Here is a 57,671-nt window from a genome sequence, read left to right on the forward strand (position 1 = left end):
GACGGGGGCGCCGCCGCGGCGCCGCTGGACGCGGAGTTCGTCCAGATCCCGGTCTTCCCGAGGTGGCTGCTCGCGGTGCTCGCGGTGCTGCTCGCGCTGCTGTTCGCCTGGTTCGCCCTGGTGCGTCCGGCGGTGCGCAGCGCGGCCGAGGAGGCGGCCGCCGAGGCGGTCAGGCCGCGTCCCGCCGCGGCCGGGCAGCAGGCGGGGCAGAGTCCGGGGGCCGGTCCCGGCACGGACACCCGGCCCGGCGGCCAGGGGGCGGGCGTGCCGTCCGGGACGGACGGTGCCGGCGCGCCGGACGGTACGGGTGCCCCGGGCGGGCCGGGCGGGCCGGGCGGCACCGGGACGTCGGGCGGCGCCGGGTCGTCGGGCGGCGGCCAGCAGCACTCGGAGACCATCGACCTGAAAACCCCCGGCGGGAAGACCAGGACCGGCCCCTACCAGGTGCCCGAGGGAAGTGTCTTCGAGGTGACGGACATCGTCGTCGCCAACTTCCAGGGCGACGAGGGCCTGCTGACGATCACGTTCGGCGACCGCAAGATCACCACGATCGCGCTGGAGACCTTCCGCAACCAGGACTACCACTGGGTGACCCCCATCAGGATCCCTGAGAACGAGACCGTGACCATGGAAGTGACCTGCACCGAGCCGGGCACCCCCGCCACCGGCCGCCGGGCCCCCGGGTGCCATGAGGTCCTGAGCGTGAGCGGCGTGCTCGTCCGCACCACCCGGTAGGTCACGCGTCATGCTGTACCGGCATTGTCGATCGGTGCCGGCGCCCTCTGAAAGGCCAGGGTCTCGTTCCGTCCGGAAATCGACAGCTGCGGACCGGAAAGGCCTCTTCCGCCTTCCGTCGCCGGTCCCCGGCGCGACGGAGGGCCGACGGGGTCGGGTGGGCGAACGGGCGGTCGTGACGCGCCCCGCCACCGCTCGGCGCGGTTCCCCCGCACGCGGGGCGCCGGCCGGTGGCGGCGCGTCCGCCGCCCGGGGCCGGGCCGCCCCGGGGCCGCTCCCGCCGCCGTGGAGGGCGGGGACGAGCGCGTGCCCGGGGACGGCGGGCGGGGCCCGGTGGGCGCGGATGGGGGCGCCCCGCCTCCGCCGGTCCGGCCCGCCGGCCGCTCACTCCCCGGCCGGGGCCAGCCGCAGCGAGATCGAGTTGATGCAGTAGCGCTGGTCCGTCGGGGTGGGGTAGCCCTCGCCCTCGAAGACGTGACCCAGGTGGGAGCCGCAGCGGGCGCAGCGGACCTCGATGCGGACCATGCCGTGGGAGCGGTCCTCGACCAGTTCGACCGCGTCGCCGTCCTTCGGGTCGTAGAAGGAGGGCCAGCCGCAGTGGGACGCGAACTTCGTCTCGGACGTGAACAGCTCCGCGCCGCAGGCGCGGCAGGAGTAGACGCCCCTGGTCCTCGTGTCGGTGTACTCGCCGGTGAAGGGCGGTTCCGTGCCGGCCTCGCGCAGGACGCGGTACTCCTGCGGGGACAGCTCGGCGCGCCACTGCTCGTCCGGCTTCTCGACCTCGTACGGCATCGTCCGTTCAGCTCCTTCGGCTCGGGTCAGTCCGCCAGGCGGTCGAGAATCCTCGGGCCGAGGTCCGTGACGTCGCCGGCGCCCATGGTGAGAACGAGGTCGCCGGGGCGGGCTGTTCCCGCGATCAGGCCGGGGACGGCGGCCCGGTCGTGGACGGGCGTCACGCGGGCGCCCGCCGCGGTGGCCGCGTCGGTGATCAGTGCGCTGGTGACGCCGGGGATCGGGTCCTCGCGGGCCGGGTAGACGTCGAGGACCAGCGACTCGTCGGCGAGGGCGAGGGCCCGGCCCATCTCCGCGCCCAGTTCCCGCGTGCGGGAGAACAGGTGCGGCTGGAAGACCACCAGCAGGCGGCGGTCGGCGCCGGCCGCGTCGCGCATCGCCTCCAGGTCGGCGGTCATCTCGGTGGGGTGGTGCGCGTACGAGTCGACGACCTGGACGCCGGCCGCCTCGCCCTTGAGCTGGAGGCGGCGTCCGACCCCGGTGTAGGCGGTGAGGGCCCGGGCCAGGTCGGCCGGGTCGACGCCCGCGCGGCTGCCGGCGGCGAGGGAGGCGGCGGCGTTGTGGGCGTAGTGGCGGCCGGGGACCGAGACCGCGAAGGTGTGCTCGGCGCCGTCGAGGACGACGGTGACCTCGCTGGTCATCCCCTTCGGGGTGATCCGGCGGATCCACACGTCGGACCCCTCCGACTCGCCCACGCGCAGGATCCGCAGCCCCGGGCGGCCGGAGACCCGCGCGGCCAGCTCCCGGGCGCCCGGGTGCTCGCCGACGACGAGGGTGCCGCCGCGGGGGATCCTGGCGACGAACGCCTCGAAGGACTCGTGGACCTCCTCCAGGGAGGCGTAGTTGGCGTGGTGGTCCAGTTCGACGTTGAGGACGAGGGCGACCTCGGGGGCGTACTTCTGGAAGCTGCGGTCGCTCTCGTCGGCCTCGGCGACGAAGAGGTCGCCCTCGCCGTGCCGGGCGTTGGTCCCGGGGCCGGCGAGGTCGCCGCCGATGGCGTACGACGGGTCCAGGCCGAGCTCGGTGAGGGCGACGGCGAGCATCGAGGTGGTGGTGGTCTTGCCGTGGGTGCCCGCCACGGCGATGGCGCGCAGGCCCTCCATCAGCGCGGCCAGCGCGTCGGAGCGGTGCACGACGGGGATGCCGAGCTGTCCGGCGCGGGCGAGCTCGGGGTTGTCGGCGCGGATGGCGCTGGAGACGACGACGCAGCTGCTGTCGTCGGCGAGGTGGTGCGCGGCGTGCCCGATGTGGACGGTCGCGCCGAGGGCGCGCAGCGACGCGGCGGTCTCGGACTCGCGCGCGTCGCTGCCGGCGACCTTGGCCCCGCGCTGGGCGAGGATCTTCGCGATGCCCGACATGCCGGCGCCGCCGATGCCGATGAAGTGCGGCCGTTCCATCGCGGCAGGGATGGCGGGTGCCATACGGATCTCTCCCCGGGGTGTGTCGTACGTGCGGGCGCCCAGCCTATTCGTTGTGGGCGAAGAGCTTGAGCACCGGTACGCCGACCTTGTGGCGGGCGCGGGACGCCCAGTCCCGGTGGAAGAACTCCTCCACGTAGTGCGGTGCGGTCAGCACGATCACCTCGTCGGCGTCGGCCTCCTCCACGACGGCCCTCATCTTGTCCAGCGGGTGGTCCTCGACGACCTGGCCGACCGCTTCGCAGCCGGCGTCGCGCAGGGCCCGGACCGACCGTTCCAGGGCCGCCTCCGCCGGGCACCGCGCCTCCGGGCCGGACGGTTCCTCGCCCTCCCTGGCCGCGTCCTTCAGCGCGCCGACGGCGACGTCGTCGATGGCGCGCAGCAGCGTGTCGGCCCGGTCGCCGCGGGGCTGCATGAGCACGATGAAGGAGACGGCCTCGTCCCCGTGCAGGGTCGTGACGAAGTCCACGTCCACGGACGACAGCGGTTTCTCGATCATCAGAACGCTTGTGAACACCTTCGGAACCCTTCCGCGGAAACCGTCCCTCCCCGTGCCCGCACGGGGTCTGAGAAGGTAAGTGTGCCCAGCGCGGGGTAGGCGGAACGGTTAATTCCGATCATTTTCCGAACCGGTGTGTCACCGGACGCCCGCCGCCGTGCCGGTCCGTACCGGGTCGGCCCGGCGGTAGCGCGTGAAGAGGAACCCGTCCTCCTCCAGCACGGACGCCAGCGCGAACCGCGACGGCACCGCCACGGACGGCCCGCCCGCGATGCGCTGCGCGTCCCCGGCGGTGAGCACCGGGGAGACGGTCAGGCACAGCTCGTCCAGCACCCCGGCGGCCACGAACTGGCCCAGCAGCCGCGGCCCGCCCTCGGTGAGCTGCCGGGGCAGCCCGCGCCCGGCCAGCTCCCGTACGGCGCGTCCCGGCTCCACGCCCGGACCGTCGCCGGCGACGACCACCTCCGCCCCGGCCCGCTCGGCCTCCCGCACCCGCGCGGGCGGCGCGGCGGCGCCCGTGAGGACCAGGGTCGGCACCAGCGGGGAGGTGAACAGCGGCAGCGAGAAGTCCAGGTCCAGCGAGGCGCTCACCACGGCGACGGCGGGCGCGGGCCCCTGGCCGGCCGCCTTCCGCCGCGCGGCGAAGGCCTCGCGCGCGCGGGCCGGGCGGTACCCCTCCAGGCGTACCGTCTCGGCGCCCACGACGACCACGTCGGCGAGCGCCCGCAGCGTGCCGAAGACCCGCATGTCGGCGGCGGAGGAGATCGGCTCCGAGCGCCCCTCGTGCTGGGCGGCGCCGTCCAGGGACGACACCATGTTGGCGCGCAGCCACGCGCCGTGCGGGGTGCCGGGGCCGGTCGGGTAGGCGTAGGCGTCGGCCAGCTCGTCGAGGGACCACTCGGCGGCGGGGAGGGGCGGTGTCCGGTCGGTCACGGGGAACAGGCGTCGCATGAGGAGCAGTCTGGCACGGCGCTTACAGTGGGGAGCGTGTCGACGAGTGCCCTGACCGAAGCGGTCCCGCTGTCCCTGTGCGCCCGCGAGCCGCACGTCCCCGCCGATCGCCTGGTCGCCGAGATGGTGCCGCCGCCGCGCTTCGACGGCGTGCGCTTCGACACCTACCTCCCCGACCCGAACCAGCCCAGCCAGGCCGAGGCCGTCCGGGTGCTGGCGGACTTCGCCGCCGGCCTGGGCGCGGGGCGCGCGGACGGTGCGGGCAGGCGCCGCTGGTTCTCCCGGAGGCCCGCCGCCCCCGCCGGGCCGCGCGGCGTGTACCTGGACGGCGGGTACGGCGTCGGCAAGACGCACCTGCTGGCATCGCTGTGGCACGCCGCGCCGGCCGAGCCGGGGCTCAAGGCGTTCGGCACGTTCGTGGAACTGACCAACCTGGTCGGCGCGCTCGGTTTCCAGCAGACCGTGCGGACCCTGAGCGGGCACCGGCTGCTGTGCATCGACGAGTTCGAGCTGGACGACCCGGGCGACACGGTGCTGGTGTCCACGCTGCTCGGCAAGCTGGTGGAGGCGGGCGTCGCCCTGGCGGCCACGTCGAACACGCTCCCGGGCAAGCTGGGCGAGGGCCGGTTCGCCGCCGCCGACTTCCTGCGCGAGATCCAGGGCCTGTCCGCGCACTTCCGGCCGCTGCGCATCGACGGCGAGGACTACCGCCACCGCGGACTGCCCGAGGCCCCGGCGCCGTACGCGGACGAGGAGGTCGCGCGGGCCGCGCGGGCGACGCCGGGCGCCTCCCTGGACCGCTTCCCCGACCTGCTGGAGCACCTGGCGCGGGTCCACCCGAGCCGGTACGGGGCGCTGACCGAGGAGGTGGCGGCGGTCTGCCTGACGGGCGTGACGGCCGTCCCCGACCAGTCGACGGCGCTGCGCCTGGTCGTCCTCGCCGACCGGCTGTACGACCGGGAGATACCGGTGCTCGCCTCCGGGCTGCCCTTCGACCGGCTGTTCAGCGACGAGATGCTGAACGGCGGGTACCGGAAGAAGTACTTCCGGGCGATTTCGCGGCTCACCGCCCTGGCACGGGACGCCGAGGGGCTGATCGCGCAGTAGGTTGGCGTGCCGTAAGCCCACCGTCCACGCCCTGACGCCGCACGGCGTCGGAAGGGAAACCGGCATGGCCACCACGCGTCACGCGCACACCGTCTGGGAGGGCGACCTCACCGAGGGCACGGGCACCGTGACCCTCGACTCCTCCGGCGCCGGCTCCTACCCGGTCTCCTGGCCGGCGCGCGCCGAGGAACCGAACGGCATGACCAGCCCGGAGGAGCTCATCGCGGCCGCCCACTCCAGCTGCTTCTCCATGTTCCTGTCGGCCGTCCTGGGCAAGGCCGGTACGCCGCCGACCCGGCTGACCACGAAGGCCGACGTCACGCTCCAGCCCGGTACGGGCATCACCGGCGTGCACCTCACCGTCGAGGGCGAGGTCCCCGGCGCTGACGGGGCCGCGTTCGCCAAGGCGGCGGAGGAGGCCAAGGCGGGCTGCCCGGTCAGCCAGGCGCTGGCGGGGACGAAGATCACGCTGTCCGCGAGCCTCGCGGGCTGAGCGGCACCGCCGCCCGGAGCTCCGGCCGCCGCCCGAGGGGCGGCGGCCGGAACCGTCCCGGGGGCGGGCCGAACCGCTCCGGGAGGAGTCGGAGCCGCTCCGGGACGGGGCGGGAGCCGTCCCCGGGGGCCGTGCTCGGAGGGACCGGGCAGGTGCGGGCATGGGTACGGGGCGGGGCGCGCGGGTGCGCGTGCGGGGGGACGGCCGTGGCGGTGACCGCGCCGGTGGTGAGGGGGGCCGCGCCGCCCGGGCGGTTCTCCTCCGCCACGCAGCGTGGTACAGGTGTGCGGATCCGTCACGTCGGGGTTCCTGTCCGCCAGCAGGGAGTCACCATGTCCGCAACACGACGCCACGTCCTCGCCCGCACCGGCACCGCACTCGCCGGGATCGCCTTCGGCGGGGCGCTCACCGAGCTGTTCGCCGGTACGGCCGCCGCCTGCGCCCACACCGGGGAGGCCGGCTACGGGCCGCTCGTCCCCGATCCGGAAGGCCTCCTCGACCTCCCGCGCGGCTTCCGCCACCGGGTGCTGTCCCGGGAGGGCGCGCCGCTCCGTTCCGGGGGAGGGGCCGGTCCCCGGCCGGCACGACGGCATGGGCGCCTTCGCCGGCCGCCACGGCCGCGTCCACCTGGTCCGCAACCACGAGAACGGCGCCCGGGCCCCGCTCGGCGTCCCCGCCGTGCCCGGCCTGACGTACGACCCGGCGGCCAGGGGCGGCTGCACGGCCCTGACCCTCGACCGGAGCGGCGGCGTCCTCGACGAGCGCGTCGCCCTCGCCGGCACCGCCGTGAACTGCGCGGGCGGTCCGACGCCGTGGAACACCTGGCTGACCTGCGAGGAGACCGAGGCCCGGGCCGGCACCGACGGCTACGCCGAGGACCACGGCTTCGTCTTCGAGGTCGATCCCGCCGACCCCCGCCGCTCCGGGGCCGTACCGCTGACCGCCATGGGCCGCTTCCCGCACGAGGCCGTCGCCGTCGACCCGCGCACGGGGATCGTGTACGAGACGGAGGACGCGTTCGAGCCGCCGTTCGGGTTGTTCTACCGGTTCCTGCCGCACCGGCCCCTGGGCGGCCCCGGCTCGCTGCGCGCGGGCGGCGCCCTGGAGGCGATGCGGGTGCCGGGCGTGCCGGACCTGTCCGCCGTGCGGGAGCCGGGCACGTCCTTCGACGGCGTCGCATGGGTGCCCGTACCGGACGGCCTGGCGCGACGGACCCCGATCCGGTTCCAGGACTTCGGCCCCCGGGGCGTCACCCACGCGCAGAAGCTGGAGGGGTGCTACCGGGGCGGCCGGTCGGTGTACTTCGTCTCCAGCTACGCCCGCGCCTCCCAGGGGTCGGCCGCCGACCACCGCGGGCAGGTGTGGCGGTACGACCCGCACCGCGGCCGGCTCACGCTGGCCGTCGTGTTCGGCCCCGGAGCCGATCCGGGGCTGCCGGGCGAGTCGCCCGACAACATCTGCCTCGCCCCGGGCGGCGGGCTGATGGTGTGCGAGGACGGGGGCGGCGCGCAGTACGTGTACGGGCTGACGCGGCACGGCGAGGTGTACGCGATGGCCCGCAACGCCCGGGCCCTGGCGGGGGACGGCTCGGGCCGGGCCGTCGAGTGGGGCGAGTTCGCGGGCGTCACCTTCTCGCCGGACGGCCGGACGATGTACCTGAACTGCTACGCGCCGGGCACGACCTTCGCCGTGACCGGCCCCTGGCGCTGACCGGGGCCTGGCGCTGGCCGGGGCCTGGCGCTGGCCGGGACCTGGCGCTGGCCGGGGCCGACACGGACGGTGCGTCGACGACGACCGGCAACTGATCGGATACTTTCCGACAGTGAGATTTTCTGCTCGACGTATGCCGGTGTCGGCCGTCCTGTGCGCGACCCTGGCCGGCTGCGGGGCGCCGGCGACCCCTCCCGCGGCCGGCCCGGCGGACCGGCACGGGACCGCCGCCCCCTCCCCCGCGGCGCCCTCCGCGGTGCCCCCCGCCGCGTCGCCCCGGACCGGGGCGGGCGCCTCCGGGCGCACCCCGCCCACGATGGCGCCCGGCCCCGGCGGCCTGACCCCCGTCTTCGAGCGCCGCTCCGGCGCGGCGGGCGCGGCGGGCGCCGACAAGGCCGTGGCGCTGACCTTCGACGCCGACATGACGGCCGACCAGGGCCCGCGTGCCGCGCGCGGGGAGCGGTTCGACAACCCGGAGCTGATCGCCGCCCTCCGGCGCCTGGGCGTGAATGCCACGGTGTTCATGACGGGCCGGTGGGCGGAGGAGTACCCCGACCAGGCGCGGTCCATCGGCACGGACCCGCGGTTCGAGATCGCCAACCACTCCTACAGCCACCACGCCTTCCGCTCCCCCTGCTACGGCCTGCCGGCGCTGGACCGCGCGGACATGGCGGCCGACGTGGACCGGGCGTTCGCGGCGTTCCGCGCGGCGGGCGCCCGGAACGTCGTGCCGTACTTCCGCTTCCCGGGCGGCTGCTACGACGACGCGGCGCTGCGCGCGCTGGCCCCGGCGGGGGTCACCGCCGTGCAGTGGGACGTGGTGGGCGGCGACGCCTTCGCGACGGACGCCGACGCCGTGGCCGAACAGGTGCTGGACGGCGTACGGCCGGGCTCGGTCGTGGTGCTGCACTGCACGCTGAGCGCGGCGCCGGCCACCGAGCGGGCGATCCGCCGCATCGTCCCGGAGCTGCGGGCGCGCGGTTACCGCTTCGTGAAGGTGTCGGAGCTGATGGCCGCGGAGTGAGGCGGCCCCGGCCGCGCCGGACCGCGCCGAGCGGCAGCGGGCCGGGGCGCCCCGCGCCGAGTCGGTCCGGGCCGAGTCGGGCCGGACCGCGCCGCCCGGGACGCCTCGGCGGCGCGGACCGCGCCCGGTGTGCCCGTGCCCGCGGCGGCCCTCCGGGCGCCCCCACCCGGATCCCGGCGCCGGGGCGCCTCCGCCCGGCTGGCAGACTGGGGGGCGTGAGCAGCGAGAGCGCCATGAGGGCCGAAGAGCGGGACGCGGCGCCGCAGTTCGTCCTGCCGCTCGTCGTACGGATCGAGAAGGCCGCGCCGCCGGACCGCACGGACGCCCTGGAGACCGCCGCGCGGGCCGTGCCGGTGATGCTGACGGACGACCGTTCGACGGGCGACGGCGAGTGGGCGCGGGCCGTGCGCGACTGGGAGGACGCCCGCATCCGCAAGGTCGTCCGGCGCGCCAGGGGCGCGGAGTGGCGGCGCGCCGAGCGGCTGCCCGGCATCACGGTCACCGGCGCCCGCGCCGAGGTGCGGGTCTTCCCGCCGGTCCCGCTCGACGGCTGGCCCGGGGACCTGGCCCGGCTCCAGGTCTCCGGCACCGAGCTCGCCGACCCGTCCGCTCCCCCGCCTCCCGTCCCCGGCGGAGCGGTGCTGTGGCTCAACCCCGGTCTGCGCATGTCGACCGGCAAGGAGATGGCGCAGGTCGGCCACGGGGCGCAGCTGCTGTGGCGGGCGATGGACGACGCCGCCCGCGCCTCCTGGCAGGAGGCGGGCTTCCCCCTCGCGGTCCGCACCGCGGAGCCCGCGCACTGGGCCGGCCTGGTCGCGAGCGGCCGCCCCGTGGTCCGCGACGCGGGCTTCACCGAGATCGCCCCCGGCTCCGCCACGGTCGTCTCCGACTTCTCCCCCGCCTGAGCTCCCCGGCTGGCACCGCACCCCCCGCCGGGACTCGGCGATCGTCACCCGCCGGGGCGGACCCGTAAGGGCCGCCCGGCCCGCCCCGGGACCGGGTGGCCCCCGCCCGTCCCCGGGGCCGGGCGACCTCCGGCCGGTGAACCGGCCCCTCAGCGCGGGGGCGGGATCCGCAGGTCCTCCGCGGGACGGCCGCCGAGGGTCAGTCCGGCCTCGGGACCACCCGGTGACGCGGGGGTGGCGAGCCAGCCGGCGAGGGCGCCGTCCGCCAGTACGGCCACCACCGCGCTGCCGGGTGGGACGGTCAGCTCGCAGCGCTCGCCGCCCACCGGCCCGGTGACCCGGTCGGTGTCCGCCGTGGCGTTGAAGGCGGCGACGAACTCGGTGCGCCGCCGCGGGTGCGTACGGCGCAGGACGGCGGCCCTGCCCCCCGTGTTGGTCCACGCGGGGGCCGGGACGTCCGCGAGCAGGGCGTCCAGCCGCTCGGCCACCGCGTGGCGCGGCGCGTGGCCCGGTTCCGGCGCGGGGTCCGCCGGTACGGCGTGCGCGGGGGGCGCCGCCCGGGGGCGGAGCACCGCCACCGGGAGGCCCGTGGCGTCACCGGTGCCGTCCTCGTCGAGCCACCGGGGGTCGACCAGGAGCCCGCGCCGCAGCAGCAGGTCGTGGACGGCCCCGGCGGCCTGCCGGAGCGCGGTGTCCGCGCCGGGCGTCCAGCACTCGGCCTCGGGCAGGGCGCGGTCGACGGCCAGTACGGCGTCCCGTTCCAGCTCGCTGCCCGGCAGGCGGTCGCCGAACCGGTCGAGGAACGTGCGGAGCAGGCGCAGCCCCTGCGCGGTGGCGCCGGGCCCGCCGTCCTCGGTGGCGGGCGCGCCCGGGCAGTAGGGCGGGGCGTGCAGCCCGGGGTCGACGCCCTCGGCCCGCAGGCCCTCGGCGTCCATGTCGATGTCGGCGCCCCAGGAGGTGGTCGCGCACGCCGTGTAGACGCTCACGGTGCCCGAGCCGAGCATCAGCGCCAGCAGGGCGTTGAACACCGGGACGCGGGCCTCGGCGAAGCCGCTGTCGGTCCAGGTGAAGCCCCAGTTGGCTTCGAGGACGTCGGTGCGCCCGAGCCGGATGCCGAGCAGATGGGCGCGGAAGGACTCCGGCTCCGCGCTCGGGTTTCCCACCCACTCGGTGTGGCCCACGTGGTACCCGGAGCGGGCGATGGCGCCGGTGCGGGCGGCCCAGGCGTCGACGGTGGGTTCGGGGCCGGCGACCGGCGCGAGCGGGACGTTGACGACCTTGGCCACCCCTCGGGCACGAACCCGGCGAGCCAGTCCCAGACGTCCGCGATGGCCCGGCCCGCCCACTGCGACCACAGCGGGCGCAGCTCCGGCGGCCACCGTTCCGCGTCGTCCGGCACCAGGGGGCGAGGTCGCCGGCTCCGCGTCCGGCCAGCCACTCGGCGAACGCGGCGCGGGCGTGCGGGCCGGCGTCCTGGCTGTCGATCGGCAGGTGCGCGTCGCCGCAGATGCCCTCGTTGCCCAGCTGGACCGCCACGACGGGACCGTGGGGGGCGAGCGCGGGGGTGATCACCCGGTCGGCGACGGCGCGCAGCCACACGGCGGCCTCGTCGCGGACGTCCGGGTCGAAGAGGCTGGGCAGCGGTTTGGCCTGCGAGGTCAGCGTCCGGCCGTGGAGCCCGGTGTACGGGGTGCGGTCCGGTCCGCACAGCCGGTCGGGCAGACCGCCGAGCTGGACCTCGGCGTGGATGAACGGGCCGGGTTTGAGGAGGACGCGCAGTCCCGCCTCGTGGGCGGCGGTCAGCAGGCCGGCCACGTCGCGCTGGGGATCGGTGGTCCCGGTGAAGTCGAAGGCGCGCTCCCCGCCGGGGGCGAGGATCTCGTGGAAGCGCCAGGGCAGGTAGCACGAGACCACGTCGACGCCCAGCCTCCGCAGTTCGCGCAGGTTGGGGGCCCACCTCTCGGGCTTGGCCCGGTAGTAGGGGTACTCGCCGACGACGACCGGGCGGTCGGTTCCGGGCAGGTGGGAGGCGAAGGGGGGCGGGGTCATCCGGGGGCTCCGGCCGGTTCCGGGACGAGGACGACCTTGAGGGCGGAGTACGGCGCGCCGGGTTCCGGGGCGAGGGCGGCGAAGGCCGCGCCGTGCTCCTCCAGGGGGAAGCGGTGGGTGATCAGCTTCTCCAGCGGCAGCCAGCGGGCCAGTTCGATCGCGGTGGGGAACAGCCGGCTGTTGTAGTCGCCCGCCCCGATGACGTGCAGGCCGCGCTGGAGGAGGTGCAGGGGCCGCACGGTCGCCGAGGCGTTGCTGTTGTAGCCCATGATGACGACGCGGCCGCGGTCGGCGGCGTACTCCATGCTCTGTTCGAGCAGGTTGCCGACGGTGTCGACGACGACGTCGCCGCGCCGGGCGAGCCCGGTCCCGTCCGGGGCGTGCACGCCGACCCGCCCGTCCCCGGCGTGGGAGAGCACCCGGCGGCACAGTTCCCTGCGGTACGGGTCGGGCTCGATCAGCAGCACCCGGGCGCCGTAGTGGTGGGCGAGCAGGGCGCACACCGCGCCCACCGGCCCGCCGCCGACGACGACGGCGGTCTCGCCGGCCTGGAGGCGGGCCGCCTCCAGGTTGTTGAGGGCGCAGGCGAGGGGTTCCACGACCGAGGCGCGGTCGAAGTCCATGTCGTCGGGCATGCGGTGGATGAACCGCTCGGGCAGCCGGATGTACTCGGCGAACGCGCCGTCGAGGTCGAGGCCGACCTCGGTGCCGGCCTTGTTCCGGCAGAAGTTCCAGTGCCCTTCGAGGCAGGTGGGGCAACTGCCGCAGTAGAGCGTGGGGTTGATGATGACCCGGTCGCCCGGCTTGTGCCGGGTCACCGCGGAGCCGACGGCGTCCACGACGCCGACCGCCTCGTGCCCCATGACCACGCCGGGCTCGGCGGGGAACTTGCCCACCAGCACGCTGCGGTCGGTGCCGCAGATGCCGGTCTGGGCGACCTTGACGACGACGTCCGTGGGCGCGGCGGCCTCCGGCTTGGGGCGGTCGACGAGGGAGAGGGTGCGCTGTTCGGTGAGTACCAGGGCCTTCATGCCGTGCCTCCCGAGGCCGGGGTGGTGGTGCCGGGAAGGTCCCAGCGGATCGCGTCCAGGAGTCGTTCGTGCAGTTCGGGGGTGGCCGCGGCGATGCACGACTTCTGGTTCATGGGGTCCAGGTCGAGCAGGGCGGTCGTGCCCAGGTCGTCGCCGTAGGCGTCGGTGATGGTGACCCCGCACCGCTTGGCGAGGTAGACCGCGGCGGCGATGTCGTACGGGAAGAGGTGCAGGATGGATCCCCGGCCGGCGTCCAGGAAGTCGGCCTCGGTGTGCGGGTGGTCGCGCAGGACGCGGTTGCCGATGTCGACGTAGCTGTCGAGCTGGCCGGTGATGATGCGCGAGATGGAGAAGGTGGCGCTGTTGAAGACGAAGACGCCGCCGGTGTTGGCCGAGCGGTCCACCAGGTGGCCGTAGGCGGCGTTCATCAGGTGCATGGGGTGGCCGTTGAACTCGATCGACCAGAACATCCGCGCCGGGTCGGTGGTCCGGCTGAGGCGTGGCGGCGCGTGGCGGTAGCCGGAGCTGGAGAGCCCTTCCTCGTCGTCGCCGTAGATCCACGCGCCGCTCTTGATCTCGAGGAGGTGCGCGGCGGTGACGTCGTCGAGGGTCGGTGAGGCCGTGGTGAGCGGCGCCGCCGCGATGGAGACCATGCCCATCTCCAGGCCGGCGGAGGTGGGCCGGGTGCCGTCGATGGGGTCGACGACCAGGACGTACCGGGGGTCCGGCGCGAGTTCGACCAGCGAACCGTCCTCGGTGTAGACGGCGAGGGGGACCTCGGCGTTCTTCCGGAGGAACTCCAGTACGGCGCACTCGGCGATCTCGTCCACGTCGAACTGGGCGTCGCCGCCCGGCGAGTCCCCGTGCACCCGGCGGGCCAGTCCCCGGTCGGCGTAGGCGAGCAGCTCCTCGCGCACGTGCCGGCCGAGACCCGTCAGCAGTTTCTTCATCATGAGGACAGCTCCGCTCGGAGGAGGTTCTCCAGGCGGTCGCAGAGCAGCTCGGCCTGGTCGAGGGTGAGGATCAGCGGCGGGCGGATCTTCAGGACGTTGCCGTATCCGTAGCGGGAGGTCCGCAGGATCAGCCCGTGCCGCATCGCCGCGCCGGCCAGGTGGTTGGTGAGTCCGACGGCCGGCCTGCCGTCGGGCTCCGCGATCTCGAAGCCGATCATCAGGCCGACCCCGCGTACGTCGGCGATGGCCCGGTAGCGGCTCCGCATGTCCGCGAGGCGGTCGAGGATGTAGTTGCCGGCGGCCCGTACGTTGGCGAGGAACTCGGGCTGCCGGACGATGTCGAGGGTGGCGTTGGCCGCCGCGGCGGCCAGCAGGTTGGCGCCGTAGGTGAAGGAGTGGTGGTTGGCCGGCAGGCCCGCCAGGCGGTCGTTGGTGAGGATCGCGGCGACCTGCGCGCCGGAGCCGCCGAGGCCCTTGGCGGTGGTGATGGCGTCGGGCTCGACCCCGAAGTGCTGGGCCGCGAACATCTCACCGGTGCGGCCTATGCCGGTCTGGATCTCGTCGAAGATCAGGACGATGTCGTGCTCGTCGCAGAAGGCGCGGAGCTTCTGGAAGTACCCGTCGGGCGGGACGATGTTGCCGCCGTTGCCGGAGATCGGTTCGACGACGATCGCGGCGACCTGCCCGGTGCTGGCGTACTCCAGGAAGTCCTCGATGCGGTCGACGCACATCATTCCGCAGCTGCCGGCCTCCTGCCCGTAGAAGCACCGGAAGCAGTACGGGTCCGGCACCTGCAGGGTGCGCGGGAAGAGGGAGGGGAACGGCTCCTTGCGGAAGGCGTTGCCCGACATCGAGGTCATCATCATGGTCTGGCCGAGGTGGCTGCGGAACAGCGAGATGACCTCGGAGCGCCCGGTGGCGTGCTGGGCCATCTTGATGGCGCCCTCGTTGGCGGTCGACCCGCCGGAGACCTTGGGGTGGACCCGGGTGATGTTGTCCGGGGAGACCTCCACGAGGCGGCGCACCAGGCCGTTGATCGGGTCGCTCTGCATCGAGGAGGTGAGGTGGACGAAGAGGTCCAACTGCTCCTTCATCGCCGCGACGACCGCCGGGTGGGAGTAGCCCAGGCTGAGGTTGAAGGTGGCGGAGGCGCAGTCGAGGTACTCGTTGCCGTCCTCGTCGTAGAGGTACACCCCTTCGCCGCGCACCATCTTCTGGGCGCTGACGGGGTAGTAGATGAAGTCCCGTACGTCCGTGACGTCCATGAGGGTCCCTTCCTGGACACGGATGGTCGCGGTGGTCGTATGTGGTCGCGTGGTGGCGGATGCGGCCGGGGCGGCGGAGCGCGGGCGGCCGGGCCGGGTCCCGGTCGGTGAGGATGCGGTGCCGTCGTACGGCGGCCTCCCCACCGGTCCCGCCGGCCGCATCCGGGCGGGTGCGGCGGGTGCGGGAGCGGCGGCGGCCCGGCGGCCGGGCCGGAACGGGGTCGGCCGGGAAGACGTCCCGCCGGGCCGGCGCGCACGGCGGCCGGCCGCCGTCAGGCGGCGTGCGTCGGGTGCCGGAGTGGTGTCGGCGGCGTCGGCGCACGGTCCGTGCCGACGGTCGCGCGCCCCCCGGCGCGCCCTGTGTTTCGCTTGTTCATGATCCCCCGGGCGACGGCGCTACGGTCTCGCCGCGCCTGACTGTTCGACGGTCGGTGGCGCATCACTGGTCAGGTGAGTCGTGCGTCTGGTCTTACGGGTGGGTCGTGCCGGATGGGCCGGTGCAGGGGCTGCGGTGAGAGCGTTCCCGACTCCCGACAACCAGACCCTAACAGGGTTGGTGTTCGATGCCCAGACCATTCGGTGATCGATATCGGCTTGCCCGGGCCGAGAGCCCAGCAATGACGGATCATCACCTACACACGCGTTTGACCTGCCCAAACGAGCGAGCAAGCGGAGGGACGAGTTGGACTCGACCGACTCCACGGGTATTTTTTCGGGTCGCCGACTGACCGAAAGCTCACCGAAGGAAACCATTCACACACGCATCGCGTCCTCTCATCTTCCATGCGGCATATTCCAAACATGGGAAATGGGACTTCCCTCAAGGGCAACGTTCACTTGCTCGTGGTTTCCGGATCGTCCCGTGTGCGTACGGCGGCTTGCCGCGCCGGCTCCGGACCCCGGGACGCGGCGGGGTGGCGAGCGCCCCGTCCCGGCACCGGCCCATGTCCCGGCCGGCTCCGGGCCGCCCGCCCCCTCCGCCGGGCAGCCGAAGACCGGGCACCGCGCGCCCTGCGTGCCGTGGGCCGGCGGGAGGGATCCTCCGAAAGCCCCGGCCGCCGGGGGGCGGGGCGGAACCCCTGCCGGACACCTCTGCGCGAGCACGGAGGAACGCCGGGGCAGGGGATCCGGAGCGGGCCAGGACGTGGGTCCTCCGGCCCTGCGCGGGGAGCCTCCGGCTGTTTCGGGGGAGGCGGAGCCGGGTGTCGCCCCGGGGCGTGGCGGCGCCCCGGGGCGTGGCGGGGGTTCAGGCCGCGACGGGCGCGTCACCGGGGCGCGCGCCGTACGGCGTGTCGCGGACGGCCGGGCCGACCGGGGCGGACCGCCGCCGGTGGCGCGTCCTCACCGGCCGGTCGACCCGCCGGTTCCGGCCGTGCCGCCCAGGACCGCCTTCAGCGCCGCGAGCGAGGTGAAGTGGTGGCCGCGCATCCCCGCGGCCTCGGCGGCCCGGACGTTGTCGAGGCGGTCGTCCACGAACAGGATGTCGCCGGGCGGCAGCCCGAACCTCGTACTGCACCAGTGGTAGGCGTCCGGTTCCGGCTTGGCGTGGCCGATCCGGCAGGAGAAGGCCAGCACCTCGAAGTGGCGCAGCCAAGGGTGACGCCGCTCGTAGTCGGCGGCGAGGTCCTCGGGGATGTTCGACAGCAGACCGGTCCGGGTGCCGCCCGCGGCCAGTTCGCCGATGAAGGCGGTCATCCGCTCGTCGACCTCGCTCCAGCTCGCGACGTCGGCCACGACCAGGTCGGCGACGTTCCGCTCGGTGAAGGTGACCCCGAGCGCGCCGGCCACGCCGCTCCAGTACTCCGCGGCGGAGTACTCGCCCCGGTCGTACGGCGGGCGCAGGGCCCAGTAGCTCTCCCAGAAGGCGTCGCCGGGGACGCCGGCCGTGCTGCGCAACCGCTCGCGGGAGGCGGGGGACTGAAGCCGTGCGATGACACCGAACATGTCGAAGAGAACGGCGGTCACGGGCGTCACGTCCGATCGGTGGGCACCGCTCCGGCGAGCGGCGCCGTGGGGGCGGGATCGGCGGCGCCGGCCGGGGCGGCCCTGGTGAGCCACAGGCTCAGTACGACGCAGATCATCGCCAGGCCGAACAGCAGCACGGGCACGGCCCTGACGCCGGAGTGCTCGATCGCGGCGCCGAGCAGCGGCGGGAAGGCCACCCCGCCGATCATGGAGGCGGCGATCACGTAGGCGCCGGCGCCGGAGACGGTGGGCACGGCGCGGTTCAGCCAGGGCAGGCAGGTCGGGAAGATGGGGGCGATGAACAGGCCCACGCCGACGTACGCGTAGGGGGCGGCGGCCGGGACGGTGGCCAGCAGCAGGGAGCCGGCCATGCCCAGGCAGCAGGCGATGACGATCGCGGGCGCCGACCAGCGCAGGGTCAGCGGGACGGCGACGAAGCGGCCCACGGTCAGCGCCAGCCAGTAGGCGGACGTCGCGGTGGCCGCCGCGGCGGCGCCGTAGCCGAAGGTCTCCAGGTGGGTCGGCTCCCAGCCGCCCACGCCGGTCTCGATCGCCACGTGGAACACGTAGACGCCGATGAAGGCCGCCACGACGGGGAGGACCCGGGACCGTCCGGCACCGGGGCGGGCGGTGCTCTCCGGGGCGGGCTCCTTCTGCGCGACTCCGCCGAGGGTGAGCATCAGCAGGACCGAGACGAGCGCCGTACCGCCGAAGATCCAGGTGTAGTTCTCCGCCCCGAGCCAGCCGACCAGGGCGGGCCCGGCGACGGCCCCGACGCCGAAGTGGGCGTTGAGCAGGTTCAGCATCGCGGTGCTGCGGCGGCCGAAGCCCGTGGCGAAGAGCTGGTTGAGTCCGTAGTCGATGCCGCCGAAGCCCAGCCCGACGATGAACGCCGAGGCCAGGGCGGCCGGCCAGGAGGGGGAGACGGCGAAGCCGAGCGCGCCGAGCGCCATCAGGGCGTAGGAGCCGCCGAGCAGCTGCCGGTTGCCGGTCCTCCCGCGCAGCAGGTGGAAGACCAGCACGCCCAGGAGCGCTCCGACGAAGTGGGCGCTGAGCCCGAGGCCCGCCGCGGACGGCGTGAGGCCGAACTCCTCGCGGAGAGCCGGGATCGCCGGGCCGTAGTACGCCTGGAGGCCGCCGATCACCACGAAGCCGACGCAGGACGCGACGAGGGCGGTGCGGGTGAACAGCGGTGGTGTGCCGTCCTCCTGCGGGGGGAGGGCCTTGCCTGGCGTGGCCATCGATGTCCTCCTGGGGACCGGGAGCGGGGTGGCTCGGCTGTCGTGGATCAGGGGGTACGGCCTGCCGGGCGCACGGCGGCGGCCATGCGCCCGTGCGCCTCCGGGGAGGGCCCGCCGCCGTAGACGAAGCCGGGACGGACGAGAAAGCACATGAGGTGAGTTCGAGTACACACTCGACGTGGGGGAATGTCAACCACGATCGCCACCGGCAGGCGGGGAAGCCGGTCGAGCAGGGGCCTGAAACTCGCACGCGGCGTGTTGGCGTGTTAAATCAGCGGCATGAACGTCGCCGAACGCCACCGGTTCATCCTGTCCCAGCTCAGCGAGCGCGGCCGGGCATCCGTGGCCGAACTCGCCCGCTCCACCAGGACGTCGGAGATGACGATCCGCCGCGACCTGGAGCTGCTGGAGTCCCGGGGCGCGCTGCGGCGCGTGCACGGCGGAGCGGTCAGCACGCTGCTCAGCGGGGTGGAGCCGCCGTACGCGGTGCGGGCCATGGTCGGCGGCGACGCCAAGGCCAGACTGGCCGAGGAGGTGGTGCGGCTGCTCAACGACGGCGAGACGGTGGCCCTGGACACCGGGACGACCGCGGTCGCCATCGCCCGGGCCATGGCCGGCCACCGGTTCACCGTGACCCCGCTGTCGCTGCACGCGGCCTGCGTGCTGGCGGAGCACGAGGGCGTCCGCCTGCTCGTGCCGGGCGGCCAGGTCCGGCCGGGAGAGCTGTCGTTCTACGGCGAGACGGCGCTGCGCACCTTCGAGGACCTGCGCTACGACACCTTCGTCCTCGGGTGCTGCGGCGTCGACGTGGCGAACGGCGCCACCGCGTACAACCTCGACGACGTCCACGTGAAGCGGACCGCCGCGGCCTCGGCCCGCCGCATCGTCCTGGTGGCCACCGCGGAGAAGCTGGGGAGGGTGGCGCTCGGCCGGATCTGCCCGGTCGAGCAGATAGACATCGTGGTGACGGACGGCCCTCCGGGCAACCCCGTGGTCGAGGACCTGCGGGCGGCTGGAGTGAACATCAGGCATGTGTGAGCGCGCGTCTCCGGGGTTCGCGGACCGCCCGGCGTCCCGGCCGGGCACCGCCGGCGCGGGCCGGTGCCGCACCTCGGCGGCCGGCGGCCGCGGCGGCACCCGCCCGGCGGTCCCTCCCGCAGCCCCGGCCGGAGGGCCGGAAGCTCAAATGAAGCTCTGAAAGCGGGGTGTGGGGATTCGGCACCCCGCGGCGGGGCCATGCCCCCTCCAGCGGCACGGAGGAGGGGGAGGATGACGGCACTCGGCACGGGCGTCGGCTGGCGGCCGGAGATCGCGGAGGTGGTGGAGCGGCTGCCCGGCGTCGACTGGGTGGAGGTGGTCGCGGAGAACGTCTGCGCCGACCACCTCCCCGCCTCCCTCGTCCGGCTGCGCGAGCGGGGCGTCACCGTCGTCCCGCACGGCGTCTCCCTCGGCCTCGGCGGCGCCGCCCGGCCCGACGGGGCGCGGCTGGCCCGGCTCGCCGCCACCGCGACCGCGCTGGGCGCGCCGCTGGTGAGCGAGCACATCGCGTTCGTGCGGGCCGGCGGGCCGCTCACCGCGTCGCCCGCGCTGGAGGCCGGGCACCTGCTTCCGGTGCCCCGTACACGGGAGGCGCTGGACGTGCTGTGCGAGAACGTCCGCGTCGCACAGGACGCGCTGCCGGTGCCGCTGGTGCTGGAGAACGCGGCGGCGCTGTTCGCCTGGCCGGACGACGAGATGGCGGAGGGCCGGTTCCTGGCGGAGCTGGTCGAGCGCACCGGTGTGCGGCTCCTGGTCGACGTGGCGAACCTCCACACCAACCGGGTCAACCGCGGCGAGGACCCGGTGGGAACCCTCGCCGCGCTGCCCCCCGGGGCGATCGCGTACGTGCACGTGGCGGGCGGCGTCGAGCGGGACGGGGTCTGGCACGACACGCACGCCCACCCCGTACCGCCGCAGGTCCTCGACCTGCTGTCGGAACTGGCGGCGCGGACGGCGCCGCCCGGGGTGCTGCTGGAGCGCGACGACGACTTCCCGCCGGAGGAGGGGCTCGCGGCGGAGCTGGCCGCGATCCGGGAGCGGGTGGCCGCGGCGGATGCGGCACGGCACCGGGCCGGGACGCGGCCGGGGGCGGCCGCGCAGGGGCCGGCGGACGTGCCGGGGCGACCGGGGCCGGCCCCCGAAGGCGCGCGGGAGCGGCTGGGGCTCGCCCAGACCGCGCTGCTGTCGGCGTTGGTGGCGGGGACCCCCGTGCCGGAGGGCTTCGACGGGGCGCGGCTGCGGATGCAGGGCCTGGCGCTGGCCCGGAAACGGGCGGGGATCGTCGCGAGGCTGGCGCCCGAGCTGCCGGAGCTGCTCGGGGAGGAGGGCTACCGGGAGGCGTTCACCGCGTACGCGCGGGCCCGGCCGATGCCGGGCGGCCACCGGCGGGACGCCCTGGCCTTCGCCAGGCACCTGCTCGACTCGGGCCGGCCCGGGGACGGGCGGGCGCGACGGCGGCTGTACCGGTGGTGGGCGGAGCGCTCGGGCCCGCGGCCCCCGGGCAGGGCGGCCCGGCTGGTGCACGCGGCGCGGGCCGTGCTGGCGGGGTGACGCCGGTGCGGCGCGCGGGGGTCCCCGCGCGCCGCGCCCGGAGCCGGACCCGGTGTCGCTGGAGCGGCGGACGGGTCGCGTCCGCCGTCTGATCTTCCGGGTCGAGGGCGGCGGCCGGTCGTGCCGGGCGCCACCGGGTCGTCAGGCCAGTCCGGCCACCAGGTCCGCCACGTCCTTGCGGCGGCCCGTGAAGAACGGGACCTCCTCGCGGACGTGCATGCGGGCCTCGCTGCCGCGGAGGTGGCGCATGAGGTCCACGATGCGGTGGAGCTCGTCCGCCTCGAACGCCAGGATCCACTCGTAGTCGCCGAGCGAGAACGACGCGACCGTGTTGGCCCGGACGTCGGGGAAGCCGCGGGCCATCCTGCCGTGGTCGGCGAGCATGCGGCGGCGGTCCTCGTCGGGCAGCAGGTACCAGTCGTACGAGCGCACGAAGGGGTAGACGCTCACGTAGTCGCGCGGCGTCTCGTCCGCGAGGAAGGCCGGGATGTGCGACTTGTTGAACTCGGCGGGGCGGTGCAGCGCCATGTTCGACCACACCGGCTCCAGCGCGCGGCCGAGCCGGGTGCGGCGGAAGAGGTTGTACGCCTCCTGCAGCGCGTCCGAGGTCTCGGCGTGCCACCAGATCATCACGTCGGCGTCGGCGCGCAGACCGGACAGGTCGTAGGTGCCTCGGACCGTGACGTCCTGGGCCGCGAGCCGGTCGAACAGCTCCTGGACCTCCTCGGCGTGACCGCCGCGGTCCTGCGGCAGTGCCTCGCGCAGCCTGAAGACGGACCACAGGGTGTAGCGGATGACCTCGTTGAGGTCCTTCGCCTTCTTACCGGCGTTCGGGATCTTTTCGGGCGCACTCATACGGCTATTCTCACCCGCCGCCCCCCGTGCTCCGCGCCGGGGTCGGCGCGGCGAGGATCTCGTCCGCCGCCCGCCACCCGTCCGCGACGACCGCGGGGATGCCGACGCCGTCGTACGCCGCTCCGCACACGCGCAGCGCGGGCAGCGCGGCGACGGCGCCGCGGATGCGGGCGACGCGCGCCGGGTGGCCCACCGGGTACTGCGGCAGGCCGCCGGTCCAGCGGGTCACCTCGGCCGCGACCGGCTTCGCGGCGAGCCCCGCGGCGTCGCCCAGATCGCGCAGGGAGAGCGCGACGAGGTCGGCGTCGTCCCGGTCGAGGTGCTCCTCCTCCCCGTACCGGCCGAGGGAGGTGCGCAGCACGAACAGGTCGCCGGCGCCCTCGTCGACCCAGTCCCACTTGCGGCTGGAGAACGTGGACGCCTTGATCGCGCGGCCGTCGACGGGCGGCACGAGGAAACCGGACCCGGCGGGCACGGACGCCGCGTCGGCGCGCCGGAAGGCGAGCGTGACGAGGGCCATCGAGGCGTACTCGACCGCGGCGAGCTCGGCGGCGGCCGCCGGGCACTCGGCGGCGAGCAGCTCGGAGGCGGCCCCGGCCGGCACCGCGACGACCACCGCGTCGGCGTGGAGGACCCCGCGGCCGGTGCGGACCTCCCAGCCGCCGGGGCGGCGGGCCAGGCCACGGACGGGCGTGCCCGTGCGGATCTCGCCGCCCGCCGCGGTGATCGCCCCGGCGACGGCGAGCGGGAGCCGGCCGACGCCGCCCGCGATGCCCGCGAACACGGGTCCGGCCGCGGCCGGGGCGGCGGCCCGGACGGCCCGGACGGCCTCGGTGAGCGTCGGGTGGCGGCGGACGGCCTCGAACAGCTTCGGCACGGCGGCCTTCATCGAGATGCGGTACGAGTCGCCCGCGTAGACCCCGCCGAGGAGGGGCTCGACGAGCCGGTCGACGACCTCGCGGCCCATGCGCCCGGCCACGTACGCGCCGATGGCGACGTCGTCGCCGGGTTCGGCGGGCGGCAGCGCGCGGTCCCGCTCGACGGCGCGCAGCCCCTCGCCGGACAGGAGCCCGGCCAGTGTGCGCGGATCGCCGGGGACGCCCATGACGTGGCCCTTGGGCATGGGCCGCAGCGCGCCGCGGGTCCAGACGGAGGCCGCGGTCGTCGCGGGCGGCCGGACGAGGTCGCCGAGGCCCACCGCGCGGGCGAGCTCGACGGCCTCGGGGCGGCGGGCGAGGATCGACTCGGCGCCCAGGTCGACGGGGACCCCGGCGACCTCCCCCGCGCGGAGCTTGCCGCCGACCCGGTCGGCGGCCTCCAGCAGGACCACGCTCCGGCCGGCCGCGAGCAGGCGGTGCGCGGCGGCGAGCCCGGCCATGCCACCGCCGACGACGACGACCCGCCCACGGGCCCCTTCCGCGTTCTGCGTGCTCATGGGGACCACTGTGTCAGACCCCGGTCCGGGGTCCGAGCGTGGCCCGTCGGCCGCCGGAGGACCGCAACCGGCGCTCCGCCCCGTGCGCCGGACCCGTCTCACGGCCCCGGTCCCCGGGGGGACTTCCGTGCCCGTCCCGGCACTCCCGCGGCACGCGCCCGCGGCCGCCCCGCTCTGCGCCTCGCTGGTGCTCACCGGTTGCCCGGGTTCGAGCGGTTCCCCCGAAAAGGCGGCCCCCGGGGCCGCCCGGGGCCCGGCTCCGCGTACGGCGGCGGCCCTGCGCCGGGCGGCAGCACGTCGTCAGGACCACGGAGCCGTCCGTGGAGGTGGGGGACGCGGGTGAGGCGCTGGCCCGCGCCCGGGCCGTCGCCGCGGGGGCGGGCGGCCACGTCGCGGACGAGTCGACGCGGCGGCACCGCGGCGGCGGCCCGGCCTCCCGGATGACGCTGCGGGTGCCGCTGGCCGCGTACGAGGGCGTGGTCGGCGAGCCGGCGGGCACGGGGAGGCCGCTGTCCCGGCAGGTGAGGGCGCAGGAGGTCGCCGACCGGGTGGTGGACGTGGAGAGCCGCCTCGCCACGCGGCGGGCGAGCGTCGCGCGGGTCCGGGAGCTGACGGACCGGGCGGTGCGGCCGAACGACGCGGTGGGGCTGGAGCGGGAGCTGAGCTCCCGTCAGGCGGACCTGGAGCCGCTGATGGCGCAGCAGGCGTCGCTGGCGGACCGCACGTCCCTGGCGACGGTCGTCCTGGGGCCGGGCGAGCCGGAGGCCCGCGGGGCGCGGGAGGACGACGGGCCGGGCGTCGCGGACGCGCTGCGCGGCGGCTGGGAGGCGCTGCTGACGTCGCTGAGGTGGTTCGTGGTCGTCCCGGCGGCGCCGCCGGCCACCGGGTACGCGGCGCGGCGGCGGGCGTCGGGGCCGTGGCGGACGCGCCGCCGTGCCCGCGGGCCGGGGCGGGACACGCCTCCCGCCCCCGGCGCCGAGGCCCCCGGGGACCGCCGGGGCGGACGCCCCCGCGCCGCCGCGGGACCGGGCGCCCGCGGCCCCGGAGGAGGGGCGGGACCGAGGTCCCGGCGAGTGTTTGTAGCGTGTCCCCATGGGACGAGGCACAGGGCGGGGCGCGGGACGGCGGCGGCTGGTGGTGGTGGGCGGCGACGCGGCGGGGATGTCCGCCGCGTCGCAGGCCCGCCGTCTGAAGGGGCCCGGCGAGTTGGAGATCGTGGCGTTCGAGCGGGGCCGCTTCACGTCGTACTCGGCGTGCGGCATCCCGTACTGGGTCGGCGGCGACGTCGCCGACCGGGACCGGCTCGTCGCGCGGACCCCCGAGCGGCACCGGGCGCGGGACATCGACGTCCGGCTCCGCACGGAGGTCGTCGGACTCGACCTGGAGCGCGGCCGGGTGCGCGCCCGGGACCTGGAGTCCGGGGCCGAGTCGTGGACCGGGTACGACCGGCTGGTCCTGGCGACCGGCGCGCGCCCCCTGCGCCCGCCGTTGCCGGGCATCGGCGCGCCGGGCGTGCACGGCGTGCAGACGCTCGACGACGGGCAGGCCCTCATCGACCGGCTGGAGGGCGCGCCGGGGCGGCGGGCGGTCGTCGTGGGCGCCGGGTACATCGGCGTGGAGATGGCCGAGGCGCTGCTGAAGCGGGGATACGAGGTGACCGTCCTCAACCGGGGCGAGGAGCCGATGTCGACCCTCGACCCGGACATGGGGCGGCTGGTGCGCGCGGCGATGGACGCGATGGGCGTCACCACCGTCGGCGGCGCCGAGGTGACCGAGGTGCTGACCGGCCCCGACGGGGGCGTGCGGGCCGTGGCCGCCGGGGGGCGCCGAGTACCCGGCCGACGTCGTGGTCCTCGGCGTCGGCGTCGAGCCCGAGACCGCGCTGGCCCGGGAGGCCGGCCTGCCGCTGGGCGCGTACGGCGGGCTGCTCACCGACCCGGGGATGCGCGTGCGCGGACGGGAGGAGGTGTGGGCGGGCGGCGACTGCGTGGAGGTGCTGGACCTGGTGACCGGCCGGGAGCGGTACGTCCCGCTCGGCACCCACGCCAACAAGCACGGGCAGGTCATCGGGGCGAACGCGGCGGGCGGCCGCGCCACGTTCCCCGGCGTGGTGGGCACCGCCGTGAGCAAGGTCTGCTCGCTGGAGATCGCCCGCACGGGCCTGCGCGAGCGGGACGCCCGGGAGGCCGGCCTGCGGTACGCGGCGGTGACGGTCGAGTCGACGAGCCGGGCCGGGTACTACCCGGGGGCGGAGCCGATGACGGTGAAGATGATCGCCGAGCGGCGGACGGGACGGTTGCTGGGGGTGCAGATCGTCGGCCGGGAGGGCGCGGCCAAGCGCGTGGACGTCGCGGCGGTCGCCCTGACGGCGGGCATGACCGTGGAGCGGGTCGCCGCGCTGGACCTGGGGTACGCGCCGCCGTTCTCCCCCGTGTGGGACCCGGTGCAGGTGGCGGCCCGCAAGGCGGTCGCCGCGGTGCGGGAGGCGGGCTGACCGGGCGCGGCGGTCCCGGGACCGTACGGGCCGTACGGGGCCGACGGGGCCGGGGCGGCGCTCCGGGCCGTCCCGTGGTCCCTTCTCCCGGTCTTCCGGCGAGGGCTTCGTCCGGGCGGCGGAGCCGCACGCCGCGTGGGGCGCGGAGCGGCCCGGGGCGTCCGCCGGCCTCCTGGCGCGGTCCCGGAAGGCGGACGCGCGGGCCGTGGTGGCGGGCCGTCCCCGGCCGGGCACGGGCCGGAAAGCCGCGCCCGGCCGGGGACGGCCCGGGCGCCGGCCCGCCGAACGGCTCGTCGGCGGGGGTGGCGTCCGGCGCGGGTGGACGCCGACGCCGCGGGACCGGGCGCCGCCCGACGGCTAGCGCGCGGTCCGCGCGTGGACGTGCTCGACGAGGCGCGTCAGCGCGTCGGGGTCGGTCGCGGGCAGCACGCCGTGGCCGAGGTTGAAGACGTGGCCCTCCAGTGCCGAGGCGGCGTCCAGGACGCGGCGCGTCTGCTCCTCGACGGCCTCGCGCGGGGCGAACAGGACGGCGGGGTCGAGGTTGCCCTGGAGCGCCTTGCCGGGGCCGACGCGGCGGGCGGCCTCGTCGAGCGGGACGCGCCAGTCGACGCCGACCACGTCCGCGCCCGCCTCGCCCATGAGGCCGAGCAGCTCGCCCGTGCCGACGCCGAAGTGGATGCGCGGCACGCCGTACCCGGCGACGGCGTCGAAGACCTTCGACGAGGCGGGCATGACGGAGCGGCGGTAGTCGTCCGGGGCGAGCGCGCCGACCCAGGAGTCGAACAGCTGCACGGCGGAGGCGCCGGCCTCGATCTGCACCTCCAGGAACGCCGCGGTGATGTCGGCGAGCCGGTCGAGCAGGTCGGCCCAGAGGCCCGGGTCCCCGTACATGAGGGCCTTGGTGTGCTCGTGGTTGCGCGACGGGCCGCCCTCGACGAGGTAGCTCGCGAGGGTGAAGGGCGCTCCCGCGAAGCCGATCAGGGGGGTGGCGCCGAGCTCGCCCGTGAGCATCCCGATGGCCTCGGTGACGTACGCGACGTCGTCGGGCGTCAGGTCGCGCAGCCGCGCCAGGTCCTCGCGGCGGCGGATCGGCTCGGCGACGACGGGACCGACGCCCGGTTTGATGTCGAGGTCGAGGCCGATGGCCTTGAGGGGGACGACGATGTCGCTGAAGTAGATCGCCGCGTCGACCCCGTGGCGCCGCACGGGCTGCAGCGTGATCTCGGTGACCAGCTCGGGCCGCATGCAGGACTCCAGCATGGGGACGCCCTCGCGGACCCTCAGGTACTCGGGGAGTGAGCGCCCCGCCTGGCGCATGAACCACACCGGCGTGTGCGGCACCGGTTCGCGGCGGCAGGCCCTGAGGAAGGCGGAGTCGTACGTCTGGGTCGGGGGGCCCGGGGGGCGGGTGTCGGCACTCACGCACCGCATCTTCGCACGTGCGCACGCGCGGTCGTGCGGGACGGGCGGCGCGGTGCGGGTGTTCCTCCCCGCCTGCGGCCCCCGTTCCGCCTACTCTTCCCCGCATGGCTGCGGCTCAGGAACAGTTCCCCGACCAGTTCGACGGCGGCGAGGACGGGGGCGGCGGGGAGGGGGGCGCCGCTCCGCCCGCCTTCCGGGCCGCGGTCGGCGCGCTGCGGGCGGCGCGCGTCCGCCCGGAGGTCGGGCTGGTGACGGCGCGGCCGCCCCGGCGGCTCGCCCCCTGGGCGTACGCGCTGGAGGCGGTGGCCGCGGAGGGCGGCGAGGACCTGGCGGACGGTCGGCTGGTACTGCTGCACGACCCGGCGGGCCACGAGGCGTGGCGGGGGACGTTCCGCCTGGTCACCCTGGTGCGGGCGGAGCTGGAGCCGGAGATGGCCGCGGACCCGCTCCTGCCGGAGGTGTGCTGGTCCTGGCTGACGGGGGCGCTGGAGGCGCGCGGCCTGGCGTACGCGGAGGCGAGCGGGACGGTCACGCGGGCGGGGTCGTACCACTTCGGCGGGCTGGCGGATCGGCGGCCCGCGACGCAGATCGAGATCCGGGCGTCCTGGACGCCCGGGGAGGGCCGGGGCGGGGTGCCGGACGCCGCGGCGCACCTGGCGGCGTGGGGGGACCTGCTGTGTCAGGTGGCGGGGTTGCCGCCGTCCGGCCCCGACCGGCGGGAGGGGGGCGGGGCGGGCGTGGTGCCGCTGCCGCAGCGGCGCGGGCCCCGGCACCCGTGACGCCTCGCTCACCTGTCCGATTTGCCCCAATTGTTACAGAGTATCCGCAATCTCCTCCTAAAGGAGGACGCGATTGGTGCCGAAGAGGTCTGTGACCCTATCTGCACGGTTCGCCCCGGCCGCTTCCCCGAGCCGGCAGTGTCCCGCACCTTCCCAGGAGGCCTGGTGTCCGTTCTCCTCGAGCAGCCCGCAAGCCTGGTCGCCTACCGCCCGAACAAACCGACGGCCATGGTCGTCGTGGCCGACCCGCGCGTCCGCTCCACCGTGACCCGCCACCTGTGGGCGCTCGGAGTGCGTGACGTGATCGAGGCGTCGTCCATCGCGGAGGCCCGTCCCCGTATCGGCAACCCGCGCGACATCTGCGTCGCCGACGTCCACCTGCCCGACGGCTCCGGCCTCACCCTGCTGTCGGAGACCCGCGCCGCCGGCTGGCCCAACGGCCTGGCCCTGTCCGCCGCCGACGACATCGGCGCGGTGCGCAACGCGCTCGCCGGCGGTGTCAAGGGGTACGTCGTCACCGGCACCCGCACCAACATCGGGCACCCGGCCCGGCCGGGCGCCGCCCCGATCGGCGCCGCGGCGGCCCGCTTCCACCACCGCCGCCCCCCGGGTGCCCCCAGCCACCCGGGCGGCTACCGTGAGCTGTCCGGCCGCGAGGTCGAAGTGCTCCGGCTGGTGGCGGAGGGCCAGTCGAACAAGGCCATCGGCGTCTCCATGGGACTGTCCGCCCTGACCGTCAAGTCCCACCTGGCCCGGATCGCCCGCAAGCTGGGCACCGGCGACCGGGCGGGCATGGTCGCGGTCGCGCTGCGCACCGGCATCATCCACTGACCCCCGCGCCCCGACCCGCCCGCCGACGGAACGTTACGTCGACGGGCGGGCCCCGTTCACCGATACCCTTGACAGGTGACCGACGCCCAAGACACCGCAGCAGAGACACCACTGCGAACCACCGGGGGCGGCCCTCCGGACGACGGCGTCGCAGCCGACGGGGCGGCGGCCCCGGCACCGATCCCCCTGCTGGCGCCCCGCGAGGGGGTGCCGCCCGTCGTGGCCGACGCCGAGGCACTGGCGCGGGTGGTCGAGGCGTTCGCCGCCGGCACCGGCCCGGTGGCCGTCGACGCCGAGCGGGCGTCCGGCTACCGCTACGGACAGCGGGCCTACCTGGTGCAGCTGCGCCGCGAGGGCGCGGGCACGGCGCTGGTCGACCCGGTCGGCTGCCCCGACCTGTCGGCCCTGGGCGGGGCCCTCGGCGGCACGGAGTGGATCCTCCACGCCGCCACGCAGGACCTGCCGTGCCTGCGGGAGATAGGCATGGTGCCGTCCGAGCTGTTCGACACGGAGCTGGCGGGCCGCCTCGCGGGCTTCCCCCGCGTCGGGCTCGGCGCGATGGTCGAGTCCGTCCTCGGGTACGTGCTGGAGAAGGGCCACTCCGCGGTGGACTGGTCGACCCGTCCGCTGCCCGAGCCGTGGCTCCGGTACGCCGCGCTCGACGTCGAGCTGCTCGTCGACCTGCGGGACGCGCTGGAGAAGGAGCTCGACCGGCAGGGCAAGCTGGAATGGGCCCGCCAGGAGTTCGCCGCTATCGCCGCCGCCCCTCCCCCGGCTCCGCGCAAGGACCCGTGGCGGCGCACGTCCGGGATGCACAAGGTGCGCCGGCGCCGCCAGCTGGCCGTCGTACGGGAGCTGTGGACCGTCCGGGACCGGATCGCGCAGCGCCGCGACGTGTCGCCCGGCAAGGTGCTCGGCGACGCGGCGATCGTGGAGGCCGCGCTCGCCCTGCCGACGGACGTACAGGCCCTGACCGCGCTGCCCGGCTTCGGGGCGCGCATGGGGCGCCGGCAGCTGGAGCAGTGGCAGGCCGCCGTCGACCGCGCCAGGCGACTGCCCGACACGCAGCTGCCGCAGCAGGGCCAGCCCGTCACCGGACCGCCCCCGCCGCGGGCCTGGGCGGACAAGGACCCGGCGGCCGCGGCCCGGCTGTCGGCGGCGCGCGCGGCGGTCTCAGCGCTGGCGGAGTCGCTCAACCTGCCGCAGGAGAACCTGATCTCCCCCGACACCGTCCGCCGCGTCTGCTGGGAACCCCCGGCGACCCGACCGCGGAGTCGGTGGCGGAGGTGCTGGCGGGGTACGGTGCCCGCCCCTGGCAGATCGAGCAGGTGACCCCCGCCCTGGTCACCGCCCTGCGTACCGCGCAGGGCTGAGGCGCCGCCGGCCCCTCCGGTCCCGTCCGGAGGGGCCGGCGCTGCGGCGCACCGCGCCGGGGCGGCCCCGGAGGGGTCGGCGGCGGAGGGGTCGGCGGCGGAGGGGGCGGCGGCGAACCGGGTCCCCCCGAGCACCCCCGGCGTGGAACAGGGAGCCCGCCCCCGGAACACCGGCCCCCCGTCGCGCCCCCGGAACACCGGCCCCCGTCGCGCCCCCGGGGCGCCGGACGCGCCGGGCCTCCGGCCGCCGCGTCGCGGGCCGCGGTTTCGCACCCCGCCGCGCGGGGGAGGGCCGTGGTCGTGCGGTGTGACCTTCGACGCTCCGTGCGGGGGGACTGGGCAGCCTGGTTACCCGTAAGTAGCATGGGGGCGAGCGTGCGCTCAGCCGCGTGTGCCGCAGCAGTGCCATCCCGCACCCTGGAGGAGAGCCATCGTGCCTCGTACCGTCAGGGACGTCGTCTTCGTCGACGGCGTCCGCACCCCGTTCGGCAAGGCGGGCCCCAAGGGCGTCTACCACGAGACCCGCGCCGACGATCTTGTCGTGAAGGCCATCCGGGAGCTGCTGCGCCGCAACCCCGGTCTCGCCCCGCACGAGGTCGACGAGGTCGCCGTCGCGGCGACCACGCAGATCGGCGACCAGGGCCTGACCATCGGCCGGATGGCCGGCATCCTCGCCGGCCTGCCGCAGTCGGTCCCCGGCTACGCCGTCGACCGGATGTGCGCGGGCGCCCTGACGGCCGTGACGACGACCGCCGGCTCCATCGCCTTCGGCGCGTACGACGTCGCCATCGCGGGCGGCGTCGAGCACATGGGCCGCCACCCGATGGGCGAGGGCGCCGACCCCAACCCGCGCTTCGTCTCGGAGAAGCTGGTCGACGAGTCCGCCCTGTTCATGGGCATGACGGCGGAGAACCTGCACGACCGGTTCCCGCACCTCACCAGGGAGCGCGCCGACGAGTACGCCGTCCGCTCCCAGGAGAAGGCCGCCAAGGCCTACGCCGACGGGAAGATCCAGCGCGACCTGGTGCCGGTCTCGGTGCGCCGCACCGACGCCGACGCCGGCGAGACCGGCTGGGGCCTGGTCACCGCCGACGAGCCGATGCGCCCGGGCACCACGAGGGAGAGCCTGGCCGGCCTGAAGACGCCGTTCCGCCCCCACGGCCGGGTCACCGCCGGCAACTCCGCGGGCCTCAACGACGGCGCCACCGCGTCGATCATCGCCTCGGAGGACTTCGCGCGCGAGAAGGGCCTGCCGGTCGGGATGCGCCTGGTGTCGTACGCCTTCGCCGGCGTCGAGCCGGAGGTCATGGGCTACGGCCCGATCCCGGCGACCGAGAAGGCCCTCGCCAAGGCGGGCCTGTCCATCGGCGACATCGGCCTGTTCGAGATCAACGAGGCGTTCGCCGTCCAGGTCCTGGCGTTCCTGGACCACTACGGCATCGCCGACGACGACCCCCGCGTCAACCGGTACGGCGGCGCCATCGCCTTCGGCCACCCGCTGGCCTCCTCCGGCGTCCGGCTCATGACGCAGCTGGCCCGGCAGTTCGAGGAGCGGCCGGAGGTCCGCTACGGCATCACGACCATGTGCGTCGGCTTCGGCATGGGCGCGACGGTCGTCTGGGAGAACCCGAACCACGAGGACGCCGGAGGCAGCAAGTGACCACCACCGCCGAACTTCTGAAGGGCGCGGCCGAGCTGTTCCCGGACGAGGTCGTCACCACGGCGCACGTGCGCCACTTCGACCTGCCGCTGGGCGCGGGCCGGTTCGCGCTGATCACGCTGGACAACGGCTTCGACCACACCAAGCCGACCACGTTCGGCCCGCAGTCGCTCGCCAACCTGAACGCGGCGATCGACCGGGTCGAGAAGGAGGCCGCGGACGGCGGGATCGTCGGCGTGGGCCTCACCGGCAAGCCGTTCATCTTCTCCGTCGGCGCCGACCTCAAGGGCGTCGAGCTGCTGAGGCAGCGCGAGGAGGCCCTGGCCGTCGGCAAGGGCGGCCACGACGTCTTCAAGCGGCTGTCCGCCCTGCCCGTCCCCACCTTCGCGTACTACAACGGCGCGGCGATGGGCGGCGGCGTCGAGGTCGGCCTCCACTGCACGTACCGCACCGTGTCGAAGTCCGTGCCCGCCTTCTCCCTCCCCGAGGTGTTCCTGGGCCTGGTCCCGGGCTGGGGCGGCTGCACGATCCTGCCGAACCTGATCGGCGCGGACCGCGCGGTCTCGGTGATCATCGAGAACTCGCTCAACCAGAACAGGCAGCTCAAGGGCGAGCAGGTCTTCGACCTCGGCATCGCCGACGCGCTCTTCGAGGCCGCGGACTTCCTGGAGCAGTCGCTACTGTGGACGGCGAAGGTCCTCACCGGCGCCGTCGCCGTGGAGCGTCCCGAGGTGGACCGCGGCGACGCGTGGGACGCCGCCGTGGCCCGTGGCCGCTCCATCGCCGACGGCAAGGTGCACGGCGCGGCCCCCCGCCGCGTACCGGGCCCTCGACATCGTCGAGTCGGTCAGGGACGGCGACCTGCAGAAGGGCTTCGACGCCGAGGACGCCGCCCTCGCCGACCTGATGATGGGCGGTGAGCTGCGCGCCGGCGTCTACGCCTTCAACCTGGTGCAGAAGCGCGCCAAGCGCCCGGTCGGCGCCCCGGACCGGAGCCTGGCCCGCCCGGTCGCCAAGGTCGGCGTGGTCGGCGCCGGGCTGATGGCCTCGCAGCTGGCGCTGCTGTTCCTGCGCCGCCTGGAGGTCCCGGTCGTCCTCACCGACATCGACCGGGAGCGCGTCGACAGGGGCGTGGGCTACGTCCACGCCGAGATCGACAAGCTGCTCGGCAGGGGCCGGATCGGCCAGGACAAGGCCAACCGCCTCAAGGCGCTGGTGACCGGTGTCCTGGACAAGGCGGAGGGCTTCGCCGACGCGGACTTCGTCATCGAGGCCGTGTTCGAGGAGATGTCCGTCAAGCAGAAGGTGTTCGCGGAGGTCGAGGCGGTCGCCCCGGCGCACGCGGTCCTCGCGACGAACACCTCGTCGCTGTCGGTCTCCGAGATGGCCTCCGGGCTCCGGCACCCGGAGCGCGTGGTCGGCTTCCACTTCTTCAACCCGGTCGCGGTCCTCCCGCTGCTGGAGATCGTCCGCGGCGAGCAGACCGACGACGCCTCGCTGGCCACGGCGTTCGCCGTCGCCAAGAAGCTGAAGAAGACCGCGGTGCTGGTGAAGGACGCCCCGGCGTTCGTCGTCAACCGCGTCCTGACCCGCTTCATGGGCGAGATCCAGAACGTCATCGACGAGGGCACCCCGATCGAGACGGCGGAGAGGGCGGTCGAGCCGCTCGGCCTGCCGATGTCGCCGCTGGTCCTGCTGGAGCTGGTCGGCCCCGCCATCGGCCTGCACGTGTCGGAGACCCTGAACCGGGCCTTCCCGGACCGCTTCACGGTGTCCCCGAACCTGAAGGCGGTCGTGGAGGCGGGTAAGCGCGGCTTCTACGTGTACGACTCGGGCCGGCCGGAGCTGGACCCGGAGGTCGCCGCGCTGCTGGAGCAGGGCGACACCGTCCTCACCGAGGAGCAGGTCCGCGACCGCGTCCTGGGCGCCGTGGCGCAGGAGATCGGCCTCATGCTGGAGGAGGGCGTCGTCGCCGAGGCGCAGGACGTCGACCTGTGCCTGATCACCGGTGCCGGCTGGCCCTTCCACCTGGGCGGCATCACGCCGTACCTGGACCGTGAGGGCGTGTCGGAGCGCGTGAACGGCAGGCGGTTCCTGCCGCCGGGCGTCGCCAGCCTGCCGGCGTGACGGCCACGTGAGACGGTGGACGGGCCGTACGGGATCCCCTCCCGTACGGCCCGTCCACCGTTCCCGGCCCGTCCGGCCGCACCGGCGCCACTCGCCTGCGGTCCGCGGCCCGCTCCGCACCGTCCGCCCGGACCGCCCCGCCCCGCCGGACCCCGCTCCCGCCCGTCATCCGGGTCCGCCCGGACCGGGCCCGCGCCCCGGCCCGGTATCCGGGACGGTCCCGCCGCCCGGCACCGGGGCGCGCCGGGGCCGGCTCAGTCCCCGGCCAGCGCGTCGAGGAGCCCCTGCCCGTACCTGGCGAGCTTGTTCTCGCCGACACCGCTGACGGTGCCCAGCTCGGCGAGGGTGGCGGGCGGGGCGGCGGCGATCTCCCGCAGCGTCGCGTCGTGGAAGACGACGTACGCCGGGACGCCCTGCTCCCTGGCCGTGGCGGCCCGCCAGGCGCGCAGCCGCTCGAAGAGGGGCAGCGCCTCCTCCGGCAGGTCGACGGGCGCGGTCTTCCTCCTGCCGCCGCCGGACTTCGCGGAAGTGCGCGCGGGCTTCTCCGGCTCGCTGCGCAGCAGCACCCTGCGGCGGCCCGAGAGCACCTCGGCCGACTCGCCGGTGAGGGCGAGCGTGTTGAACTCGCCCTGCACGGCGAGGAGCCCCTGGGCGAGCAACTGCCGCACCACGCCCCGCCACTGGGCCTCCGTCAGGTCCGTACCGATCCCGAAGACGCTGAGCGCGTCGTGGTCGAAGCGGATGACCTTGTCGGTCTTGCGGCCGAGGAGGATGTCGACGATCTGGCCGACGCCGAACGACTGGTTGCGCTCCCGCTTCAGCCGGACGACCGTCGACAGCGCCTTCTGGGCGGCGACGGTGCCGTCCCAGGTCTTCGGCGGCGTCAGACACGTGTCGCAGTTGCCGCAGGGACCGCTCTCCTGGCCGAAGTAGGCCAGCAACCGGACGCGGCGGCACTCGGCGGTCTCGCACAGCGCCAGCATCGCGTCGAGGTGCGCGGCGAGTCGGCGGCGGTGCTCCTCGTCGCCCTCGCCGCTGTCGATCATGCGGCGCTGCTGCACCACGTCGTTGAGCCCGTAGGCCAGCCAGGCCGTGGACGGCAGGCCGTCGCGGCCGGCGCGGCCGGTCTCCTGGTAGTACCCCTCCACGGACTTCGGCAGGTCCAGGTGGGCGACGAACCGGACGTCCGGCTTGTCGATGCCCATGCCGAACGCGATGGTCGCCACGACGACCAGCCCGTCCTCCCGGAGGAACCGCGCCTGGTTCTCCGCGCGGGTCCCCGCGTCGAGGCCCGCGTGGTAGGGGACGGCCTCGACGCCGTGCTCGACGAGGAACGCGGCGGTCTTCTCCACGGAGGCGCGCGACAGGCAGTAGACGATGCCCGCGTCGCCCTCGTGCTCCTCCCGGAGCAGGGCGAGGAGCTGCTTGCGCGGCTCGTTCTTCGGGACGATGCGGTACTGGATGTTGGGCCGGTCGAAGCTGGCGACGAAGTGCCGGGCGTCCTGCAGGTTCAGCCGGGAGGCGATCTCCGCGTGCGTCGCCCGCGTCGCGGTCGCGGTCAGGGCGATGCGCGGCACGTCGGGCCAGCGCTCGTGCAGCCGGGACAGCTGGAGGTAGTCCGGCCGGAAGTCGTGGCCCCACTGGGCGACGCAGTGCGCCTCGTCGATGGCGAACAGCGAGATCGCGCCCCGCTCCAGCAGCCGCAGCGTCGACTCGACGCGCAGCCGCTCGGGCGCCAGGTACAGCAGGTCCAGCTCGCCCGCGGCGAACTCGGCCTCCACCAGCCGGCGTTCGTCGAGGTCCTGCGTGGAGTTGAGGAACCCCGCACGCACCCCGGCGGCGCGCAACGCGTCGACCTGGTCCTGCATGAGCGCGATCAGCGGGGAGACGACCACGCCGACGCCGGGGCGGAGCAGCGCGGGGATCTGGTAGCAGAGGGACTTGCCGCCGCCGGTCGGCATGAGGACCAGGGCGTCGCCGCCGCCCGCGACGTGTTCGATGATCTCCCGCTGCTGTCCGCGGAACGAGTCGTAGCCGAAGACCCGGCCCAGGACCGCGAGGGCCCGGTCCGCGTCGGATGTGTGCGGGGAAGTCATCCGGCAATGGTACGAGCGCCGCGCGCGGCCCGGTCGGGCGCGGCCGGGATCTGTGGATAACGTGGGCGGCATGACCCTTCCCCTGCTGGTCGTCGACGCGGCGAACGTCGTCGGCTCCGTACCCGACGGCTGGTGGCGCGACCGCCGGGGCGCCGCCGAGCGTCTGCGGGACGGCCTCGTCCGGTACGCGGCGGACGGGGTGCCCGGGCTGCTGCCGGGGCCGCTCGACGTCGTCCTGGTCGTCGAGGGCCGGGCGCGCGGCGTGGCGCCGGTGGACGGCGTGCGGGTGGTGGCCGCGCCGGGCGAGGGCGACGACGCGGTCGTCGCCCTCGTCCGGGCGGCGGCGGGGCGGCGCTGCGTGGTGGTCACCGCCGACCGCGAGCTGCGGCGTCGCGTCGGCGAGCACGGCGCCGAGTGCGCCGGGCCGCGTGCGGTACGGCCCGCGTAGCGGCCGGTTCAGCGGCCGGCGGGGCCCCGGTCCGCTCCGGCCAGGCGGCTGTGGGTCCGGCCGTACAGGAAGTACAGGACGACGCCCAGTGCCATCCACACCGCGAACCGGAGCCAGGTCTCGACGGGCAGGTTCAGCATCAGCCACAGCGAGGCGGCCACCGAAGCCGCCGGCAGCCACGGCACCAGCGGCGCGCGGAAGGAGCGCGGCAGGTCGGGGCGGGTGCGGCGGAGGACGACGACGCCCGCGGCGACGACGACGAACGCGAACAGGGTTCCGATGTTCACCAGCGTCGCCAGCTCGCCGATGCTGGTCAGCCCGGCGATGACGGCGATCAGCACGCCCAGCAGCACGGTCGCCCGGTACGGCGTGGAGAACACCGGGTGGGTCCGGGAGAAGAACCGGGGCAGGAGACCGTCGCGGCTCATCGCGAAGAAGACCCGTGTCTGGCCGAGCAGCAGGATCATGCAGACGGTGACGAGGCCGACGGCGGCGCCGAAGCTGATGAACCCGGCGTACCAGGGGTGCCCGGTGGTCTTGAAGGCGTCGGCGAGGGGCGCGTCCACGGACAGCCGGCTGTAGTGCTGCATGCCGGTGACGACGATCGACACCGCCACGTACAGGGCGGTGCAGATGAACAGCGAACCGAGGATGCCGCGCGGCATGTCCCGCTGCGGGACGCGGGTCTCCTCGGCCGCGGTCGCCACCACGTCGAACCCGATGAAGGCGAAGAAGACGACGGACGCGGCGGTGAAGATCCCCATGACGCCGAAGTTCGTCGGCTCGTACCCGAAGAGGGTCTGGACCAGCGGCGTGTCGAGGCCGCCGCCGCCCGCCTGCCGCTCGGCCTCGGGGACGAACGGCCGGTAGTTGGCGGCCTTGACGAAGAAGGCGCCCGCGACGATCACGACGAGGACCACCGCGACCTTGATCGCGACGATCAGCGCGGTGAGCCGGGCGGACAGCTTCATGCCGAGCACCAGGACGCCGGTGAGCAGCAGCACCAGCAGGAACGCCGGCAGGTCGAAGCCGAAGCCGTGCACCTCGTCCGTGCCGGACAGGGCCTGCGGGAGGTGCCAGCCGGCGTTGTCGAGCAGTGACCGCACGTACCCGGACCAGCCGACCGCGACGACCGCCGTGCCCAGGGCGAACTCCAGCACCAGGTCCCAGCCGATGATCCAGGCGGGCAGCTCCCCCAGCGACGCGTACGCGAAGGTGTACGCCGACCCGGCGACCGGGACGGTCGAGGCGAACTCGGCGTAGCAGAGCGCGGCCAGCGCGCAGACGACTCCGGCGACGACGAAGGCGAGGGCCGTGGCGGGGCCGGCCGTCTCCTTGGCGACCTTGCCGGTGAGGACGAAGATGCCGGTGCCGATGATGACGCCGACGCCGAAGACCGTCAGGTCGAGCGCGGACAGCGTTCTGCGCAGCCCCCGTTCGGGCTCCTCGGTGTCCCGGACGGACTGCTCGACCGTCTTGGTGCGGAACACGCCGTTGTCCCGGCTCGCCGCCGGGCCGCTCTGTGTGGTCACCCCGCCATGATCCGGAGGCGGGGCGGGGCCGCGCGCGCCCGCCGGGGTGATCGCCATACGAATGGGCCGGTGGGACCACCCGATCGAGGTGCTCCCACCGGCCTCTCGGCGGTCGGCCGGAAGGGTCAGTCGCGGGCGGGCTCCGCGGTCTTCGCGGCGGGGGCCGCGGCGCGGGTCCCGCCGGCCGCGCCGACCCGTGACTGGTGCAGGCCGTCCAGCTTGGACACGAGGCCGGTGACCTGACGGGCGATGTCCGGGGCGGTCAGCCCGATCTCGGCGAGGACCTCCGCGCGGGAGGCGTGGTCGAGGAACCGCGGCGGGATGCCGAAGTCGCGCAGCGGCACGTCGACGCCGGCGTCGCGCAGCGCCTGGGCGACGGCGCTGCCCACGCCGCCGGCGCGGCCGTTGTCCTCGACGGTGACGACGACGCGGTGCCGGCCGGCGAGCGGCGCCATGGCCTGGTCGACGGGCTTGACCCAGCGCGGGTCGACGACGGTGGTGGAGATGCCCTGCTTGTCGAGGAGGTCGGCGACCTCCAGGCACATCGGGGCGAGCGCGCCGACGGAGACCAGCAGCACGTCCGGCCGGTCGGTGCCCGGCTCGCGCAGGACGTCCATGCCGCCGACGCGGCCCACCGCCTCGACGGCGGGGCCGACCGCGCCCTTGGAGTAGCGCACGACGGTCGGGGCGTCCTCGACGGCGACGGCCTCGCGGAGCTGGGCGCGGACCTGGTCGGCGTCGCGGGGCGCGGCGATCCGCAGGTTCGGGACGACCTGGAGGATCGACATGTCCCACATGCCGTTGTGGGAGGCGCCGTCGGTGCCGGTGACCCCTGCCCGGTCCAGGACGAACGTCACTCCGCAGTCGTGGAGGGCGACGTCCATGAGCACCTGGTCGAAGGCGCGGTTGAGGAAGGTCGCGTAGACGGCGACGACCGGGTGGAGGCCGCCGGCGGCGAGCCCGGCCGCGGAGACGGCGGCGTGCTGCTCGGCGATGCCGACGTCGTACACCCGGTCGGGGAAGGCCTTGGCGAACCGGTCGAGGCCGACCGGCTGGAGCATGGCCGCGGTGACGGCGACGATGTCCTCGCGCTCCTTGCCCAGGGCGACCATCTCGTCGGCGAAGACCGAGGTCCAGTCGGCACCGGAGGAGGCGATCGGCAGGCCCGTGTCCGGGTGGATCTTGCCGACGGCGTGGAAGCGGTCGGCCTCGTCCTGGAGGGCGGGCTGGTAGCCCCGGCCCTTCTCGGTGAGGCAGTGGACGATGACGGGACCGTTGAACCGCTTGGCGCGCTGGAGGGCGGACTCGACGGCGGCGATGTCGTGGCCGTCGATGGGGCCGACGTATTTCAGGCCGAGGTCCTCGAAGAGGCCCTGGGGGGCGATGAAGTCCTTCAGCCCCTTCTTCGCGCCGTGCAGCGTTTCGTACAGCGGCTTCCCGACGACGGGGGTGCGGTCGAGGATGTCCTTGGTGCGGGCCAGGAACCGCTCGTACCCGTCGGTGGTGCGCAGGGTCGCCAGGTGGTTGGCGAGGCCGCCGATGGTGGGGGCGTAGGAGCGCTCGTTGTCGTTGACGACGATGACGAGGGGGCGGTCCTTGGCGTCGGCGATGTTGTTGAGCGCCTCCCAGGCCATGCCGCCGGTGAGGGCCCCGTCGCCGATGACGGCGACCACGTGGTCGTCCCTGCCGAGCAGCTCGTTCGCCTTGGCCAGGCCGTCCGCCCAGCCCAGGACGGTGGACGCGTGGGAGTTCTCGATGAGGTCGTGCTCGGACTCGGCGCGCGCCGGGTAGCCGGAGAGGCCTCCCTTCATCTTCAGCCTGGAGAAGTCCTGGCGGCCGGTGAGCAGCTTGTGCACGTACGACTGGTGACCGGTGTCCCAGAGGATCTTGTCCTTCGGGGACTCGAAGACGCGGTGCAGGGCGATGGTCAGCTCCACCACGCCGAGGTTCGGGCCGAGGTGGCCGCCGGTCTTGGAGACCGCGTCGACGAGGAAGGTGCGGATCTCCGAGGCCAGCCGGTCGAGCTGCTCGGGGGAGAGCCGGTCGAGGTCGCGGGGTCCCCTGATACGGGTCAGCAATGCCACCCGTGCCTCCTTGCGTGTTGGGCTGGTCGAGGTTGAGCCGGTCGAGCGTGCCGGTCGCCGAGTCTAGTGTTCCGCCCCGGGGCGCGGACATCGGGCCGTGCCCCGGGTGGCTGCGCGACGACCACACCGACAGCCGACACGGGCCGCGCCGGTGTACCCGGGCGGGGCGGGTGCGCCGCGCCGCGGGACGGTGGCGCCGGCCCCGTCCTTCCGGACGCGGCGGGACCCGGTACCGGTTGCGCCGGCGCCGGGCGCGGCGGGACGGCGCGCACCGCCGCGCGCAGCCCGCGGGCCGGAGGCGGCGGGTCCCCGGCCCGGGGCGGCGGCGCCGCGGCCCGTCCGGCTCCGTCTAGGCGGGGGGCGGGGGCGGCCGCCCGGCCGCCGGTCCGGCGGGTCTCGCCCAGGAGGGTCGAATCGTCCGTCTCGTTCAGTACGAGGGCGAGGGCGCCCAGTACCCCGGCGCGCCCGCCGAGGGTGCCGGGGGCCACCGCGAGGTGGCGGGCGGCGCTGGGCAGCGCGTACCGCGACACGGACTCGCGGAGGGGTGCCAGGACCAGCTCACCGGCCTCCGCGAGGTCGCCGCCGAGGACGACCCGGCTGGGGTTGAGCAGGTTGCAGAGGCTGGCGACGCCGCTGCCGATGTGGCGGCCCACGTCGGCGACGACGCGGCGGCAGCCGGGGTCGCCCTCGCGGGCGAGCCGGACGACCCGCTCCATCGTCAGGTCGGGGCCGTGGCCGGGCCGCAGCAGCGGCAGGACGTACCGTTCGGCGGCGAAGGTCTCCAGGCAGCCGCGGTTGCCGCAGCGGCAGACGGGGCCCGACTCGTCGAGGGTGATGTGCCCGATCTCCCCCGCGGTGCCGCCGGGGCCCCGGTAGATCCGCCCGTCGATGACGAGGCCGGCGCCGACGCCGCCGGCGACCTTCACGTACGCGAGGTCGCGCACGCCCCGGCCGGCCCCCCACACCAGTTCGCCGAGGGCGCCGAGGTTGGCGTCGTCGTCGACGTGCACGGGGACGCCGAGGCGGACGGAGAGCTCCCGGCCGGGGTCGGCCCCCGCCCAGCCCGGCGGGATCGACGTGGAGCCGAGCGTTCCGGAGGGGACGTCGATCGGGCCGGGGAGGCCCAGACCGACGCCGATCACCTTGCCGAGGCTGGTGCCGGCGGCCTCCACCAACCGCCTGACCAGCCGCTCGGCCCGGTCCAGGCCCGCGGCGGACGGGGCTTCGGCGTCGAACGGCTCGGACTCCTCGGTGAGCACCCGGTGGGCGAGGTCGCCGACGGCGACGCGCAGGCGGGTGTGGCCGAAGTCGACGCCGACGACGGTCCCGGCGTCGCCGCTGAGCGAGACGCTGCGGGCCCTGCGGCCGCCCGCGGAGGTCGGGGTGACCTCGACCGTGCCGCCCTCCTTCAGTTCCCGCACGATGTTGGAGACGGTGGCGGCGGACAGTCCGGTGGCCCTGGCGATCTCCGCCTGGGTGAGCGAACCGGCCATGCGGACGGCGCGCACGACCCGTTCGAGGTTGGCTCGATGCAGGGACGTCTGCGACCCCGGGGTCTCCATCGGCACTCTCATTCCCGCTGCTCTCTCCACCCTGTGAACCCTAAGCTGAGCGGTCCGCGCCACCGCGCGTCAAGGCCCCGAAGACCGCGGAGCCCCGGAGATCGGTCGCTTTCCGGCCAGGGTCGGCGTACCGGGAGCAGTGCGCGGGGAGGCCGCCCTCCGGGGCCGGCGGACCGCGGCGGATGGCCGTCCTCACTTCAGGGCGCCGGCCGTCAGCCCCGCCTGCACCTGCCGCTGGAAGACCGCGTACACCACCAGTACCGGCAGCATCGCGATCGTCATCCCGGCCATCAGCGCGCCCCAGTCGCCCCGGTAGCCCTGCTGGAGCGCGATCATGGCGAGGCCCTGGGTCAGGACGTACTTGTCCTCCTGCTGGTTCAGCACCATCGGCAGCAGGTACTGGTTCCACTGCCCCAGGAAGTTGAAGATGCCGACGCTGACCAGTCCCGGCTTGGCCATGGGCAGCATGACCTGGAAGAACGTCCTGGTGTGCGAGGCGCCGTCGATCGCCGCGGCCTCCGCCACCGAGGTCGGCAGCGTGCGGAAGAACGCCGTCATGAAGAAGACGGTGAACGGCAGCGAGTACGCCACGTAGACGAGGATCAGCCCGTGGTACGTCGCCAGCAGCGAGGTGCCGGGGAAGTCCCGCAGGACGAAGAAGAGCGGGATCACCAGCATGAACACGGGGAACGACATCCCGGCGACGAACAGGTAGTAGACGAGCCGGTTCCCGGGGAAGGCGAAGCGGGCCAGTACGTAGGCGGCCATCGAGCCCAACACCATCGTGCCGGTGACGGAGCCGCCCACGACGACGACGGTGTTCAGGAAGTACCGGCCCATGCTCGCCTCGTTCCAGGCGTTGGGCCAGTTCTCCCAGTGCAGGGCGGTGGGCAGGGCCCACGGGTCGCCGAGGATGCCCCCGCTGTCCTTGAAGGAGCTCCACAGCACCCACAGCAGCGGGACGCCCACCATCAGGGCCCACAGTACGAGGATGCCGTGGGAGAAGACGTTGAGGACCGCCCCCTCGGCGGGGGCGGGCCGGGCGCGGCGCGGCGCCGCGCCCGGCCCGCCCGCCTTCCGGACCTTCCGGGTCCCTTCGGTGGTCATGGACGGCCTCCCCTGGTACTCGGTCAGTACTCGATCCGCTCGCGGCGCCCGAGGCGCAGAGCGAGGACGGCGAAGGTCATCGTGACCACGAGCATCGCGACGCCCATCGCGGCGGCGTACCCGAACCGGCTGTTGGTGAAGGCCGTCTCGTACAGCCTGAGCGGCATCACGTCCGCGGCGCCGGACGGCCCTCCCCCGTTCCCGGACATGATCTGGACCAGGGCGAAGCCGTCCAGGGCGATGATGCCCATGTACACCCAGCCGGTCTGGACGGTGTCCCACAGCAGGGGCAGCGTGATCCGGAAGAAGGTGTGGAACCGGTTGGCGCCGTCGAGCAGGGCGGCCTCGTAGACCTCGCGCGGGATGGAGGCCATGGCCGCGGAGAACAGCACCACGTAGAAGCCGACATGGCCCCACACCATGACCGCGCTGACGCACCACAGCGCGAGGCGCCGCTCCCCGAGCCAGGCGTTCTGCAGGCCCTCCAGCCCCACGGCGCCGAGGAGGGCGTTGAGCATCCCGTCGTGCGGGTCGGGGTTGTAGACGTTGTGCCAGATGACGGCGATGATCGTGACGGAGACGACCTGCGGGAGGAAGAAGACGAACGTGTAGAAGCGCGAGCCGGCGACGCCCGTGACCACCTCGTTCCTCCGCCGCCTGCCGCCCACGTTGAGCATGAAGGCGAAGAACAGCCCGAGGGCGAGGGTGACCGGCGGCACGAGCGCCAGCATGTAGACGTTGTGGCGCAGGGCGTTCCAGAAGTCCTCGTCGTTCAGGAGGCGGGCGAAGTTGTCCAGGCCGACGAACTCCGCGGTGCCGACCAGGCCCGACCAGTCGGTCGTGGAGATCTGGAACGCCTGGACGAAGGGCGAGATCACGAAGACGGCGTAGACGAGCAGCGGCGGGGCCAGGAAGCCCACGACGAATCGGCGTTTTCCGTGTTGCACGGTTTCCCCGGCCCTCCCCCTCTTCCGGTCTTCCGGTCCTGTGGCGCCGGCGGTCCCGCCGGCGGTGGCGGTCAGGCGGTGCGCTCGAACTTGGTGACCGAGGAGTCCCGGGCCACCCTGTCGGCCGCCGCCTGGGTGCCCCTGATCCAGTCGGCCGCCCTGATCTCGCCGGTGAGGAGCTGCCCGGTGAGACCGCCGATCTTCTGGTCGGTGAGGGTCGGGTACCACTCCTGCAGCTGGAGGTTGACCAGGTTCCTGCCCGCCGCCTTGAAGGCCCTGTCGGCGGAGGCGAGGCCCGGTGAGAGGGTCATGCCCTCCGTGGCGTCCACGACGCAGGTCAGCGACTTCACCTTCGTCGCGAAGTTCCGCGCGTGCTTCTTCGACAGCATGATGCGTAACAGCTCCATGCCGCCGACCGGGTTCCCGCCCTTCGCGGCGACGATGTACGGCTCGCTCGGCTCGGCGCGCAGGGTGCCGTGCGGCAGCTCGTCGCCGTCGCCGTCGAGGAGGGCGCCCACCGACATGCCGAAGTCCTGCGGGGTGGTGGGCGCGGACTCGTTCTCGACCCAGGAGCCGTTGGGGAGGAAGACCGCCTTCCCCTTGTTCCAGGCGGTCTGCGACTGGATGTGGGTGAGGCCCTGGCTGCCCTCCAGGAAGTACTTCTTCGCGGCCAGTTCCTCGTAGTGCTCGGCGACCTGGCGGACGGCGTCGTTCGACGTCCAGGCGTTCGGCTCCAGGTTGTCGATGGCGACCCACTTCTCCATTCCGCCGATCTTGGCTATCTGGCCGAACAGGTTGAAGTGGACGTAGTACGGGTACTTCCCGGCGTACGTCCAGGGCGCGAGGCCGGCCTTCCTGATCTCGCCGCAGAGCGCGACCATCTCGTCGAGGGTCTTCGGGTACGTCCAGCCCCTGGAGTCGAGGAGCTTCCGCGAGTACCAGGTGCCGTAGACGGTGAAGGCGTAGTAGAGCACGTCGAACCTGTCGCCGTGCAGGCCCTTCTCCAGGGTGCTCGGGTGGATGGTGTCGCGCACCTTCCTCCCCGGGTCGTCGAGGGACGGGGCGTCGAGCAGCGCGGCCAGGTCCTGGAGCTGGCCCTGGGTGGACAGCTTGTTCATGTCCAGGTGGTCGGCGCCGGAGTTGTCGATGACGTCGGGCGGGTTGCCGCCGGCGAAGCGCGGGGTGAGCTTGGGGCCGACCTGCTGGGTGCCGGTGTGCTTCACCTCGGCCCCGTGGGCGGCCCGGTAGTCGGCCTCGGCGTCCTTCGCGTACTGGTCGCCGAGCCCGCCCTTGAAGACGAACACCTCCAGCGGGGCGCCCTCCTTGACGCCGAGGGGGTTCTTCGCCGTCTTCTCCCCGGTGGCGGCCGTGCCCCCGCCGCCGGTGCCGCCACCGCCGCCGGTGGCGCAGGCGGACAGGAGGCCCGGCACGGGGACGGCGGCCAGGCCGAGGGCGGCGGAGCGCCTGATCAGGTCGCGGCGGCCGGGGCGCGCGCGTCCCGCGGCGCCTGCCGGGGTGGAGCCGTCGCCGGGGGCGGAGGTGGATCCCATGCTCAAGTCCTCGCCTTCTCCAGGACTCGGGCGGTGCGCCGGTCACCCGTACTGCTCGCCTCAGGCGAAGGGCCCCGCACCGCGGTCGTGTCGCAGCTGGGTCTTGCCGGTTGGTGCAGGGAGTCGCGCGCCCACGCGGCGGCTCGGACGAGCGGTCGTGCGGACGCCGACAGGTATAGTCCGCCCCGGGCCGGCGGGCAAGATCGGGAACGGTATTCGGCGGGAGTCTTTCCCCGAGCGGGGTCCGGGGGGCGATTCCCGGCCGGACGCGGGCGGGCCGACGGCGCCCGAGGGATGCCTCCGGACCCGGTGACCGGAACGGCCGGCACGGCGGCGCCGAAGCCCCCGGGCGCCGGGGACCGCCCGGTTCACCACCTCACGGCCGCTGCGCCCGGGCGGCGTCCGGCCCCGGGCGCGGGAGGGACGCGGCGGGCGGCCACCGCGCGGCCCGGGGCCGCCGTCGGGGTGACGGCCCGTCCGACGGCTCACGGGGCGCCCGCAACGGCCTACCCTCTGCGTGCGGAGACGAACTGCGTGACGGCCGTGGACACGGCCAGGATCGCGACGGAGACCAGCAGCATGCCTCCCACGGGACGCAGCAACGCCGTCGCGTCGGGGGTCGTGGCCATCAGCGTCAGCAGTCGGTTGACCGGGGAGAGGCCCTTGGCGAAGAGGGCGCCCGTCAGCAGGGCGAGCGCGGCGACGAGGGCGTACCCCTGCCGTCCGAAGACCGGCCGCGAGCACGGCACGCCGATGGCGACGCCCACGAGCACACAGGTCAGTTGGGCTTCGACGCCCAGCAGGAGATCGGCCGCGGTGACGGCGTGGTCGCCCGTCCACAGCGGGAGGAGCAGACCGAAGGCCGTCAGGGCCAGGCAGCTCAGCAGAGCCGTGCCGATCGCCGCCAGGAGCACCCTGAGGGACCGCCCGCCGCAGGAGACGACGGTGATCGCCCGCTGCGGCGGGGCGTCCAGACCCGCCAGCACGACGGTCAGCCACGTCGAGCAGAGGAGCAGCGCACCGGCGGAGGAGGCGTAGGCGGGGGCCAGCGGACCGCTGCCGTTGACGGTCAGCGCGCCCGTCAGCCCCGCGAACAGGAACAGCGGGGCGAGGTAGCGCTGGGTGTGCAGCACGGTGGCGAACGTGTAGCGGATGAGCCCGATCACCGCGGGCCCCCGTCGGTCCCGGCGCCGGGCGTCCGGCGGTGGTCCACGGCTGTCTCCGCCACCCGCTCGACGGACCAGCCGTGTCGGAGCGCGGTGAGCAGCAGGGCGTCGACGGACTCGCGGGTCACCCTCATGCTGACGCCCGACGCGTGCCGGCTCACCGCCAGTACGCCGTCCCGCTCCTCCCAGACGGGGTCCCGCGGCACACGGCCGCCCCCGCCCGCGGTGAGCACGACGTCGGACGGGGGCGGATGACCGGTGGGCCGGGGTTCCGCCCCTCGCGGTGCCACCCGGCCCCCGCCGACCGTGTACGTCCGGGTGGCCCGGGTCCGGGTCACCGACTCGCGGTGGTCGGTGAAGACCACGATGCCTCCCGAGCCGGCGACCTCGGCCATGATCCCGTCCAGTACCCCGTGGGCGTCGGCGTCCAGTCCGGACCACGGTTCGTCCAGGACGAGCAGGCCGGGCTCCACCAGCAGCGCCTGGGCGAGCGCGACCTTCTGCGCGTTGCCCTTCGACAGGCTCCGCAGGGGGGCCCGTCCGCCTCCCACCAGGGCCAGCCGGTCCAGCAGCCGGCCGGCCCGCGACGAGGCCGCGGAGGTGGAGAGCCCGCGTATGCGGCCCATGTGCGCCAGGTAGGCCGAGGCCGACATGCGCTGGTCGGCGGGGAAGCGGTCGGGCACGTAGCCGACGACCGCCGGCCGCGCGGCCACCGTGCCGCGGGTCGGCCGGGACAGGCCCGCGGCGATCCGCAGCAGGGTCGACTTCCCGGACCCGTTCCCGCCCGTCAGGGCCACGACCTCTCCGGCCGGGACCTCCAGGTCGACGTCCCTCAGGATCCAGCCGCCCCGGCCGTAGCGCTTGCTCACTGACTGAAGACGCAACAAGCGGACTCCTCCGTCCCGTACGGTGCCTTCCGGTCCGGAGGTTACGGACCCCGGCCTTCGCTCCGCGTAAGCCGCGCGTTCCCGTCGGGGAGGCGGCACGGTCCCGTGGAGGGGGCGGCGAACCGGTCGGCCCCTCCCCGGTCCGCTCGCCGTCGGGGCGGCTCCCCGGTCACCGCGTCCCGTCGGCGATGATGTTCCACTCGGAGAGGGGGTCCGCGAAGGGCAGGGGGTCGAAGGCTTCGGTCCCGGACCGTGCCCGCAGGGCGAGCGGTTCCCGATCCTCGCAGGAGGCGCGTTCCCCGTGGAACTCCCGGAGCACGCAGAGGCCGTGGACCAGGGACTCGACGTCGCGGTGCAGGGGAAGGCTCCGACCGGTGCCCTCCGGGAAGGCGTGGACGTTCCCGGTGGAAGGCTCGAAGGCCAGGAGGGAGTCCGGGAAGTACCCCAGGACCAGCCGGGCTTCCGCTCCTTCCGGGCACGGACGTCCGGCGAGTGCCAGGAACCCGCCGAGCAGCGAGGAGTCCCGGCCGGGGTCCTTGACATCCGTTCGCGACAGGAACAAGTCGTCATGCGGGAGGCCCACTTCGTGGAGCACCCGCGTGGAAGGCGTCTCGGTCGCCGGATCGCTGCGCCCGTCCCGGGGGAACAGCACGACGCCCTGCAGGCCGAACAAGCGGACGATGTCAGCCGTGCTGACGGAGCGGCCCATGGGTAAAACCTCACTGGAGTCCGGTTCTCGCTGATCCGAGGTGCTCTGCCGGCCGGAGGATCACGGGGTGTTCGCCGTCCTCGGCGAGGTGGCCCCGGACGTCGGTCACCGTGATGCCGTTCTCGGTGGCGGCCGCCCCGGGGAGCAGCGGGGAAGCGGCTTCCGGCAGTTCGGGGAGGCCCGCGCCGCGGTTCTGCACCCCGGTCTCCGCCACCGGCGGGAACCGCAACCGCGTACCCGGCCGAAGTGGTCCACGGCTCACGCTCGTGGGGGCGGGGACGCGTGGGAGCCGGGCGGCCCCACCCGCGGCGGACCGCTGCCGGGCGCCCGCGGGGAGCGGCTCCGCCGCGGGAACGGGGCCCTGCGGGCCTCCCCGGTCGGTCCCGGTCAGGGGCGGCGCGCCGCGACGACCGCCGAAGTGGCCGGTGTCGTCAGCACCTCGGTGGCGTCGAGCGCCGGGTGGGTGAGGTAGAACAGGCGGAGTTCGTCCACCTCGCCCTCGAAACGGGGCGGCCAGTGGGGTGACGGAGTGAAGTCGTCCAGGATGAGGAGGCCGCCGGGAGCGAGCAGTCCGACGACCCGTTCGGGATCGTCGCGCTTGCCTCCGCCGTCGCAGAAGAAGACGTCGAAAGGCGCGTACCGCTCAAGCAGCCGCCAGTCCCCGGTGAGGACGCTCACGCGGTCGTCGTCCGCGAAGACGGCGGCCGCTCCACGGGCCAGGTCCTCGTCACGCTCCACGGTGACCAGGCGCGCGCCTGCGCCGAGCCCGCCGTGCAGCCAGGCGGTCCCCACGCCCGCACCGGTGCCGCTCTCCGCGACGACCCCGCGGGGTTTCGCGGCGGCGGCCAGCCTGAGCAGCCTGCCCACCTCGGGCGTGCAGCTCTTCCCGAAACCCGCCTCGGAAGCGGCGCGCTCCGCGGCCGCCACACGGGGCGGAACCGCACGCTCCGCCATGTCCACCACTCCCCTCCCCCTTCGCCGGGGCACGACGCTATCCCCCGGCGGGGGGCGCCCGCACGGGGTTCCGCCCGTCCGGCCCGACGGGTTCCCGCCGTCGCGGCGACGGGGGGCCGGCGCCCCGTCCCACCGGCCGGTCGCCGCCGACGGCCCCCGCCGCGCGCCGGGGCCGGCGGGCACGCGCCCGGCCCTCCCCGCCTCGCCGCACCCCTGTGGCCCCGGCCCTCCCCCGTGGTCCGCCTCCGGCCGCACCCCCGGATACGGCGGGAGGGCCGGCGTACGCCGGGAAGGCGTCCGGGAACGGCGGGGAATCCGGAGGCGGCCGGGCGCCCGGGAACGGCGGGAGGGCCGCACCCCGTACGGAAACGGGGCGCGGCCCTCCGCCGCTCGCCTGCCGGGGACTCAGCCGCGGATCAGGTTGCGCAGCACGTACTGCATGATGCCGCCGTTGCGGTAGTAGTCGGCCTCACCGGGGGTGTCGATGCGGACGACCGCGTCGAACTCGACGCCCGTGTCGGTGGTGACCTTGACCGTGCGCGGGGTGGTGCCCTCGTTCAGCTCGGTGACGCCCGAGACGGAGAAGGTCTCCTCGCCGGTCAGGCCGAGGGACTCGGCGGACGCGCCCTCGGGGAACTGGAGCGGCAGGACGCCCATGCCGATGAGGTTCGAGCGGTGGATGCGCTCGTACGACTCGGCGATGACGGCCTTGACGCCGAGGAGCGCGGTGCCCTTGGCCGCCCAGTCGCGGGACGAGCCGGAGCCGTACTCCTTGCCGGCCAGGACGACCAGCGGGACGCCGGCGGCCTGGTAGTTCCGCGAGGCGTCGTAGATGAAGGAGACCGGGCCGCCCTCCTGCGTGAAGTCGCGCGTGTAGCCGCCCTCGGTGCCCGGCGCGATCTGGTTGCGCAGGCGGATGTTGGCGAACGTGCCGCGGATCATGACCTCGTGGTTGCCGCGGCGGGAGCCGTAGCTGTTGAAGTCGCGGCGCTCGACGCCGTGCTCCGTGAGGTACTTGCCGGCCGGGGTGTCGGCCTTGATGGCGCCGGCCGGGGAGATGTGGTCGGTGGTGACCGAGTCGCCCAGCTTGGCCAGGACGCGGGCGCCGGTGATGTCCTCGACCGGGGCCGGGTCCATGGTCATGCCCTCGAAGTACGGGGGCTTGCGGACGTAGGTGGACTGCGGGTCCCACTCGAAGGTGTCGCCGGTGGGGACCGGGAGGGCCTGCCACTGGGCGTCGCCCGCGAAGACGTCCTGGTAGGACTTGGAGAACATGTCCTCGCCGATGGCGCCGGCGACGACGTCGTTGACCTCGGCCTCGGTGGGCCAGATGTCCTTCAGGTGGACCGGGTTGCCGTCCTGGTCGGTGCCGAGGGCGTCCCTGGTGATGTCCACCTTCATGGAGCCGGCGAGGGCGTAGGCGACGACCAGCGGCGGGGACGCCAGGTAGTTCATCTTGACGTCCGGGTTGATCCGGCCCTCGAAGTTGCGGTTGCCGGAGAGGACGGACACGACGGCGAGGTCGTGCTCGTTGACGGCCGCGGAGACCTCCTCCGGCAGCGGGCCGGAGTTGCCGATGCAGGTGGTGCAGCCGTAGCCGACGAGGTTGAAGCCGACCTTGTCGAGGTACGGGGTGAGGCCCGCCTTGTCGAAGTAGTCGGTGACGACCTTGGAGCCCGGGGCGAGGGTGGTCTTGACCCACGGCTTGCGGGTCAGGCCCTTCTCGACGGCCTTCTTCGCGACGAGCGCGGCGGCGACCATCACGTACGGGTTGGAGGTGTTGGTGCAGGAGGTGATCGCGGCGACCGTGACGGCGCCGTGGTCGAGCTCGTACGTCGAACCGTCGGGGGCGGTGACGGCGACCGGGTTGCTCGGCACCGCGTCGGCCGCGCCGCCCTCGTGCCGCGGGGCGCCGGCACCGTTGTCGTCGTGGCCGTAGGCGGGGGCGTCGGAGGCCGGGAAGGACTCGGCGCTCGCCTCGTCGACCGGGGAGGCCACGCCGTGCGGTCGCTCCTGCTGCGGGACGCCCGGCTTGCGGTCGTCGCCGCCGGTCACGCCGGCCTCGACGTAGGCGCGCACGTCCTTCTTGAACTGCTCGGCGGCCTCGGCCAGGACGATGCGGTCCTGCGGGCGCTTCGGGCCGGCGATCGACGGGACGACGGTGGAGAGGTCCAGCTCCAGCTTCTCGGAGAAGTCCGGCTCGGCGGACGGGTCCAGCCAGAGGCCCTGCTCCTTGGCGTACGCCTCGACGAGCGCGACCTGCTGCTCGGAGCGGCCGGTGAGCCTGAGGTAGTTCAGCGTCTCGTCGTCGATCGGGAAGATCGCGGCGGTGGAGCCGAACTCGGGCGACATGTTGCCGATGGTGGCGCGGTTGGCGAGGCTGGTGGCCGCGACGCCCTCGCCGTAGAACTCGACGAACTTGCCGACGACGCCGTGCTTGCGCAGCATCTCGGTGATGGTGAGCACCAGGTCGGTGGCGGTGGTGCCGGTGGGCAGCTCGCCGGTCAGCTTGAAGCCGACGACGCGCGGGATGAGCATGGAGACCGGCTGGCCGAGCATGGCCGCCTCGGCCTCGATGCCGCCGACGCCCCAGCCGAGGACGCCGAGGCCGTTGACCATGGTGGTGTGCGAGTCGGTGCCGACGAGGGTGTCGGGGTACGCCTGGCCGCCGCGGACCATCACGGTGCGGGCCAGGTGCTCGATGTTCACCTGGTGGACGATGCCGGTGCCGGGCGGGACGACCTTGAACTCGTCGAAGGCGGTCTGGCCCCAGCGCAGGAATTGGTAGCGCTCCTTGTTGCGGCCGTACTCCAGCTCCACGTTCTGCGCGAAGGAGTCGCGGGTGCCGAACTTGTCGGCGATGACGGAGTGGTCGATGACCAGCTCGGCCGGGGCCAGCGGGTTGATCTTCGACGGGTCGCCGCCGAGCTCCTTGACGGCCTCGCGCATCGTGGCGAGGTCCACGACGCACGGCACACCGGTGAAGTCCTGCATGATCACGCGGGCCGGGGTGAACTGGATCTCCTGGCTCGGCTGGGCCTGGGAGTCCCAGCCGCCGAGGGCCCGGATGTGGTCGGCGGTGATGTTCGCGCCGTCCTCGGTGCGGAGCAGGTTCTCCAGCAGGACCTTGAGGCTGTACGGCAGGCGGGCCGAGCCCTCAACCTTGTCCAGCCGGAAGATCTCGTACGACTCGTCGCCCACGCGCAGCGTGCTGCGGGCGTCGAAGCTGTTCGCCGACACGACAGTCTCCTTCATCAATGAGCGCGTTCAACCGCATCCTGCCGCCCCGGCATCCCGCCGGTCCGTTAAGGTAAGGCTTATTTAGGGTTGCCTTACCGGCTGGGCGGCCGCGGTGCGTCGTCAGCAGATATCTCGATGTCGAGATAACTCTAGTACATCCGCGCCCTCCGGTCATGTGCCGACCGCCGCCGCACGCCGCCGCGCCGCCGGGGCGCCGCACCGTCGGGATTCGGGATGTCGTGCCGTCACGCCGTCGGCACGCCGCCCGGCGAGTCCGGCCGTCCGCTCCCGCGCCCCACCGCCGCTCCTGACGGCACTCGGCCCACCGCGCGGCCCACCGCGCGGCCCGGCCGGGCCGGGGCGCTCCCCCGCCGCCGGGGCGTAGGGCGCCTCCGCCGCCGCCACCGGGCTCGGTCGGCACGACCGCGCACCGGTCGCCCGGTGCGCGGCAGCCGGCCGGGGATCCCGCGGGCCGTGCCGACGGCCCCGGGAAGGCGGGCACCCCGCCCGCGGCCCGCGGGCCGGGCACCGGGAACGCGCCGGCCGCACGCCGGCCCCGCGGCCTGCGGGCCGACGGGGTACGGCCCCCCGTCGGCCCGGCCGACCCGTCCCGCGCGCTCCGGCGCGCCGGAGCGCTCCGGCGCGCCGGGCTCAGGGGGGCGGGGCGCCCGGTACGACGACCTCGCCCGTGCTGCGCCCGCTCGCGTCGAGCAGCCAGCCCATCCGCTTGGCCGAGCGCAGCGACACGGCGCTGTCCACGAGGTTCAGCCAGGGCAGCCGGTCGCCGAGGAGGCGTTCGAGGCGCAGCAGGTCCGCGAGGGAGCGGGTCCACACGATGAACATCATGTTGGTCTCCCCGGTGGTCGACACGCACAGCCGGAGCTCCGGCAGGGTCTTCAGCGCCGCCACCGTGCGCTCGTGCTCGGGTGCCGGGACGCGGGCCAGCCAGGTGCAGGAGATGGGCCAGTGCGACTGCACCTGCGCGACCTCGCACCGGAAGGACAGGAACCCCGAGTCGAGGAGCCGCGCCAGCTGCCGGCGCACCGTCGCCGGGTTGCGGCCCGTGATCCTCGCCAGCTCCGCGGCCGTGCGCCGGCCGTCCTCGGTGAGCGCGTTGACGAGCGGCCAGGCGTCGGGCGGCGGTTCCACCCGGGTCCCGGGCCCGGGCCGCCGGGCGGCGAGCCGCAGCAGGGCGACCTGCTGCCGGTCGAGCGCGTCGAGCCGCCAGTCGCCGCCCTGCCGGTGCACCTCCTTCGCCAGGTACGTCCGCTGCCGCCGGACCCCTTCCACCCGGGGCAGGTCGTCCAGTACGAAGGTGGTCAACCCCGGGAGGTCCGGCGTGACGACGGTCAGCAGGAGGTCCCGCCCGCGCGCCGACTCCTCGATCGTGACGGCCCGGGGGTCCCGGCACAGCGCGCGCAGGACGGCGGGGCGCGCCCCGGCGGCGCAGTCCACCTCGACGAAGGCGACGACCACGTCCCGCGAGACGCCGGGGTGCGCGGTGACCCAGGCGAGGCCCTCCTCCCTCAGCCGCCGCCAGCGCGCGGCCAGGGTGGCGGGCGTCGAACCGAGCACCCGGGCGGCCTCCGCCCAGCCGATCCGCGGGGCGATCTGGAGCGCGTTGATGAGCGCGAGGTCCTGCTCGTCGAGGCCTGCCGTCACGAATTCCCTGCTTCCGGCCGTTCCCCCGCACGAATCGAACGATATGTGCCGTGGATGTAATCACGCCCCCACACTGTCATCCACCCGACGACGACATGACCTGGATCACAACCGGAGGTGTCTCCGAGATGACCGTGTTGGAAGACGCGCACGCGATGGCCGGCGAACTCGCCGTACTGCGCCACGCGCTGCACGCCGAGCCGGAGATCGGGCTGGACCTGCCCCGCACCCAGGAGAAGGTGCTGGCCGCCCTGGAGGGCCTGCCCCTGGAGGTCGGCACCGGTACGGGAACGACCTCGGTGACCGCGGTGCTCCGCGGCACCGCGCGGGCCGCCGGTGGGCCCGAGGGCCCGGTCGTCCTGCTGCGCGGGGACATGGACGCCCTGCCGGTGCAGGAGGCCGCCGCGCTGCCCTACGCCTCGCGGGTCGAGGGGGCCATGCACGCGTGCGGCCACGACCTGCACACCTCCATGCTCGTCGGCGCCGCCCGCCTGCTCGCGCAGCACCGGGACCGGCTGCACGGCGACGTGGTGCTGATGTTCCAGCCCGGGGAGGAGGGGTGGGACGGCGCCGGCGTCATGCTCCGCGAGGGGGTCCTGCGGGCCGCGGGGAGGCCGGTGGACGCGGCGTTCGCCCTGCACGTCTTCTCCGCGCAGATCCCGCAGGGGCACTTCGTCTCCCGGGCGGGCACCGTCATGTCCGCCTCGGACGACCTGTACGTCACGGTGCGCGGGGCGGGCGGCCACGGCTCGACGCCGTACCTGGCCAAGGACCCGGTGACCGCGATCAGCGCCATGGTGACCGCCCTGCAGACGATGGTGACCCGCGAGTTCGACGTCTTCGACCCCGTCGTGGTGACCGTCGGCTCGCTGCACGCCGGGACCCGCAACAACGTCATCCCGGAGACGGCGGCCTTCGAGGCCACGGTCCGCACGTTCTCCCCGGCGGCCCGCGAGCGCCTCGTCGAGTCCGTCCACCGGGTGCTGCGCGGGACCGCCGCGGCCCACGGCGTGGAGGTCGAGGTGGACTACCGGACCGGGTATCCGCTGACCGTGGCCGACGCCGAGGAGACCGCGCACGTCGCACGGACCGTCGGCGAGATCTTCGGCCCCGAGCGCTACCACACCCTGGAGCACCCGCTCTGCGGTTCGGAGGACTTCTCCCGCGTGCTCGACGCGGTGCCGGGGGGCTTCGTCGGCCTCGGCGCGGTCCCGGCCGGCCTCGACCCGGCCCGCGCCCCCGGCAACCACTCCCCCCACGCCCGGTACGACGACGCCGTGCTCGCCGACGGCGCCGCCCTCTACGCGGAGCTCGCCCTGCGGCGGGCGGCGAACGGCTCCCGCCCCTCCCTCCCCGGCACCGCAGTGACCCCGACAGGAGAGACCCATGGCTGACATCGCCCAGACCGCGGCCCAGCCCCCGGCCGAGACCGCAGCCGAGGCCGGGCCGAGGCCCGCGGCCCGGGAGAGCCGTTTCAGGACCGTCGTCGCCACCGGCGTCGGCAACGCACTGGAGTGGTTCGACTGGAACGCCTACGCGATCTTCGCGCCGTTCCTCGCCGCCCAGTTCTTCAGCAAGACCGACGGGCTGTCGGCCATCCTGGCCACCCTCGCGGTCTTCGCGGTCGGCTTCGCCGCGCGCCCCCTCGGGGGCTTCCTCTTCGGCTGGATCGCCGACCGCAGGGGCCGCCGCTTCGCCATGACCCTGTCGGTGGGCGGCGCCGCGGCCGGCAGCCTCCTCATCGGCGTCGCGCCCACCTACGGCACGGTGGGCGCGGCGGCCTCGCTCGTCCTGGTGGCCGCCCGGCTCGTCCAGGGCCTCGCGCACGGCGGCGAGCTCCCCTCCGCGCAGACGTACGTCGCCGAGACGGCGCCCGCCGAGCGGCGCGGGCTGTGGTCCAGCCTCATCTACGTCTCCGGCACCCTGGGCGTCATGGCCGCCACGGCGTTCGCCGCCGTGCTGACCTCGCTGCTGGCGCCGGAGCAGATGAACGCCTGGGGGTGGCGCGTGCCCTTCCTCCTCGGCGGTCTCTTCGGCCTCTACGCCCTGGTGATGCGACGGCGGATGCCCGAGACGGAGGTCTTCGAGAACGCCGCCTCCTCGGCCGCGCGCACCGACCGGCCGAGGATGTGGCCGGCCATCGTGGCCCACCGCAAGCAGGCCCTCCAGATCGTCGGCGTGACCGCCGGCCTCACCGTCGTCTACTACGCCTGGGCGGTCTACGCCCCGCAGTACGCCATCAGCAACCGCGGCCTCGACCCGGCCGGCGCCCTGTGGGCCGGACTCGCCGCCAACGTGGTCTTCCTGGTGGCCCTGCCCGCGTGGGGCGCCCTGTCGGACCGCATCGGCCGCAAGCCCGTGCTGTTCATCAGCAGCCTGGGCATGACGGCGGCGATCTACCCCCTGAACGCCTTCATCGGCCCGCACGCCTGGCAGCTCGCCGTGGCCATGGCCGTCGCCATGGTCTTCGTCGCGGCCTCGGCGTCGATCGCCCCCGCGGTCTACGCGGAGATCTTCCCCACCCACATCCGCACCGTCGGCGTCGCGGTGCCCTACGCCCTGTGCGTCGCCACCTTCGGCGGGACCGCGCCCTACCTGCAGACCTGGATGGGCGCCGAGTTCGGTGAGGCGTACTTCACCGGGTACGTCGCCGTCCTGCTGCTGATCTCGTCCGCGGTGGTCGCCTCGGTCCCCGAGACCCGCGGCCGCGCCCTGCGGTGACCCCCGGCACGCCATGAGCGGAGCCCGCCCGACGCGTCGCGGGGCGGGCTCCGCCGCGACCGGGCGGGCCCGGGGCGCGATCGCGGACGCCGCCCCGCCGCGTCCGGCCGTGGGACGACGGAACGGACGGGAATGGGCCCATCGGGGCAATCCGGGCGGAGGGCGGGAGGGGGAGGTGATCCGGGGTATCCGTGGGAGGGGTGACGCCGGTTCAGCGGGCCCCTTTGAGGGGGCGTCACCCGCCCGGTCCACCCCGGCAAGAAATTCATCTCATATGTGAGATAGCCTCCCGCCATGGCAGACGACTACCTCGTACGCATCGGCAGGCTCATCCGCGACGCCCGGCAGCATCGGGGCTGGACGCAAACGCAACTCGCCACGGCCCTGGCCACCAGTCAGAGCGCCGTGAACCGCATCGAACGCGGGAACCAGAACATCAGCCTTGAGATGATCGCCCGCATCGGTGAGGCACTCGACAGCGAGATCGTGTCACTGGGCTACGCGGGCCCCATGCACCTGCGGGTGGTCGGCGGCCGCCGCCTGTCCGGCGCCATCGACGTCAAGACGAGCAAGAACGCCTGCGTGGCGCTGCTGTGCGCCTCGCTCCTGAACAAGGGCCGCACGGTCCTGCGCCGGGTCGCGCGCATCGAGGAGGTCTACCGGCTCCTGGAGGTCCTCAGCTCCATCGGCGTCCGCGCCCGCTGGATCAACGACGGCACGGACCTGGAGATCGTACCGCCCGCCGAGCTGGACATGGAGGCCATCGACGCGGACGCGGCCCGCCGCACCCGCTCGATCATCATGTTCCTGGGGCCGCTGCTGCACCGGCTGCGCTCCTTCAAGCTGCCCTACGCCGGCGGCTGCGACCTCGGGACGCGCACCGTCGAACCGCACATGATCGCCCTGCGCCGCTTCGGCCTCGACATCACCGCCACCGAGGGGCTGTACCACGCCGAGATCGACCCGTCGGTCGCGCCGGACCGCCCGATCGTCCTGACCGAACGCGGCGACACCGTCACCGAGAACGCTCTCCTGGCCGCCGCCCGCCACGACGGCACCACCGTCATCCGCAACGCCTCCTCCAACTACATGGTCCAGGACCTGTGCTTCTTCCTGGAGGCCCTCGGCGTGCGCGTGGAGGGCGTCGGCACGACGACGCTCACCGTGCACGGCGTCCCCCACATCGACGTGGACGTCGACTACTCCCCCTCCGAGGACCCGGTCGAGGCCATGAGCCTGCTGGCCGCCGCGGTCGTCACCGAGTCGGAGCTGACGATCCGCCGGGTGCCCATCGAGTTCCTGG

Annotated in this window: 40 protein-coding genes and 7 pseudogenes (2 of these 47 running past the window's edge); 19 read left to right on the forward strand and 28 right to left on the reverse strand. The window is 74.7% G+C overall.

The window, feature by feature from the left end:
* On the forward strand, nt 1-735 hold the 3' portion of the coding sequence (locus LUW75_RS03125; RefSeq protein ID WP_250334256.1) for a COG1470 family protein. It extends 648 nt beyond the left edge of the window; 735 of the gene's 1,383 nt are visible here — the last part of the coding sequence; its start codon lies off the left edge, out of view; its stop codon occupies nt 733-735.
* Between the two features lie 384 nt (nt 736-1,119).
* Here LUW75_RS03125 and msrB read toward each other — a convergent pair whose 3' ends face one another.
* The 4 genes from msrB to LUW75_RS03145 all read right to left on the reverse strand — a co-directional run bounded on the left by msrB (nt 1,120) and on the right by LUW75_RS03145 (nt 4,395).
* Entirely contained in the window at nt 1,120-1,527 is a 408-nt protein-coding gene (gene msrB, locus LUW75_RS03130; protein ID WP_250334257.1) for a peptide-methionine (R)-S-oxide reductase MsrB, read from the reverse strand.
* Between the two features lie 26 nt (nt 1,528-1,553).
* Nucleotides 1,554-2,948 (reverse strand): UDP-N-acetylmuramate--L-alanine ligase, encoded by a 1,395-nt coding sequence (gene murC / locus LUW75_RS03135; RefSeq protein ID WP_250334258.1) that lies wholly within the window; start codon nt 2,946-2,948, stop codon nt 1,554-1,556.
* Between the two features lie 43 nt (nt 2,949-2,991).
* Nucleotides 2,992-3,462, reverse strand: a complete 471-nt coding sequence (locus LUW75_RS03140) for an indole-3-glycerol phosphate synthase (protein WP_250334259.1) — start codon at nt 3,460-3,462, stop codon at nt 2,992-2,994.
* 120 nt (nt 3,463-3,582) lie between these two features.
* Complete coding sequence (locus LUW75_RS03145; protein WP_250334260.1) at nt 3,583-4,395, reverse strand: pyrimidine reductase family protein; 813 nt, start codon at nt 4,393-4,395, stop codon at nt 3,583-3,585.
* Nucleotides 4,396-4,431: 36 nt separating this feature from the next.
* Between LUW75_RS03145 and zapE the strand changes: the two genes are divergently transcribed.
* The 5 genes and pseudogenes from zapE (at nt 4,432) to LUW75_RS03170 (ending at nt 9,634) form a co-directional block, all read left to right on the forward strand.
* The gene (gene zapE, locus LUW75_RS03150; protein ID WP_250334261.1) at nt 4,432-5,502 is read left to right on the forward strand and encodes a cell division protein ZapE; all 1,071 of its coding nucleotides are present in this window, start codon (nt 4,432-4,434) and stop codon (nt 5,500-5,502) included.
* 64 nt (nt 5,503-5,566) lie between these two features.
* The gene (locus LUW75_RS03155) at nt 5,567-5,995 is read left to right on the forward strand and encodes an OsmC family peroxiredoxin (protein ID WP_250334262.1); all 429 of its coding nucleotides are present in this window, start codon (nt 5,567-5,569) and stop codon (nt 5,993-5,995) included.
* A gap of 332 nt (nt 5,996-6,327) precedes the next feature.
* Nucleotides 6,328-7,705, forward strand: a pseudogene (locus LUW75_RS03160) (alkaline phosphatase PhoX).
* A 133-nt stretch (nt 7,706-7,838) separates the two neighbouring features.
* The gene (locus LUW75_RS03165) at nt 7,839-8,729 is read left to right on the forward strand and encodes a polysaccharide deacetylase family protein (protein WP_250334263.1); all 891 of its coding nucleotides are present in this window, start codon (nt 7,839-7,841) and stop codon (nt 8,727-8,729) included.
* Nucleotides 8,730-8,962: 233 nt separating this feature from the next.
* On the forward strand, nt 8,963-9,634 hold the full coding sequence (locus LUW75_RS03170) for a peptidyl-tRNA hydrolase (RefSeq protein WP_250337526.1): 672 nt from the start codon (nt 8,963-8,965) through the stop codon (nt 9,632-9,634).
* A 149-nt stretch (nt 9,635-9,783) separates the two neighbouring features.
* On the opposite strand, the gene LUW75_RS03175 is transcribed toward LUW75_RS03170, so the two are convergent.
* The 7 genes and pseudogenes from LUW75_RS03175 to LUW75_RS03200 form a co-directional block, all read right to left on the reverse strand.
* Entirely contained in the window at nt 9,784-10,920 is a 1,137-nt protein-coding gene (locus LUW75_RS03175; protein WP_250334264.1) for a hypothetical protein, read from the reverse strand.
* Nucleotides 10,921-11,350: 430 nt separating this feature from the next.
* Nucleotides 11,351-11,683, reverse strand: a pseudogene (locus LUW75_RS24510) (beta-galactosidase); the annotation flags it as partial.
* Nucleotides 11,680-12,714, reverse strand: coding sequence for a zinc-dependent alcohol dehydrogenase (locus LUW75_RS03180; protein WP_250334265.1), 1,035 nt, complete (start codon nt 12,712-12,714; stop codon nt 11,680-11,682). The gene LUW75_RS03180 and the pseudogene LUW75_RS24510, both read right to left, overlap by 4 nt.
* On the reverse strand, nt 12,711-13,667 hold the full coding sequence (locus LUW75_RS03185; RefSeq protein WP_250334266.1) for an inositol monophosphatase family protein: 957 nt from the start codon (nt 13,665-13,667) through the stop codon (nt 12,711-12,713). Before LUW75_RS03185 ends, LUW75_RS03180 begins: the two co-directional genes overlap by 4 nt.
* Nucleotides 13,664-14,932: an aspartate aminotransferase family protein gene (locus LUW75_RS03190; protein WP_250334267.1), complete on the reverse strand. Its 1,269-nt coding sequence runs from the start codon at nt 14,930-14,932 to the stop codon at nt 13,664-13,666. The genes LUW75_RS03185 and LUW75_RS03190 overlap by 4 nt, the downstream gene beginning before the upstream one ends.
* Before the next feature lie 1,341 nt (nt 14,933-16,273).
* Complete coding sequence (locus LUW75_RS03195; RefSeq protein WP_250334268.1) at nt 16,274-16,897, reverse strand: HAD family hydrolase; 624 nt, start codon at nt 16,895-16,897, stop codon at nt 16,274-16,276.
* Between the two features lie 5 nt (nt 16,898-16,902).
* Complete coding sequence (locus LUW75_RS03200; RefSeq protein WP_250334269.1) at nt 16,903-18,138, reverse strand: MFS transporter; 1,236 nt, start codon at nt 18,136-18,138, stop codon at nt 16,903-16,905.
* Nucleotides 18,139-18,417: 279 nt separating this feature from the next.
* Between LUW75_RS03200 and LUW75_RS03205 the strand changes: the two genes are divergently transcribed.
* On the forward strand, nt 18,418-19,176 hold the full coding sequence (locus LUW75_RS03205; protein WP_250334270.1) for a DeoR/GlpR family DNA-binding transcription regulator: 759 nt from the start codon (nt 18,418-18,420) through the stop codon (nt 19,174-19,176).
* Nucleotides 19,177-19,407: 231 nt separating this feature from the next.
* The gene (locus LUW75_RS03210; RefSeq protein WP_250334271.1) at nt 19,408-20,727 is read left to right on the forward strand and encodes an MbnB/TglH/ChrH family RiPP precursor modification enzyme; all 1,320 of its coding nucleotides are present in this window, start codon (nt 19,408-19,410) and stop codon (nt 20,725-20,727) included.
* A gap of 141 nt (nt 20,728-20,868) precedes the next feature.
* Here the strand turns inward: LUW75_RS03210 and hemQ are convergent, their stop codons facing one another.
* Together hemQ and hemG are read right to left on the reverse strand one after the other, a co-directional pair.
* Nucleotides 20,869-21,582 carry a hydrogen peroxide-dependent heme synthase gene (hemQ, locus tag LUW75_RS03215; protein WP_250334272.1) on the reverse strand — a complete coding sequence of 238 codons (714 nt, stop codon included), beginning with the start codon at nt 21,580-21,582 and terminating at the stop codon, nt 20,869-20,871.
* Between the two features lie 10 nt (nt 21,583-21,592).
* On the reverse strand, nt 21,593-23,017 hold the full coding sequence (hemG, locus tag LUW75_RS03220) for a protoporphyrinogen oxidase (protein WP_250334273.1): 1,425 nt from the start codon (nt 23,015-23,017) through the stop codon (nt 21,593-21,595).
* Between the two features lie 326 nt (nt 23,018-23,343).
* On the opposite strand from hemG, the pseudogene LUW75_RS24515 reads away from it, so the two are divergent.
* Both LUW75_RS24515 and LUW75_RS03230 read left to right on the forward strand, forming a co-directional pair.
* Nucleotides 23,344-23,820: pseudogene (locus LUW75_RS24515) on the forward strand (DUF4349 domain-containing protein); the annotation flags it as partial.
* Between the two features lie 289 nt (nt 23,821-24,109).
* Nucleotides 24,110-25,511: pseudogene (locus LUW75_RS03230) on the forward strand (FAD-dependent oxidoreductase).
* 357 nt (nt 25,512-25,868) lie between these two features.
* Here the strand turns inward: LUW75_RS03230 and hemE are convergent.
* Nucleotides 25,869-26,933 carry a uroporphyrinogen decarboxylase gene (gene hemE / locus LUW75_RS03235; RefSeq protein WP_250334275.1) on the reverse strand — a complete coding sequence of 355 codons (1,065 nt, stop codon included), beginning with the start codon at nt 26,931-26,933 and terminating at the stop codon, nt 25,869-25,871.
* A 104-nt stretch (nt 26,934-27,037) separates the two neighbouring features.
* On the opposite strand from hemE, the gene LUW75_RS03240 reads away from it, so the two are divergent.
* From LUW75_RS03240 to LUW75_RS03260, 5 genes and pseudogenes are all read left to right on the forward strand, one after another.
* Nucleotides 27,038-27,712, forward strand: coding sequence for a DUF3000 domain-containing protein (locus LUW75_RS03240; protein WP_250334276.1), 675 nt, complete (start codon nt 27,038-27,040; stop codon nt 27,710-27,712).
* A gap of 165 nt (nt 27,713-27,877) precedes the next feature.
* A complete protein-coding gene (locus tag LUW75_RS03245; RefSeq protein ID WP_168438644.1) occupies nt 27,878-28,543 on the forward strand; it encodes a response regulator transcription factor in 666 nt (221 codons plus the stop codon).
* A gap of 75 nt (nt 28,544-28,618) precedes the next feature.
* Nucleotides 28,619-29,916 (forward strand): annotated as a pseudogene (locus LUW75_RS03250) (HRDC domain-containing protein).
* Nucleotides 29,917-30,349: 433 nt separating this feature from the next.
* On the forward strand, nt 30,350-31,576 hold the full coding sequence (locus LUW75_RS03255; protein WP_250334277.1) for a thiolase family protein: 1,227 nt from the start codon (nt 30,350-30,352) through the stop codon (nt 31,574-31,576).
* Nucleotides 31,573-33,703: pseudogene (locus LUW75_RS03260) on the forward strand (3-hydroxyacyl-CoA dehydrogenase NAD-binding domain-containing protein). Before LUW75_RS03255 ends, LUW75_RS03260 begins: the two are co-directional and overlap by 4 nt.
* A gap of 254 nt (nt 33,704-33,957) precedes the next feature.
* Here the strand turns inward: LUW75_RS03260 and recQ are convergent.
* Nucleotides 33,958-35,799 carry a DNA helicase RecQ gene (recQ, locus tag LUW75_RS03265; RefSeq protein WP_250334278.1) on the reverse strand — a complete coding sequence of 614 codons (1,842 nt, stop codon included), beginning with the start codon at nt 35,797-35,799 and terminating at the stop codon, nt 33,958-33,960.
* 70 nt (nt 35,800-35,869) lie between these two features.
* Between recQ and LUW75_RS03270 the strand changes: the two genes are divergently transcribed.
* Entirely contained in the window at nt 35,870-36,247 is a 378-nt protein-coding gene (locus tag LUW75_RS03270; protein WP_250334279.1) for an NTP pyrophosphohydrolase, read from the forward strand.
* A gap of 8 nt (nt 36,248-36,255) precedes the next feature.
* Here LUW75_RS03270 and LUW75_RS03275 read toward each other — a convergent pair whose 3' ends face one another.
* The 13 genes and pseudogenes from LUW75_RS03275 to LUW75_RS03335 all read right to left on the reverse strand — a co-directional run bounded on the left by LUW75_RS03275 (nt 36,256) and on the right by LUW75_RS03335 (nt 53,647).
* Nucleotides 36,256-37,779, reverse strand: a complete 1,524-nt coding sequence (locus LUW75_RS03275) for an amino acid permease (RefSeq protein ID WP_250334280.1) — start codon at nt 37,777-37,779, stop codon at nt 36,256-36,258.
* 125 nt (nt 37,780-37,904) lie between these two features.
* Nucleotides 37,905-39,863 carry a 1-deoxy-D-xylulose-5-phosphate synthase gene (gene dxs / locus LUW75_RS03280; RefSeq protein WP_250334281.1) on the reverse strand — a complete coding sequence of 653 codons (1,959 nt, stop codon included), beginning with the start codon at nt 39,861-39,863 and terminating at the stop codon, nt 37,905-37,907.
* 383 nt (nt 39,864-40,246) lie between these two features.
* A pseudogene (locus tag LUW75_RS03285) lies at nt 40,247-41,425 on the reverse strand (ROK family transcriptional regulator); the annotation flags it as partial.
* 192 nt (nt 41,426-41,617) lie between these two features.
* The gene (locus LUW75_RS03290) at nt 41,618-42,532 is read right to left on the reverse strand and encodes a carbohydrate ABC transporter permease (protein ID WP_250334282.1); all 915 of its coding nucleotides are present in this window, start codon (nt 42,530-42,532) and stop codon (nt 41,618-41,620) included.
* A 23-nt stretch (nt 42,533-42,555) separates the two neighbouring features.
* Complete coding sequence (locus tag LUW75_RS03295; RefSeq protein ID WP_250334283.1) at nt 42,556-43,479, reverse strand: carbohydrate ABC transporter permease; 924 nt, start codon at nt 43,477-43,479, stop codon at nt 42,556-42,558.
* Between the two features lie 71 nt (nt 43,480-43,550).
* Nucleotides 43,551-45,029: an N-acetylglucosamine/diacetylchitobiose ABC transporter substrate-binding protein gene (gene ngcE / locus LUW75_RS03300; RefSeq protein ID WP_250334284.1), complete on the reverse strand. Its 1,479-nt coding sequence runs from the start codon at nt 45,027-45,029 to the stop codon at nt 43,551-43,553.
* A gap of 506 nt (nt 45,030-45,535) precedes the next feature.
* Complete coding sequence (locus tag LUW75_RS03305; protein ID WP_250334285.1) at nt 45,536-46,195, reverse strand: hypothetical protein; 660 nt, start codon at nt 46,193-46,195, stop codon at nt 45,536-45,538.
* Complete coding sequence (locus LUW75_RS03310) at nt 46,192-47,079, reverse strand: ATP-binding cassette domain-containing protein (RefSeq protein ID WP_250334286.1); 888 nt, start codon at nt 47,077-47,079, stop codon at nt 46,192-46,194. The genes LUW75_RS03305 and LUW75_RS03310 overlap by 4 nt, the downstream gene beginning before the upstream one ends.
* Before the next feature lie 172 nt (nt 47,080-47,251).
* On the reverse strand, nt 47,252-47,791 hold the full coding sequence (locus LUW75_RS03315; protein WP_250334287.1) for an SUKH-4 family immunity protein: 540 nt from the start codon (nt 47,789-47,791) through the stop codon (nt 47,252-47,254).
* Nucleotides 47,792-47,801: 10 nt separating this feature from the next.
* Nucleotides 47,802-48,005, reverse strand: a complete 204-nt coding sequence (locus tag LUW75_RS03320) for a hypothetical protein (protein ID WP_250334288.1) — start codon at nt 48,003-48,005, stop codon at nt 47,802-47,804.
* Nucleotides 48,006-48,178: 173 nt separating this feature from the next.
* The gene (locus tag LUW75_RS03325; protein WP_462933688.1) at nt 48,179-48,745 is read right to left on the reverse strand and encodes an O-methyltransferase; all 567 of its coding nucleotides are present in this window, start codon (nt 48,743-48,745) and stop codon (nt 48,179-48,181) included.
* A gap of 405 nt (nt 48,746-49,150) precedes the next feature.
* Nucleotides 49,151-51,985: an aconitate hydratase gene (locus LUW75_RS03330; RefSeq protein WP_284453797.1), complete on the reverse strand. Its 2,835-nt coding sequence runs from the start codon at nt 51,983-51,985 to the stop codon at nt 49,151-49,153.
* Between the two features lie 651 nt (nt 51,986-52,636).
* Nucleotides 52,637-53,647: an Lrp/AsnC family transcriptional regulator gene (locus LUW75_RS03335; protein ID WP_250334291.1), complete on the reverse strand. Its 1,011-nt coding sequence runs from the start codon at nt 53,645-53,647 to the stop codon at nt 52,637-52,639.
* Between the two features lie 128 nt (nt 53,648-53,775).
* On the opposite strand from LUW75_RS03335, the gene LUW75_RS03340 reads away from it, so the two are divergent.
* The 3 genes from LUW75_RS03340 to LUW75_RS03350 form a co-directional block, all read left to right on the forward strand.
* Complete coding sequence (locus LUW75_RS03340) at nt 53,776-55,041, forward strand: M20 metallopeptidase family protein (protein ID WP_250334292.1); 1,266 nt, start codon at nt 53,776-53,778, stop codon at nt 55,039-55,041.
* A complete protein-coding gene (locus LUW75_RS03345; protein WP_250334293.1) occupies nt 55,034-56,368 on the forward strand; it encodes an MFS transporter in 1,335 nt (444 codons plus the stop codon). The genes LUW75_RS03340 and LUW75_RS03345 overlap by 8 nt, the downstream gene beginning before the upstream one ends.
* Nucleotides 56,369-56,662: 294 nt before the next feature.
* On the forward strand, nt 56,663-57,671 hold the 5' portion of the coding sequence (locus LUW75_RS03350; protein WP_250334294.1) for a helix-turn-helix domain-containing protein. 521 nt of this gene lie beyond the right edge of the window; the window shows 1,009 of its 1,530 coding nt (coding positions 1-1,009); it begins with the start codon at nt 56,663-56,665; its stop codon lies off the right edge, out of view.

Origin of the sequence: Streptomyces sp. MRC013 (assembly GCF_023614235.1) — a bacterium.
GTDB lineage: Bacteria > Actinomycetota > Actinomycetes > Streptomycetales > Streptomycetaceae > Streptomyces.

Excerpts from the sequence above, each read along its gene's own strand:
- msrB (WP_250334257.1), bottom strand. The coding sequence starts at position 1,527 with ATGCCGTACGAGGTCGAGAAGCCGGACGAGCAGTGGCGCGCCGAGCTG.
- murC (WP_250334258.1), bottom strand. The coding sequence starts at position 2,948 with ATGGCACCCGCCATCCCTGCCGCGATGGAACGGCCGCACTTCATCGGC.
- LUW75_RS03145 (WP_250334260.1), bottom strand. The coding sequence starts at position 4,395 with ATGCGACGCCTGTTCCCCGTGACCGACCGGACACCGCCCCTCCCCGCC.
- LUW75_RS03155 (WP_250334262.1), top strand. The coding sequence starts at position 5,567 with ATGGCCACCACGCGTCACGCGCACACCGTCTGGGAGGGCGACCTCACC.
- LUW75_RS03165 (WP_250334263.1), top strand. The coding sequence starts at position 7,839 with ATGCCGGTGTCGGCCGTCCTGTGCGCGACCCTGGCCGGCTGCGGGGCG.
- LUW75_RS03170 (WP_250337526.1), top strand. The coding sequence starts at position 8,963 with ATGAGGGCCGAAGAGCGGGACGCGGCGCCGCAGTTCGTCCTGCCGCTC.
- LUW75_RS03180 (WP_250334265.1), bottom strand. The coding sequence starts at position 12,714 with ATGAAGGCCCTGGTACTCACCGAACAGCGCACCCTCTCCCTCGTCGAC.
- LUW75_RS03185 (WP_250334266.1), bottom strand. The coding sequence starts at position 13,667 with ATGATGAAGAAACTGCTGACGGGTCTCGGCCGGCACGTGCGCGAGGAG.
- LUW75_RS03190 (WP_250334267.1), bottom strand. The coding sequence starts at position 14,932 with ATGGACGTCACGGACGTACGGGACTTCATCTACTACCCCGTCAGCGCC.
- LUW75_RS03200 (WP_250334269.1), bottom strand. The coding sequence starts at position 18,138 with ATGGCCACGCCAGGCAAGGCCCTCCCCCCGCAGGAGGACGGCACACCA.
- LUW75_RS03205 (WP_250334270.1), top strand. The coding sequence starts at position 18,418 with ATGAACGTCGCCGAACGCCACCGGTTCATCCTGTCCCAGCTCAGCGAG.
- LUW75_RS03210 (WP_250334271.1), top strand. The coding sequence starts at position 19,408 with ATGACGGCACTCGGCACGGGCGTCGGCTGGCGGCCGGAGATCGCGGAG.
- hemQ (WP_250334272.1), bottom strand. The coding sequence starts at position 21,582 with ATGAGTGCGCCCGAAAAGATCCCGAACGCCGGTAAGAAGGCGAAGGAC.
- hemG (WP_250334273.1), bottom strand. The coding sequence starts at position 23,017 with ATGAGCACGCAGAACGCGGAAGGGGCCCGTGGGCGGGTCGTCGTCGTC.
- LUW75_RS03240 (WP_250334276.1), top strand. The coding sequence starts at position 27,038 with ATGGCTGCGGCTCAGGAACAGTTCCCCGACCAGTTCGACGGCGGCGAG.
- recQ (WP_250334278.1), bottom strand. The coding sequence starts at position 35,799 with ATGACTTCCCCGCACACATCCGACGCGGACCGGGCCCTCGCGGTCCTG.
- LUW75_RS03270 (WP_250334279.1), top strand. The coding sequence starts at position 35,870 with ATGACCCTTCCCCTGCTGGTCGTCGACGCGGCGAACGTCGTCGGCTCC.
- LUW75_RS03290 (WP_250334282.1), bottom strand. The coding sequence starts at position 42,532 with ATGACCACCGAAGGGACCCGGAAGGTCCGGAAGGCGGGCGGGCCGGGC.
- ngcE (WP_250334284.1), bottom strand. The coding sequence starts at position 45,029 with ATGGGATCCACCTCCGCCCCCGGCGACGGCTCCACCCCGGCAGGCGCC.
- LUW75_RS03315 (WP_250334287.1), bottom strand. The coding sequence starts at position 47,791 with ATGGGCCGCTCCGTCAGCACGGCTGACATCGTCCGCTTGTTCGGCCTG.
- LUW75_RS03325 (WP_462933688.1), bottom strand. The coding sequence starts at position 48,745 with ATGGCGGAGCGTGCGGTTCCGCCCCGTGTGGCGGCCGCGGAGCGCGCC.
- LUW75_RS03340 (WP_250334292.1), top strand. The coding sequence starts at position 53,776 with ATGACCGTGTTGGAAGACGCGCACGCGATGGCCGGCGAACTCGCCGTA.
- LUW75_RS03345 (WP_250334293.1), top strand. The coding sequence starts at position 55,034 with ATGGCTGACATCGCCCAGACCGCGGCCCAGCCCCCGGCCGAGACCGCA.